Below are 51,962 nucleotides of genomic sequence, written 5' to 3'. Positions count from 1 at the left end.
GGTGACTTCGGGAACTCTGAGACAGGTGCTGCATGGCTGTCGTCAGCTCGTGTTGTGAAATGTTGGGTTAAGTCCCGCAACGAGCGCAACCCTTATCCTTTGTTGCCAGCGATTCGGTCGGGAACTCAAAGGAGACTGCCGGTGATAAACCGGAGGAAGGTGGGGATGACGTCAAGTCATCATGGCCCTTACGAGTAGGGCTACACACGTGCTACAATGGCGCATACAAAGAGAAGCGAACTTGCGAGAGTGAGCGGACCTCATAAAGTGCGTCGTAGTCCGGATTGGAGTCTGCAACTCGACTCCATGAAGTCGGAATCGCTAGTAATCGTAGATCAGAATGCTACGGTGAATACGTTCCCGGGCCTTGTACACACCGCCCGTCACACCATGGGAGTGGGTTGCAAAAGAAGTAGGTAGCTTAACCTTCGGGAGGGCGCTTACCACTTTGTGATTCATGACTGGGGTGAAGTCGTAACAAGGTAACCGTAGGGGAACCTGCGGTTGGATCACCTCCTTACCAAAGTGAAGTGCTAGTGAAGTGCTCACACAGATTGTCTGATGAAAAAGCAAGAGCAAAAGCGCACCTGTTGATGATGAGTCTCTGACTCATGCTGATGCGGAACGATTGAGCCGGAAGGCTGAGTCGGATTTCGTGTCCCCATCGTCTAGAGGCCTAGGACACCGCCCTTTCACGGCGGTAACAGGGGTTCGAATCCCCTTGGGGACGCCATACCGATAATGAGTGAAAGGCATTATCACCTGAATATCTTAAAGATGACTTTAACGAGTCGTGTTTAAGATATTGCTCTTTAACAATCTGGAACAAGCTGAAATTTGAAACGATACAGCTGAACATATCTCTCCGTGCAGTATTGAGATGTGATTTTGTTGTATCAGAGTCTCTCAAATAATCGCAGCGCGAAGTGTTTTACGAAACACCTTCGGGTTGTGAGGTTAAGTGACTAAGCGTACACGGTGGATGCCTAGGCAGTCAGAGGCGATGAAGGGCGTGCTAATCTGCGAAAAGCGTCGGCAAGGTGATATGAACCGTTATACCCGACGATACCCGAATGGGGAAACCCAGTGCAATCCGTTGCACTATCGCAACATGAATACATAGTGTTGCGAGGCGAACCGGGGGAACTGAAACATCTCAGTACCCCGAGGAAAAGAAATCAACCGAGATTCCCCTAGTAGCGGCGAGCGAACGGGGAGGAGCCCAGAACCTGAATCAGTTTGTGTCTTAGTGGAAGCGTCTGGAAAGTCGCACGACAGAGGGTGATAGTCCCGTACACGAAGAGGCATGGATTGTGAGTTCGATGAGTAGGGCGGGACACGTGTTATCCTGTCTGAATATGGGGGGACCATCCTCCAAGGCTAAATACTCCTGACTGACCGATAGTGAACCAGTACCGTGAGGGAAAGGCGAAAAGAACCCCGGCGAGGGGAGTGAAATAGAACCTGAAACCGTGTACGTACAAGCAGTGGGAGCCTTGATTAATCAGGGTGACTGCGTACCTTTTGTATAATGGGTCAGCGACTTATATTCTGTAGCAAGGTTAACCGAATAGGGGAGCCGCAGGGAAACCGAGTCTTAACTGGGCGTTAAGTTGCAGGGTATAGACCCGAAACCCGGTGATCTAGCCATGGGCAGGTTGAAGGTTGGGTAACACTAACTGGAGGACCGAACCGACTAATGTTGAAAAATTAGCGGATGACTTGTGGCTGGGGGTGAAAGGCCAATCAAACCGGGAGATAGCTGGTTCTCCCCGAAAGCTATTTAGGTAGCGCCTCGTGAACTCATCTTCGGGGGTAGAGCACTGTTTCGACTAGGGGGCCATCCCGGCTTACCAACTCGATGCAAACTGCGAATACCGAAGAATGTTATCACGGGAGACACACGGCGGGTGCTAACGTCCGTCGTGAAGAGGGAAACAACCCAGACCGCCAGCTAAGGTCCCAAAGTCATGGTTAAGTGGGAAACGATGTGGGAAGGCCCAGACAGCCAGGATGTTGGCTTAGAAGCAGCCATCATTTAAAGAAAGCGTAATAGCTCACTGGTCGAGTCGGCCCGCGCGGAAGATGTAACGGGGCTAAACCATGCACCGAAGCTGCGGCAGCGACACTTAGGTGTTGTTGGGTAGGGGAGCGTTCTGTAAGCCTGCGAAGGTGNCCTGTGAGGGTTGCTGGAGGTATCAGAAGTGCGAATGCTGACATAAGTAACGATAATGCGGGTGAAAAACCCGCACGCCGGAAGACCAAGGGTTCCTGTCAAACGTTAATCGGGGCAGGGTGAGTCGACCCCTAAGGCGAGGCCGAAAGGNGTAGTCGATGGGAAACAGGTTAATATTCCTGTACTTGGTGTTACTGCGAAGGGGGGACGGAGAAGGCTAGGTTATCCGGGCGACGGTTGTCCCGGTTTAAGCGTGTAGGTGGATGTTTTTGGTAAATCCGGAACATCATTAACACTGAGGCGTGATGACGAGTCACTACGGTGATGAAGTGACCGATGCCAAGCTTCCAGGAAAAGCCTCTAAGCTCCAGGTAACACGAAATCGTACCCCAAACCGACACAGGTGGTCAGGTAGAGAATACCAAGGCGCTTGAGAGAACTCGGGTGAAGGAACTAGGCAAAATGGTGCCGTAACTTCGGGAGAAGGCACGCTGGCGTTGGTGAAGGNACTTNCTCCCGGAGCTGATACCAGTCGCAGATACCAGCTNGCTGCAACTGTTTAATAAAAACACAGCACTGTGCAAACACGAAAGTGGACGTATACGGTGTGACGCCTGCCCGGTGCCGGAAGGTTAATTGATGGGGTCAGCCGCAAGGCGAAGCTCTTGATCGAAGCCCCGGTAAACGGCGGCCGTAACTATAACGGTCCTAAGGTAGCGAAATTCCTTGTCGGGTAAGTTCCGACCTGCACGAATGGNGTAATGATGGCCAGGCTGTCTCCACCCGAGACTCAGTGAAATTGAACTCGCTGTGAAGATGCAGTGTACCCGCGGCAAGACGGAAAGACCCCGTGAACCTTTACTATAGCTTGACACTGAACCTTGAGCCTTGATGTGTAGGATAGGTGGGAGGCTTTGAAGTGTGGACGCCAGTCTGCATGGAGCCAACCTTGAAATACCACCCTTTAATGTTTGATGTTCTAACGTGGGCCCCTGACCGGGGTTGCGGACAGTGTCTGGTGGGTAGTTTGACTGGGGCGGTCTCCTCCCAAAGAGTAACGGAGGAGCACGAAGGTTAGCTAATCCTGGTCGGACATCAGGAGGTTAGTGCAAAGGCATAAGCTAGCTTGACTGCGAGAGTGACGGCTCGAGCAGGTGCGAAAGCAGGTCTTAGTGATCCGGTGGTTCTGAATGGAAGGGCCATCGCTCAACGGATAAAAGGTACTCCGGGGATAACAGGCTGATACCGCCCAAGAGTTCATATCGACGGCGGTGTTTGGCACCTCGATGTCGGCTCATCACATCCTGGGGCTGAAGTAGGTCCCAAGGGTACGGCTGTTCGCCGTTTAAAGTGGTACGCGAGCTGGGTTTAGAACGTCGTGAGACAGTTCGGTCCCTATCTGCCGTGGGCGTTGGAAGATTGAGGGGGGTTGCTCCTAGTACGAGAGGACCGGAGTGAACGCACCACTGGTGTTCGGGTTGTCATGCCAATGGCATTGCCCGGTAGCTAAGTGCGGAAGAGATAACCGCTGAAAGCATCTAAGCGGGAAACTTGCCCCGAGATGAGTCTTCCCTGGGACTTTAAGTCCCCTGAAGGGCCGTTGAAGACGACGACGTAGATAGGCTGGATGTGTAAGCGTAGCGATACGTTGAGCTAACCAGTACTAATGACCCGAGAGGCTTAACCTTACAACACCGAAGGTGTTTTTAGAGAGACGAGATTCAGCTTGTTCAAAGATTGGTTCTGGTGGTTGCACGGGAAGAGAGTGTAACGGCTGGAATGAAACAGAATTTGCCTGGCGGNGATAGCGCGGTGGGCCCNCCTGACCCCATGCCGNACTCAGCAGTGAAACGCCGTAGCGCCGATGGTAGTGTGGGGNCTCCCCATGTGAGAGTAGGGAACTGCCAGGCATTAATTTAAGGTGCACAGCACCGGTTACTGGAAGACGATTATCCGGTAACGATACAGAATCGGTGGAGCGGTAGTTCAGTTGGTTAGAATACCTGCCTGTCACGCAGGGGGTCGCGGGTTCGAGTCCCGTCCGTTCCGCCACCCTATTTAGGGGCGTAGTTCAATTGGTAGAGCACCGGTCTCCAAAACCGGGTGTTGGGAGTTCGAGTCTCTCCGCCCCTGCCAGGAAATAACCCTTCACATTCTGTGAAGGGTTTTTTTTATCCTTTTTTAAATCCTATTCGATGGATGAATCACACATCCGGCGCACTCTCCTTTTTGTTTTCAATAGAGCTCTACCTTTCAACCCCGAGTAACCGGGACACCACAAAAGACGTATTTCCTTACTGCATTTTGTCTTCTACATCACTGAGTCGTGATGGTATCTAACGATGAGATTGGGACTTTCAGCAACTGCAGTATCAACGCCTGGTGATCGCTATTTTGCAGCCATACGGCATAAAAAGAACGGTTAACTACAGGAGCGGTATCGACGACTTGAAGTTCTCCATATTGCTGTTGCCAATGGTTAGGTAAGAATGCACATCCCCCCAATGTAGATATCAACTGACGCGTTAGCTGGGCGGATGTGGTTGTCATCACCGGCATATGGTCGTTCGGGAATAATCGGTTCTCCTGTTGACGAAAATCGACTCCCCATTCGAGCCTGATATAGGGAAGATGTTCTTTTGATTGTTGCCCCTTAAGCGTAAAAAGCGACAACGAGAAATTTCCGAGCAGTTGGCTGGCAAGTTCTTCCATTTTCGGAGGTTCAGTCGTGATAAGGAGATCTAACTGCCTCTCAAGCAACTGCTGCACCAGAGATTGGCGTAGCGCGATTCTCGCTTCCAATTGGAGCAATGGTCGTTGCAAATAGAGTTCATTGAGCCATGACGTCAAGTAAGCCTCCCAGAGAGAAGCCGTAGCGCCGATGGAAAGAAGGCTATGTTGCTGTGAACGAGCAACCTCTTTCTTCGCGATAGACCAGGTATTGATGAGATTCTCGGCATAGGGAAACAGCCTCTCACCTGCTGGCGTCAGGCGAATATTATTACGATGTCGAGTAAACAGATTAGCGCCAAGTTGGTTCTCGAGTTGACGGATACGGAAGCTAACTGCCGACTGTGTTAGATAGAGCGATTCCGCAGCACGACCAAAGTGCCTGGTTCTACTCACTTCCAGGAAGGTTTTCAATAAGTCGGTGTCCATGCGCTCTCCAAAAAAAATTTATCGTGATGATTTAAATGTTTTGTTTTACAGGAAGTCAAGCCTATCTAATACTCCGCGCCATAAAGGGCACGACCATAAAGCATTAGGAGCGTGTAAAATGGCAGAAAGCTTCTCAACAACCAGTCGTTTTTTTGACAACAAATTCTATCCGCGTGGTTTTTCTCGACACGGCGACTTCACGATTAAAGAAGCCCAACTGCTGGAGCGTCATGGCCATGCAATGCATGAGCTTGATATCGGTAAACGTCAGCCGAGCACGGATGAAGAAATTCAGTTTTTAGCCGTTTGTCACGGTGAACGTAAACCTGAAACAGAATTGGAAAAAATCTGGATAAAATATACGACACGTGTTCGCCGTCCTAAACGTTTTCACACTTTATCGGGTGGAAAACCTCAGATGGACACAGTTGAAGAATTCACAGAAAGTGAAGATTGATAAAATGGGGACGAGGTCCCCATTTTATCTTTTGGCTGAAGGTTATTTCTCTTTAAGCCAAATTTTTATGCAGTTGAATTAATAATCGATCCATACAGCGGTAGCTCAGCGCCTCCGCTAAATGGTTTCGGTTGATACTGACTTCCTCCGACAAGTCTGCAATGGTGCGGGCAACTCTTAGAATCCGATGCCACGCGCGTACTGAAAGCCCGAGCTTACTCATAACCTCTTCGAGATATTGCGCGTCTTTAGATGTCAGATGACAGTGAATTTCTATTTCCCTGGGCCTTAAATAGGCGTTGATCTTATCCGAGCGATCTAATTGCCGTTGCCGTGCAACCGACACGCGCGCACGCACTGTGGCGCTATTTTCCCCCTGACTACGCTGTTTGCGCAGAATTCCCGGCGGCAACAGCGGCACTTCGATAGAGATATCAAACCTATCTAGAAATGGTCCCGAGAGCCGAGTGAGATAGCGTAGAATTTGCTGCGCCGGCATGCGGTTGTGGATGCCCTGATAGNGCCCGGATGGGCTTGGGTTCATCGCCGCGACCAGTTGAAATCGTGCCGGATAGCAGACCTTGGCACGGGCGCGGGAGATAACGATTTCGCCCGACTCAAGCGGTTCGCGAAGCGAATCGAGAACGCGCCGCTCAAATTCCGGCAGTTCATCCAGAAAGAGAATGCCATTATGGGCGAGGGATATTTCTCCAGGCTTAGGTAGAGAGCCGCCGCCAACCAGAGCTGCGATTGACGATGTGTGATGAGGCGCCCGAAACGGCCTGCTACGCCACTTATCCGGCCCGTTATAGCAGCTCACCAGACCATTTATCGCCGCGCTTTCCAATGCCTCTGAATCATTCAGCGGCGGAATCAATCCTGCCAACCGACTCGCAAGCATGGTTTTCCCCGTACCTGGAGGTCCGAGAAACAACAGATTGTGACCCCCCGCGGCGGCAATTTCCAGCGCACGTTTGGCTTGCTCTTGGCCGACGATATCCTGCAAATCTAGCTCGGATTCCACATGATGCTGCTCAGGTGGCAACAGACGATTGCTCGACAGTGTTACCTTGCCATGTAAAAAAGCGCATACCTGCAGCAAATGATTCGCCAGCACCGCTTCACCCTCAGGAATCAGCGCCATCTCCCGTTGATTATCTTCGGGGACGATCAACTGCCTACCCACTTTCTGAGCTTCCAACGCTGCCGAGATAGCGCCGTTAACGCCACGCAGCGCGCCTGATAGGCCCAATTCCCCCAGGAATTCATACTCACGCAGTTTATTACCAGGAACCTGTTCAGACGCCGCTAAAATCGCTAAAGCGATAGGCAGATCGTAACGCCCGCCTTCTTTAGGAAGATCAGCAGGAGCCAAATTGACGGTAATACGTTTGGCGGGAAAGGTGAAACCGCAGTTAAGAAGGGCGCTCCGCACCCGATCGCGGGCTTCCTTCACCGTGGTTTCCGGCAGGCCGACCAGCGTGAGTGCAGGCAGGCCATTGCTGATGTGTACCTCGATCGAGACCTCCGGAGCCTGCATTCCAATCGTTGCCCGTGTAAAGGCTATGGCGAGTGTCATCGTGTTTCCTCCCTTTGCAGGGAATTATGACCGCCGTTTTTTGTGGTAAAAGAACGTCAGAGCGATTTTGCGAAGCGGTGCGAGGAAATAATTCGGCCGCGCTCATTCAGGTATGGAGAATTCCACCCTACGATATTCCGCTCGCGGCAAGCGAAAATTGGAATCGGCTATTGAAGTCATTTATTAAATTTAATAACTGAATAATAAGAATTTTATTTTTCTTAAGACGGAAGTCATCAAATAATAACGGAAAAAAAATGTTGTCAGTCCTCACCTGACTATGGTAACTCTGTAGTCATTCGTTCGACACTGATTAATGAATAAACCGAAAATGAAAGCGTTTGCCCTCGTGATTAGCCTAGTCGTCATTAGCGTGGTGGTGATTATCAACCTACCGTGCGGGGCAGCACTTGGACGAAGAATGGCTTAAAAATCAAGGCCGAATTCAAGAAAAACCCCCGCACCAAATGGTCGGGGGTTTTTTTATGGGATCGAAATTTGTAACAAGGGAGCAGAGAATGGTCAATAGCATAAAATCCTGTCATACCCAAAAGAATTTGGGGAAATAACTATGAATGGGGCTAAGTGGGTGGTACAAGCGTTGCGAGCGCAGGGAGTGGATAGTGTATTTGGCTATCCTGGTGGCGCAATCATGCCGGTTTATGATGCATTGTATGATGGGGGCGTCGATCACCTGCTATGTCGCCATGAACAAGGCGCGGCGATGGCCGCTATCGGCTATGCTCGAGCGACAGGTAAAGTCGGCGTATGCATCGCCACTTCCGGACCAGGAGCAACCAATCTGATCACTGGCCTGGCTGATGCGCTGTTAGATTCTGTACCGATTGTGGCGATCACCGGTCAGGTCGGCTCTTCACTGATTGGGACCGACGCCTTCCAGGAAATCGATGTTCTTGGCCTCTCGCTGGCGTGCACTAAACACAGTTTTCTTGTCGACTCCCTCGAATCCTTACCGGAAATCATGGCGGAAGCCTTTGCTATCGCCCAGAGTGGACGTCCTGGACCGGTACTGGTCGATATCCCCAAAGATATACAGCTGGCCGAAGGCGGCGAATTTACCCCTTACATTCTCCCTCCGGTAAAGACCGACAGCCTGCCGACGCAGTCGCTGGCCGATGCCAATACGTTGCTGGCTCATGCCAAACAGCCCATGCTGTATATCGGCGGGGGCGTGGGAATGGCGCGTGCGGTTCCCGCTTTGCGCGAGTTTCTGGATACGACGCAGATCCCCTGTGTCGTGACCTTGAAAGGGCTTGGCGCCGTAGAGACGGATTACCCCTACTACCTCGGCATGATTGGCATGCACGGGACAAAAGCGGCGAACCTCATGGTGCAGCAATGTGATCTGCTCATTGCTGTGGGTGCGCGCTTTGACGATCGCGTGACCGGTAAACTGAATACGTTTGCCCCTAATGCTAGTGTGATCCACATGGATATCGACCCGGCAGAACTGAACAAGCTGCGTCAGGCTCATGTGGCGTTGCAAGGGGATTTAAACCAACTGTTGGCCGCATTGAAACAGTCGCTGCACATTGATGCCTGGCGTCAGCAGGCGATGTTGATGAAAGCCGAATATCCGTCACGCTACGATCATCCGGGCGAAGCCATTTATGCGCCGGCCCTGCTGAAAACATTGTCTGAACGGATGCCGGCTAACACCGTCATTACTACCGACGTAGGACAACATCAGATGTGGGCTGCCCAACATATGCGGGTTAGTCGTCCGGAAAACTTCATTACGTCTAGCGGTCTCGGCACGATGGGTTTTGGGGTGCCCGCCGCAGTTGGCGCTCAGGTCGCCCGGCCGGATGATACGGTTATCTGTATCTCCGGTGACGGTTCCTTCATGATGAACATCCAGGAGCTGGGCACGATCAAACGAAAGCACCTGCCCACGAAAATCGTGCTGTTGGACAACCAACGATTAGGCATGGTCAGGCAGTGGCAGGAATTATTCTTCGAAGAACGCTACAGCGAAACGACGCTCTCCGATAACCCTGACTTCCTGACGCTAGCCAGCGCATTCGGTATCCCCGGCCAAAGCATTACCCGTAAAGACCAGATTGATTCCGCCTTGAACGCACTGCTGAGTAGCGACGGGCCGTACCTATTGCATGTATCCATCGATTCGTATGAAAACGTCTGGCCGCTGGTGCCGCCCGGTGCCGGCAATGAATCTATGTTGGAGGAGAACGAATGAAACGCCATCAGATTTTAATTCAGGCCCGTTTTCGCCCAGAAACGCTGGAGCGTGTGTTGCGCGTCACTCGCCATCGCGGGTTTCAAGTCTCCGCCATGAACATGTCGTCGCAGCATGACGGCGGCCAGATAAACATCGAGCTGACCGTTGCGAGCCAGCGGCCGGTCGATTTACTGTCAACTCAATTAAACAAACTACTGGACATCTCGCGCGTCGAGATCCAGTCACTGAAAGCATAATAGATACGTGCCTGAGGCACTGAGAAGGAAATTAATAATGACAAAGAAAGCTGACTATATCTGGTTCAACGGCGAAATGGTTCCCTGGGCAGACGCGAAGGTTCACGTAATGTCTCACGCCTTGCACTACGGGACTTCCGTCTTCGAAGGCGTCCGTTGTTATGACTCTCACCGTGGGCCGGTCGTGTTCCGCCACCGCGAGCATATGCAGCGTCTGCATGACTCCGCCAAGATCTACCGTATGCCGCTATCTCAGAGCGTCGACGAACTGATGGAAGCGTGCCGAGAAACGCTGCGTAAAAACAACTTATCCAGCGCTTATATCCGTCCGTTGGTGTTCGTCGGCGATGTCGGCATGGGCGTGAACCCGCCGGATGGTTATAAAACAGATGTCATCATTGCGGCCTTCCCGTGGGGAGCTTATCTGGGCGAAGAAGCGCTGGATCAGGGCATTGATGCGATGGTGTCTTCATGGAACCGCGCGGCGGCCAACACGATCCCGACCGCGGCCAAAGCAGGCGGTAACTATCTGTCCTCGCTGTTGGTGGGGAGCGAAGCACGTCGTCATGGCTATCAGGAAGGGATCGCGCTGGATGTTCATGGCTACGTCTCCGAAGGTGCTGGCGAAAACTTGTTCGAAGTGAAAAACGGCATCATCTTCACACCGCCGTTCACCTCTTCCGCGCTGCCGGGGATCACCCGCGACGCCATTATCACGTTGGCGAAACAAAAAGGATTCGAAGTCCGCGAACAGGTGTTGTCTCGCGAGTCACTCTATCTGGCTGACGAAGTCTTCATGTCCGGCACTGCGGCGGAAATCACGCCGGTACGCAGCGTCGACGGTATTCAGGTAGGCATCGGAAAATGTGGTCCTGTCACCAAGCAGCTTCAGCAGGCGTTCTTCGGGCTGTTCACGGGTGAAACAGAAGATAAATGGGGCTGGCTGGATCCAGTTAACCGNTAATCACATCACCGACTTTCTTTTCTTACCGGCAGCGCAGCTTTGCTGCCGGTCATCTGTTTTGAACTGGAGTAATCAGAGTATGCCTAAGTACCGTTCAGCCACCACCACGCATGGTCGTAATATGGCTGGAGNGCGAGCCTTGTGGCGCGCCACAGGGATGACCGACGCCGATTTTGGCAAGCCTATCATTGCCGTTGTTAACTCGTTCACGCAATTCGTTCCCGGCCACGTCCATCTACGCGATCTGGGCAAGCTGGTCGCGGAACAAATCGAAGCATCAGGCGGCGTAGCCAAAGAGTTCAATACCATTGCGGTCGATGACGGCATTGCGATGGGCCACGGCGGTATGCTCTACTCCCTGCCTTCCCGCGAACTGATTGCGGATTCCGTGGAGTACATGGTGAACGCACACTGCGCTGACGCCATGGTCTGCATTTCCAACTGTGACAAGATCACTCCGGGAATGATGATGGCGGCATTGCGCCTCAACATTCCGGTGATTTTCGTTTCCGGCGGCCCGATGGAAGCCGGTAAAACCAAGCTGTCCGACCAGTTAATCAAGTTGGATCTGGTCGACGCCATGATTCAGGGCGCCAATCCTAAAGTCAGCGATGAAGACAGCCTGCAGATCGAGCGTTCGGCCTGTCCGACCTGCGGCTCCTGCTCGGGTATGTTTACCGCCAACTCAATGAACTGTCTGACCGAGGCGCTGGGCCTGTCGCAGCCGGGTAACGGTTCTCTGTTGGCGACGCATGCCGACCGTAAACAGCTGTTCCTCAACGCCGGTAAGCGCATCGTCGAGCTGACCAAACGTTACTACGAGCAGGATGATGAGAGCGCGTTGCCGCGTAACATCGCCAACAAACAGGCTTTCGAAAATGCGATGACGCTGGACATCGCGATGGGCGGCTCCACCAACACGGTGCTCCATCTGTTGGCTTCCGCGCAGGAAGGCGAGGTCGACTTCACCATGGAGGATATCGATCGCCTGTCGCGCCGAGTTCCGCACTTGTGCAAAGTCGCGCCGAGCACGCAGAAATATCATATGGAAGATGTTCACCGCGCGGGCGGCGTGCTGGGAATTTTAGGCGAGCTGGATCGCGCGGGTCTGTTGCACCGTGATGTGACCAATATTCTGGGCATGTCGTTGCCGGAAACATTGGCGGCCTATGATGTTATGCAGACCGAAGATGAAAGCGTGAAGAAAATGTATGCGGCGGGTCCGGCGGGTATTTGTACCACGCAGGCTTTTTCGCAGGACTGTCGTTGGGATTCGCTGGACACCGACCGAAAGGAAGGGTGTATCCGCACCAGGGAATTCGCCTACAGTCAGGACGGTGGTCTGGCCGTACTGTATGGCAATCTGGCGGAAGATGGCTGTATCGTCAAAACGGCAGGCGTGGATAAAAACAGTCTGGTGTTCACCGGTCCGGCCAAGGTCTATGAGAGCCAGGATGATGCGGTAGAAGCCATTTTGGGCGGCAAGGTAGAAGCTGGCGACGTCGTGGTCATCCGTTACGAAGGGCCGAAAGGCGGTCCGGGGATGCAGGAAATGCTGTATCCGACCAGCTTCCTGAAGTCGATGGGGCTGGGCAAGGCTTGCGCGCTGATTACCGATGGCCGTTTTTCGGGCGGAACATCCGGTCTGTCCATCGGTCATGCTTCACCGGAAGCGGCCAACGGCGGCCTGATTGGGTTGGTGGAAGACGGCGACACCATCGCCATCGATATTCCAAACCGAGGGATTGTTTTGGATGTCCCCGAGAGCGAGCTGGCCCAGCGCCGGGAAGCGCAGCTGGCGCGTGGAGACGCAGCCTGGACGCCGAAAAACCGCGACCGTCAGGTCTCATTTGCATTACGTGCCTACGCCAGTCTGGCGACCAGCGCTGACAAAGGTGCCGTCCGGGATAAAAGCAAGCTGGGAGGCTAAAGCTGATGGCAGTTTCACAACCCCTTTCCGACGCCCCTTGCGGCGCGGAATATCTGCGGGCGGTTCTCCGCTCGCCGGTGTATGAAGTCGCGCAGGTCACGCCGCTGGAGCGGATGGACAAGCTATCCGCCCGTTTGGGCAATGACATTCTGGTGAAGCGGGAAGATCGCCAGGCTGTTCACAGTTTCAAACTGCGTGGCGCCTACGCCATGATGGCCGGGCTGAGCGATGAACAGAAATCCCATGGCGTGGTGACGGCTTCGGCCGGCAACCATGCTCAGGGCGTGGCGCTCTCCGCCAATCGTCTGGGCATTAAAGCCCTAATCGTCATGCCGGTCGCCACGGCGGATATCAAAGTCGATGCCGTACGTGGCTTCGGCGGTGAAGTGTTGTTACATGGCGCTAACTTTGATGAGGCCAAAGCCAAGGCCATCGAACTGTCTGAACGGGATAAAATGACCTTCGTTCCGCCGTTCGACCACCCGGCCGTGATTGCCGGGCAGGGCACGCTGGCAATGGAACTTTTGCAGCAGGATGCGCATCTTGACCGAGTATTCGTCCCGGTTGGCGGCGGCGGCCTGGCGGCGGGCGTGGCAGTATTGATTAAACAGCTGATGCCGCAAATCCAAGTCATCGGCGTTGAAGCCGAAGACTCTGCCTGCTTGCGCGCCGCGCTGGATGCGGGCGAGCCGGTGGATTTAGCTCGCGTCGGTCTGTTTGCCGAAGGCGTGGCGGTCAAACGTATCGGCAACGAGACTTTCCGTCTGTGCCGGGAGTATCTGGATGACGTCATCACGGTCGATAGCGACTCGATCTGCGCTGCGGTCAAAGACCTGTTTGAAGACGTGCGTGCGGTTGCTGAGCCATCGGGCGCGTTGGCGCTGGCCGGGATGAAGAAATATATTCAGCAGCACAACATTCAGGGCGAGCGTCTGGCGCACGTGCTGTCCGGCGCCAACGTCAACTTCCACGGGCTACGCTACGTGTCTGAACGCTGCGAGCTGGGCGAACAGCGGGAAGCGCTGATGGCGGTTACCATCCCCGAGCAGAAAGGCAGCTTCCTGACGCTATGTCAGCTGCTGGGCGGTCGAGCCATCACCGAATTCAACTATCGCTACTCCAGCGATGACGAAGCTTGCATCTTCATGGGCGTCCGCCTCACGCGCGGTCATGAAGAACGGCAGGAAATCCTGTCCGATCTACAGGCGGGCGGCTATCAGGTGGTCGATCTGTCTGATGATGAAATGGCGAAACTGCACGTGCGTTACATGGTGGGCGGGCGGCCGTCCAAGCCGCTACAGGAAAAACTCTATAGTTTTGAGTTCCCTGAATCACCGGGTGCATTGCTGAAATTCCTCATTACGCTGGGAACGCACTGGAATATTTCTCTGTTCCATTATCGTAGCCACGGAATGGACTATGGTCGCGTGTTGGCCGCGTTTGAACTCGCCGAGCGCGATGCCTCGTTTGAGCGCCACTTGAAGGATCTGGGTTATGAGTGTCACGAAGAAACCCAAAATCCGGCTTTTCGATTTTTTATGAAAGGCTAAGGCGACGCTGAGTTTCGCGTACCGGTAGACCGTCGCGCGCCCGCTGGAGGTTCTTCCGCGGGCGCGTAATCATTTGNGGAGAAAGCGGGTGACCGTCGCCTGCTTCCCCTCACTTTTACGGTGGTCATGAGGCATGGCGCCAGGATTCATCGGATTTCGCAACAGGGACTCACCTTTTTGCAGCCGCTGCTTCAACACAACACCAAAGAGTGGTTTGAGGCGCATCGAGCCGACTATGAGGCCACGCTCCTGGTGCCTTTTCGCGCGTTGGCGCACGGGTAAAACCGTAAATTGCTGGCGGCGTGGCTTCCCGTCAGGACATGTCACCGTTGTTTCGTGGCGAATTGGTGACGATGCAGGCCGAAGGCTTCACCCGGCTGGATCTGTTATTCCGCTATCTGATGGACATTGAGGGGACGAAATGGGCCGAGCAGGCAGGCGCTTTCGACGCCTTGTCCGACCGGTCTCTGCCGCCGCAACGGCGGCATCGATCGCGCTATTGCGTCTCCTGTAGCGTCTCCCAGAAGGCGGCAATCAGTGGTTCGCTCAGGCGCTTTTTCTGCATACAGATCCCGAGCGGAATGGGCTCCAGAATTTGTTCTTGCAAGACGAACACACGCTTACGCACGGGGTCAGGGCTATTTTCCAGCACGACGTCGGGGACCAGCGCCACGCCACACCCCACCGCGACCATCGATACCATGGCTTCATGTCCGGCGACGGTCGCATAGATGAGCGGATTGGCGATCTTCTGATGGCGGAACCAGCGTTCGGTGAGTTTTCTGACCGGTCCGTACTGCGGCAAAATGAAGGGAACCTGAGCCCAGTCAGGGTCAGGATCCTGCATTTGCACCTGGACAGGACAAGGCATCGTGGGGATGACCAGCGCGATGCGAATGTTGCCGATGGGGATGAAAACCATGCTGGGCGGCAGCGTTTCGGGATGGCCGGCGATGCTGAGATCGGCGACGTTCGAGCGCACCTTGTCCACGGCGTCGGCGGCATCGCCCGTCGTCAGCTTGATTTCCACCAGCGGGTGGCGAGCGCGGAAGCGATCCAGAATCGTGGGCAAATGACTATAGGCACCCGTCACAGAGCAAAATACCCGTAGTTCGCCGCTGAGCGACTGGCCGTGCTGCGACATCGCCAGCTGCATCTGCTGGTACTGCAACAGCGTTTGCTGGGCGAAAATTTTCAGATGCTCGCCGGCCTCGGTCAATCGCACCGTGCGGTTGTCCCGTAGAAACAGCGCCTGCCCGATGTCTTCCTCCATACGCTGTATCTGGCGCGACAGGGTTGACGGGCTGATATGCATAGCCTTGGCGGTGTGACCAAAATGGTGACTGTCCACCAGGTGCAGGAATAATTTGAGATCGCGTAAATCCATCGAATGCAGGCCTTGTTTGTTATGTTGCAGATTATGCAATGCAGCGTTGTTAATATATCAATTTAAGCAATGCAATTCCTGTCATATGATGTGTCTATTCCGGGGCCGCCGAGGCGGCAACCCAAAGAAACAACGGCAACCAACACATCATTATGGAGCATCTCCACATGGCTAACTACTTTGATACCTTGAACCTGCGTCAGAAGCTGGCGCAATTGGGTAAATGTCGCTTTATGAACCGCGACGAATTTGCTGATGAAGCTAACTACCTCAAGGGCAAAAAAGTCGTGATCGTGGGATGTGGCGCTCAGGGGCTAAACCAGGGGCTGAACATGCGCGATTCCGGTCTGGATATCGCTTATGCCCTGCGTAAAGAAGCGATTGCCGAGAAGCGTGCTTCATGGCGCAAAGCGACCGAAAACGGCTTTACCGTCGGCACTTACGAAGACCTGATCCCGCAGGCGGATCTGGTGGTCAACCTGACGCCGGACAAACAGCACTCCTCCGTGGTACAGGCCGTACAGCCGCTGATGAAACAGGGCGCTGCGTTGGGTTACTCTCACGGTTTCAACATCGTGGAAGTGGGCGAGCAAGTGCGTAAAGACATTACCGTCGTGATGGTTGCGCCGAAATGCCCAGGTACGGAAGTGCGTGAAGAGNACAAACGGGGTTTCGGCGTGCCGACCCTGATCGCGGTTCACCCGGAAAACGATCCGAAAGGCGAAGGTATGGCGATTGCCAAAGCCTGGGCTGCGGCGACCGGCGGTCATCGTGCGGGCGTTCTGGAATCCTCCTTCGTGGCTGAAGTTAAATCCGACCTGATGGGCGAACAGACTATCCTGTGCGGCATGCTGCAGGCGGGTTCTCTGCTGAGCTTCGACAAACTGGTCGCTGACGGCGTTGAACCAGCCTATGCGGAAAAACTGATTCAGTACGGTTGGGAAACCATCACCGAAGCGCTGAAACAGGGCGGTATCTCCCTGATGATGGATCGCCTGTCTAACCCGGCGAAACTGCGTGCCTATGCGCTGTCTGAACAGCTGAAAACCCTGATGGCGCCGCTGTTCCAGAAACACATGGACGACATCATCTCCGGCGCGTTTTCCCGTGGCATGATGGAAGACTGGGCCAACGGCGACGTGAAGCTGCTGACCTGGCGTGAAGAGACCGGTAAAACCGCGTTCGAAAACGCACCGCAGTTCGAAGGCAAGATCAGCGAGCAGGAATACTTCGACAACGGCGTGCTGCTGATCGCCATGGTGAAAGCCGGGGTTGAGCTGGCGTTCGAAACGATGGTGAGTTCTGGCATCATCGAAGAGTCCGCTTACTACGAATCTCTGCACGAACTGCCGCTGATCGCGAACACTATCGCCCGTAAGCGTCTGTACGAAATGAACGTGGTCATTTCCGACACCGCTGAATACGGCAACTACCTGTTCGCCAACGCCGCGGTGCCGCTGCTGAAAGAGACATTCATGAGCAGCCTGCAGCCGGGCGATATCGGTAAATCCGTTGCCGCTACCGCTGTTGACAACGCGCAGCTGCGTGACGTCAATGAAGCCATCCGCAACCATCCTATCGAAGTCGTCGGTAAGAAACTGCGTGGCTACATGACCGATATGAAACGCATTGCGGTTGCCGGATAATCCTGCAGATCGCTAAGACGTTATCCCGGTAATAACAAAGGGCGNAACGAAAGTTGNGCCCTTTTTGATCGTGCCCATCTCCAACGGAATCAGCGCGAGAGCGGCGGATGGATCACCCGCCAGCCCGGCTCTCGTGATTAACGGCGATAGAGCACTTTGATGATGTGGTAGCCGAACTGGGTTTTGACCGGTCCGCACGGCTTGAGCAGCTCGCAGGAGAACACGGCTTTATCAAACGTCGGCACCATATCGCCCTGGCGAAATTCGCCCAGGTCGCCGCCGTTGCGTTTTGACGGACAGGTGGAAAACTTCTTGGCCAACTGCTGGAAGTCCGCGCCTTGTTCTAACTGGGCCAGGATGTCGTTGGCCTGCTGTTCCGTATCAACCAGAATGTGCAGCGCCGAGGCTGTTTTTGCCATGGTATATACCTTTTTAATCGGGGGATGCTGGCAGGCACTGTAACCCGCGTCCAATAGCAATAGCAATGCGCCGTGTCTCGTCGGCGATCGGTTCTGCCACTCTTCCCCGCGCGAGTTTTGCTACAATCGCCTTCCGTTTGAACAAAGAGCAAGACAGATCCATGCGTTTAAATCCCAGCCAACAACACGCCGTCGAGTTCGTGAGCGGTCCCTGCCTGGTCCTGGCCGGCGCCGGTTCCGGCAAAACGCGCGTCATCACGCAAAAGATAGCCCACCTGATACGGGAGTGCGGCTATCAGGCGCGGAATATCGCGGCGGTCACCTTTACCAACAAGGCGGCTCGCGAGATGAAAGAGCGTGTGGCGCAGACGCTGGGGCGGAAAGAGAGTCGCGGCCTGATGATTGCGACTTTTCACACGCTGGGACTGGAGATCATCAAGCGCGAATATGCCGCGCTGAATATGAAATCCAATTTTTCCCTGTTCGACGATCAGGATCAGCTGGCGCTGCTAAAGGAACTGACGGAAACCTGGCTGCAAAATGATAAAGAGCTGTTGCAACAGCTGATCTCGACGATCTCCAACTGGAAAAACGATCTGATCGAACCGGCTCAGGCCGCCGCGCAGGCGAGATCCGAACGGGATCGTTTGTTCGCCCACTGTTACCAGCTTTACAGCGAACATCTGCGCGCCTGCAACGTGTTGGACTTTGACGATCTCATTCTGCTGCCCACGCTGTTGTTCCGGCGTGATGAACAGGCTCGCGAGCGCTGGCAGCATCGTCTGCGCTATCTGCTGGTGGACGAATATCAGGACACCAACACCAGCCAGTACGAACTGGTCAAACAGTTGGTCGGTCGCCGCGCGCGCTTTACCGTGGTGGGTGATGACGACCAGTCGATTTACTCCTGGCGCGGCGCGCGTCCGCAGAACCTGGAGCTGCTGCAGCACGATTTCCCTGCGTTGCAGGTGATTAAACTGGAGCAGAATTACCGTTCGTCCGGACGCATTCTGAAAGCGGCCAATATCCTGATCGCCAACAACCCGCACGTCTTCGAGAAACGACTCTATTCGGAGCTGGCGTACGGCAACGAGCTAAAGATTATTACCGCCAATAACGAGGATCATGAAGCCGAACGCGTCGTGGGCGAGCTGATCGCGCATCACTTCGTCAATAAGACTCAGTACCGTGATTACGCCATTCTTTATCGCGGCAATCATCAGTCGCGGCTGTTCGAAAAAGTGCTGATGCAAAACCGCATACCCTACAAGATTTCCGGTGGCAGCTCTTTCTTTTCTCGTCCGGAAATCAAGGATCTCTTGGCCTACCTGCGCGTGTTGACCAATGCTGACGACGACAGCGCGTTTCTACGTATCGTGAATACGCCGAAAAGAGAAATCGGACCGGCCACGCTGAAGAAACTGGGTGAATGGGCGAATCAGCGCAACCGCAGCCTGTTTAACGCCAGCTTCGACGTAGGGCTTTCTCAGGTCCTGACCGGCCGCGGTCTCGAATCGCTCCAGCGTTTCACGCAGTGGCTGGCCGAGATTGCGCGTCGAACGGAGCGGGAGCCTGTGGCGGCGGTTCGCGATCTCATCCACGGGCTGGATTACGAAAGTTGGCTGTATGAAACCTCCCCCAGCCAGAAAGCGGCGGAAATGCGCATGAAAAACGTCAACCAGCTGTTTACCTGGATGACGGAAATGCTGGAGGGGAGCGATCTGGACGAGCCGATGACGCTGACGCAAGTCGTCACGCGCTTCACGTTGCGGGACATGATGGAGCGCAACGAAAGCGAAGAAGATCTCGACCAGGTGCAACTGATGACGCTGCATGCGTCCAAAGGGCTGGAGTTCCCCAATGTCTATCTGGTGGGGATGGAAGAAGGATTGCTGCCGCATCAGACCAGTATTGATGAAGACAACGTCGATGAAGAGCGGCGATTGGCCTACGTCGGTATCACGCGAGCGCAAAAAGAGCTGACCTTCACGATGTGTCGGGAGCGTCGCCAGTATGGTGAACTGATACGCCCGGAGCCGAGCCGTTTTCTGTTGGAATTACCGCAGGATGACGTTCAGTGGGAGACGGTAAGAAAAGTCGTTAGTGCGCAGGAGCGGATGCAAAAGGGGCAAGGGCATCTGGCGAATATTCGTGAGCAGCTGGCGAAGGCCAGAGAGAAAAAGTAGTCAGGAAGTTACGCCGTCGGAGAAGCCGAACACCGGGTGACCGTTGTTGACGAGGAACACGTATCGTTTACCCCATAGGTGCGTGCGTGGTGCTGAAATGGAAACGCCAGGCGAGATGACTCGCCTGGCGGAAAGCAGATTGCGCTATTACTGGGTCCGCGTTTTGCCTTCAATAGTCACGTTTTTCACCGTGCCGATTTTCCACGGCGTCGTGCCGTTAAGCAGATTCGTGAAGGCCACATGGCTGAACGTGCTGTCTTGCATATCGTTTATGGAGGCCGGAGGGACGCTGTCCAGTTTCAAGTTGTTAAAATTCAGCTGACTGTGCCAAATCCCCTTCGTGCTGTCGCCTACGACCTCAATCGACGGATAGGCGCCTGACGTGCCCTGTACGGTGACGTTGCTGACCGCAAAGTCGTAGAAGCGGGCGGGTGTTTTGGCTGCCGGGTAATCTACGGTCGCATTCGAGTCCGAATAGCTGAGCGTGACGACCACCGCCTGTTTAACGATGTTCTTCATCGCATTGTTACGAAATACCACGCCATGTGCGCCCCCGCCGATATCCGGCGCGCTTTTGGCGCGCAAGCCCACGTCGGTTTTCTGCATTACGTTGTTCTCCGCCACAATATCTTGTATCCAGGCCCCGGTATGACTGCCGGTCACTATCGCGCCATGCCCCATACGGAAATAGTTGTTGAACAGCCATGCGCCTTTCATCGGCTCTTGCTGGTTGGCGTTTTCGCCGGTGCCGGCGGCGAAGTTGATGCAATCATCGCCGGTGTCGAAGACGTTGTTAAACGCCATCACGTTCTGGCTGTTGCCAAACTCCACCCCGTCGGCGTTGTTGGCGTCATAGGTCTGGTGCGTCAGGCCATTCACCACCGCATTGTGGTTTTCCAACAGCATAATGCCGTGGAACGCGGGGTTCCGGACGGTGAAGTCCGCGAGGTAGACGTTTTCCACGCCGCGTAGCGTCATCAGGCTGGAGCGGCCTTGGCCGTAGGCCAGTTTCGCGTCAACGCCATTGTTGACCAGCTTATCCACCTGATTTTTGGCTAAAATACCATCTTGGCTCACTTTGCTGCTATTGCTGGCGACGTATTGAGGCAGCGCCGTACGGGCTTCGTCCGTCACCGTGGCGGTGGTCGCACGCTTCCAGCCATTGCCGTCGATAACGCCCTGACCCACGATACGGATGTTCTGAAACGTTCCCGGCGTACTGCTGTTTTGGTCGATCGCATTGATTAATGAAGCCGGGCGGGTGAAGGTGGAGTAGGGGTATAGCTTATAGCCGTCAGGATAATCGCTGGGGCTGTCCGACCCCAGCAGCGTCGCCCCCTTGACCAGATTAAGCGTCATGTTGCTTTTCAGCCATAGCGCGCCGGTTTTGAATACGCCCGCAGGAATGTCTATCCGACAGCCCGGTTTGCACGCATCAATGGCTTTCTGGATAGCGGCTGTGTTTAGCGTCACGCCATCGCCTTTTGCGCCGTATCGAGAGACGTTCAGCACCTGCGGCGTGCTGGCGGTTTTTGCGGTAACGGCGTTGCTGTCACCGGATACGGTGCCGTCGGCATAAACGACCCGAACGGTAAACTGATACTCGGTATTGGCCTTCAGGTTATCGACTCGCGCATTATGTATCACGATCCGATGCTGGAAGCTGGCGGCGTCATTCTTGTAAAACGCCGACAGATAGCGGCCGGTGGGAGCGTTGGACGCGTTCATCTTGCTTGCCAGGCCGATAAGCCGTCCGCCCTGATAAATCTGGTAGTCGACAATGTTAGATGTGTCTTCCGGCGCGTCCCACACCAACACGATGCTGTGGTCATCAAACGCCAGCGTTGGTACGCGCAGCTGTTGGGGAAGGTTAGCGGCATCTGACGATGCGCAAGTAAACAGTAACAATGCGGCGGCCGCGCTCTGGGAATAGCGCCCGGGCAGGGAGAATCCTTTCATCCTTAATCCTTCATTTTTGAAAATTAGATGTATGCCGTAATGACGGGTTGTTAGGAAGCCGTGCGTTACAGCGGCGATACGTCCTGTATCGATTCAGGGTTGGAAAAACATCGCAGATTTTGAGACGCGAGGGAAGGTAAGGGCAACAATATGTTACCCTTTAGTGACTGATCAGGCAGGGCTTTCTTCAATATCGAGCGGCCAATGGACATAGCTTTGCCAGCGGCTTTCCTGCTCCAGCATCTCGGCTCGCAGCGGATACTGGGATAGCCATCCGGCAGGTAAAATGACCCGCAGCGTTTCGTCTTCCGCGCGTAGCCTGACGGCAGGCAGCGTATCGTCCCGGCGGCGACTGGCAAAAATAATCGCCAGTCGCAGCAGGCGACATAAATGCTGTGCCTGACCCACCGGCAGCGCGTTTTGCTGCGTCAGCGGAATAGGATCGAGCGTATTGCACTGATTGTGTAACAGGGTGGCCAGCAGTTTTTTCTGAGCAGGTGTAAAACCAGGGAGATCGCTGTTGCGGATAAGATAGGCGGCGTGATGGGGAGCTTGACGGAAGTCGATGCTGAGTCCGATTTCGTGAATCAGACTCGCGCTGCGCAGTAGCTCCCGACATCGATCGTCTAATTGCCAGTCCTGAACCAACTGCTGTGCGAAATTGTCCGCCAGTGCGCTGACGCGCCGCGCCTGCTCGCCATCAAGAAGATAGCGCTGTTGCAGATTATGCAAGGTACGGGAGCGGATATCCTGCCCGATGGGCAAATGCAGCATGCCGTATACCAGCCCTTCGCGGAGCGCACCGCCGGCTAACGTCATGGTTTGGATACCCAGTTCGTGGAAGATCGCCAGCAGGATAGACAGGCCGCTTGGGAAAACCAGCGCGCGCTCCAGCGTCAACCCGTCGATTTCGAGTTCTTCCAGTTTGCCGCATTGAATCGCACGTTGCTTAAGCTGTTGCAACTTAGCTAATGTGATGTACTCATCCATCCCCTGCGCGACCATGATTTCTTGCAGCGCCTGTACGGTGCCGGAGGCCCCGACGCAGATCTGCCAGCCTTGCGCCAGCAGGCTTTCTTTTACCGTACGTACCATTTCACGCGCGGCTTCTTCAGCGTGACGGAAATTTTCTTCGCCCAGATTGCGATCCGTGAAGTAGCGCTCCAGCCAGGTCACACAGCCCATCGGCAGGCTGAACAGCTGATTAGTTTGTGCACCGGTGCCCGTCGCCAGTTCGGTGCTGCCGCCGCCGATATCGACGACCAGTCTTTGTTCAGGGCCGCCTGTCGTATGGGCCACGCCCTGATAAATGAGTCGAGCTTCTTCTTCTCCGCTGATCACCTGCACCGGCACGCCCAAAATGCGCTTAGCCTTGTCCAGGAACTCGTCGGCGTTGCTGGCGAGCCTGAGGGTTGCCGTCGCGACGACGCGCACCTGATCCTGCGGAATGTCTTGCAGATGTTCCGAGAACAGTTTCAGGCACTGCCAGCCGCGCTCCATCGCTTCCAGGGACAGGCAACTCTGCTTGTCCAGTCCCGCGGCCAACCTGACTTTGCGTTTGATGCGGGACATGGTCTGTATGCTACCGGCGACTTCCCGGACGACCAGCATATGAAAGCTGTTGGAGCCTAAATCAATGGCGGCATAGAGCGAAGAAGAACTTAGCATCGACATAAGAGCATCAACCCTGCCGTCTACGGTTGTTGTTACGAGGACCACTGCTGCGCCGCTGTGAACTTTGGCGACGCGGACCGGAGGCAGAGCGCGGACGCGTCAGACGTTTAGGCGGCGGAAAATCATTCAACAGCGCTTCGCTATTGTACTTGCTGACCGGAATACGATGACCCGTATATTCTTCGATAGCAGGCAGATTCAGCGCGTATTCTTCGCAGGCCAGACTAATGGAAAAACCGCTTTCGCCTGCCCGGCCGGTCCGACCGATACGGTGAACGTAATCTTCGCAATCATCCGGCAAGTCGTAGTTGAAGACATGTGTGACCAGCGGAATATGGAGGCCGCGTGCGGCGACATCGGTTGCAACCAAAATGTCGAGATTGCCGTGGGTGAAATCTTCCAGAATGCGCAGGCGTTTTTTCTGCGGCACATCGCCGGTCAGCAATCCGACGCGGTGACCATCTGCGGCCAGATGACCCCATACGTCTTCGCAGCGATGCTTGGTATTGGCGAAGATAATGCAACGATCCGGCCACTCTTCTTCGATAAGAGTCTGCAGCAGACGCATCTTTTCTTCGTTAGACGGGTAGAACAGCTCTTCTTTGATCCGGTGACCGGTTTTCTGATCCGGCTCCACTTCCACATATTCCGCGTTGTTCATCTGCTCGAAAGCGAGTTCACGAACACGGTAAGATAACGTGGCGGAAAACAACATGTTGAGACGCTGATCGGTAGCTGGCATGCGTCGGAACAACCAACGAATATCTTTGATGAAACCCAGATCGTACATGCGATCCGCCTCATCCAGCACCACAACCTGAATGGCACCCAGATTGACGTAGTTCTGCTTGGCGTAGTCGATTAGACGACCGGTAGTGCCGATCAGAATATCAACGCCGCTTTCCAGCACCTTCAGCTGTTTGTCGTAGCCGTCGCCGCCGTAGGCCAGGCCCAGTTTCAGACCGGTGGCCTGCGCCAGCGCTTCAGCATCTGCGTGGATCTGCACGGCGAGTTCACGCGTCGGCGCCATAATCAGAGCGCGAGGCTGGTTAGTTTCACGTTCAGCCGAAGCAGGATGGGAAAGCAGATAATGGAAAGTAGACGCCAGGAATGCCAGCGTCTTGCCGGTACCGGTTTGCGCCTGACCTGCGACATCACGGCCTGACAACGTCAGTGGTAATGTCAGCGCCTGAATCGGCGTACAGTTATGAAACCCTTTACTTTCAAGCGCTTCTATAACCTGCGGGTGCAGTGCGAAGTCGGAAAACTTCTGTTCGGTTAAGTGTGTTTTGCTCATAGTATGGTAGAATATCAGCTAACTATTGCTTTACGAAAGCGTATCCAGTGAAATAAGAAATAAAGCCAACCCCAAGGTTGGTTAATGCTACACCAACTGGTTGGACATAATCCTGCGGAGTAAAACATGAGCGATAAAATTATTCACCTGACCGACGGCACTTTCGATAAAGACGTATTGCAGGCCGAGGGCGTAACGCTGGTTGATTTCTGGGCTGAATGGTGTGGTCCTTGTAAAATGATCGCTCCCATTCTGAATGAAATCTCCGAGGAATACGCGGACAGACTAACTGTAGCCAAACTCAACATTGATGAAAACCCGGCTACGGCACCTAAATATGGTATTCGCGGAATCCCGACTCTGCTGCTGTTCAAAAATGGCGAAGTGGCGGCCACGAAAGTCGGCGCATTATCTAAAGGTCAGTTGAAAGAGTTCATCGAAGCTAACCTGTAATTCGTACTAAACAGGGCGATTCCCTGGGCGTCTTCCGGCAATGAGAATTTCTCTTACTGACCGCTGGACGCCCACAGGGAAGCATGCTAGATTCATCCTCACTGCATATCGTACTTACCTGTAGTTTGAGCTCTTCGGGCTTGAGCCTAAAGTTAGAATCTAAAGCAATATTCTGTGTCAAAATCGGAAAAAGTCATCTAAATTAACGATGTTCTCCCCCCGGTTTGGCAATCTGACAGTTATAAATTAATTTGTTTTGAAGGTGTCTTCGATCTTTGCCGTGTGTATGCGCAGAGTCCGCATGATTCAGTCCGGCACAAAGCTGGCATTCGGTGATTGAAGGCCGTTATAAGAGGCACGGATGATCCTGCCATACCATTCACGTTAATAGTTCGAGATTTACCCCGAGTTTAAGAACCCACCACTATGAATCTTACCGAATTAAAGAATACGCCAGTTTCTGAGTTGATCACTCTTGGCGAAAATATGGGGCTGGAAAACCTGGCCCGCATGCGTAAACAGGACATTATTTTCGCCATACTGAAGCAGCATGCAAAGAGTGGCGAAGATATCTTCGGCGATGGTGTGCTGGAAATATTGCAGGATGGGTTTGGTTTTCTACGTTCCGCCGACAGTTCCTACCTCGCCGGTCCTGATGATATCTACGTTTCCCCCAGCCAAATCCGCCGCTTCAACCTCCGTACTGGCGACACCATTTCCGGTAAAATTCGCCCTCCGAAAGAAGGCGAACGCTATTTCGCCCTGCTGAAAGTCAATGAAGTCAACTACGACAAACCGGAAAATGCCCGCAGTAAGATTCTGTTCGAAAACCTGACGCCGCTGCACGCCAATTCGCGTCTGCGCATGGAACGCGGCAACGGTTCGACGGAAGATTTGACGGCACGCGNATTGGACCTGGCTTCTCCGATTGGTCGCGGTCAGCGTGGTCTGATTGTGGCGCCGCCGAAAGCGGGTAAAACCATGCTGTTGCAAAATATCGCGCAGAGCATCGCCTACAATCACCCTGACTGCGTGTTGATGGTATTGCTGATCGACGAACGTCCGGAAGAAGTGACCGAGATGCAGCGTCTGGTGAAAGGCGAAGTGATTGCTTCCACCTTCGACGAACCGGCTTCTCGCCACGTTCAGGTTGCCGAAATGGTGATTGAGAAAGCGAAACGTTTGGTTGAGCACAAGAAAGACGTCATCATCCTGCTGGACTCCATCACCCGTCTGGCTCGCGCCTACAACACGGTCGTTCCGTCCTCCGGTAAAGTGTTGACCGGTGGGGTAGACGCCAACGCCTTACATCGTCCGAAGCGTTTCTTCGGTGCGGCCCGTAACGTTGAGGAAGGCGGTAGCCTGACCATCATCGCCACCGCACTGGTTGATACCGGCTCGAAGATGGATGAAGTGATTTACGAAGAGTTCAAAGGTACCGGTAACATGGAACTGCACCTCTCTCGTAAAATCGCAGAAAAACGCGTCTTCCCGGCGATTGACTACAACCGTTCCGGCACGCGTAAAGAAGAGCTGCTTGCCAGCTCCGAAGAGCTGCAAAAAATGTGGATTCTTCGCAAGATCATCCACCCGATGGGGGAGATCGATGCTATGGAATTCCTGATTAACAAACTGGCTATGACGAAGACCAACGATGAGTTCTTCGACATGATGAAGCGTTCGTAAATCACGCTACTGGTTTGAGAAAACGCCACGCTGAGTCGTGGCGTTTTTTATTTTGCTCTATAATGCTGGCGTGGAAGAGTTTTGGCGTAATTACGTGCTGCTTAATGCATCACTCCATGCCTTGCCCATATACCGTTTTGTCCTGTGCTTTTCATGCTTTCTCTTTGAAAAGTTAGGTAAAAATAAGGCATTCATAAAACAGCCAGTTGTATTATCAAGCGCTGTAAATCGTGAACTTACTCATTATGAGTACTCAATTAGCGTCTACATTTCTGTTTTCTTTTCTTTTTCTGCTGCTGGCTCGCAAAGCGGCGAGGAAAAGCGGGCTCGTTGATCGCCCTAACTTCCGTAAACGTCATCAGGGACTAATACCGTTGGTGGGAGGAATTTCGGTTTATGCCGGGGTCTGCTTCACTTTTCTCATGACCGATGATTATATTCCGCATGCTCGCCTCTATCTGGTTTGCGCGGGCATTCTGGTCGTCGTCGGCGCGCTCGATGATCGCTACGACATCAGTGTGCGCCTTCGCGCGACGGTACAGGCGGCGGTTGCTGCGGCGATGATGGGGTTTGCCGGTCTGACGCTCCAGCACCTGGGGTATATCTTCGGTGACTGGAACCTGAGTCTTGGGCCTTTCAACTATTTGCTGACGCTTTTCGCCGTTTGGGCCGCGATAAATGCGTTCAATATGGTGGACGGCATCGACGGGCTGTTGGGCGGGCTGTCCAGCGTGTCATTCGGCGCGATCGGCATTCTACTTTATCACAGCGGAAACCATAGCCTGGCGCTGTGGAGCTTCGCTATGATTGCTGCGACCTTACCCTACATCCTCCTGAATCTCGGCGCTTTCGGCCGACGGTACAAAGTTTTTATGGGCGATGCGGGCAGCACCATGATGGGCTTTACGGCGATCTGGCTCCTGTTGCAAAGTACGCAGGGAGAAGCACACCCGATCAACCCGGTGACGGCGCTGTGGATCATTGCCATACCGCTGATGGATATGGTCGCCATCATGTATCGCCGTCTGCGCAAAGGCATGAGTCCGTTTTCCGCGGATCGACAGCATATCCACCATCTGGTCATGCGGGCAGGCTTCACCTCTCGTCAGGCATTTGTGCTGATTACGCTGTCAGCCGCAGTGCTGGCGGCGATAGGCATGGCGGGAGAGTTCCTGCCATTTATTCCTGAATGGCTGATGCTAGTCTTATTCCTGCTCATGTTTTCCCTCTACGGCTTCTGCCTGAAGCGTGCGTGGCGGGTGGCGCGTTTTGTGAAGCGGGTAAAACGTCAGCTGCGCGAGCGGTCTTACTCTCAACCACGATAATCTGGGGATAGAATGAGTACAGAGAATCACGTTGTCCGGCAGAACCAGTGGGATAATGAACTGGATGTCCGCAGCCTGTTCCAGGCGCTTTGGCAAGGAAAACGCTGGATCGCCGGTTCGGCCATACTGTTTGCGGCCCTGGCTATGCTATATGCCTGGCTCGCGCCGCAAGAGTGGAGCGCCACGGCGATCACGGATAAACCTACCGTGAATATGCTAGGCGGTTTTTATTCTCAGCAGCAGTTCCTGCGCAACCTGGATGCCAAATCTTTTGCGACCCCGCCCGCAGAGCAGCCTCCTATCACTGCGGAAGCCTATGCTGAGTTTGTGATGCAGACCGCGGCGTACGACACACGACGTGATTTCTGGCTCCAGTCTGCCTATTATCGTGCGCATCAAAAAGGCGATACGAGAGCGGACGCCGCGTTGCTGGATGAGCTGGTAAATCAGATTCAGTTCACGCCGTATGACGAAGCCAAGAAAACCAACGATAGCGTGAAGCTGACGGCGGAAACGTCGGCCGATGCGAACGTCCTGCTGCGTCAATACATTGCATTCGCCAGCCAGCGCGCCGCGTCTCACCTTAACGAGGCGCTCGACGGTGCCTGGGCGGCTCGCACGGTGTTTATGCGTTCGCAGATCAAGCAGCAGGAATCCGTCGCTAAAGCCGCCTACGATCGTGAGCTGCACGCCGTCGAACTGGCTTTGCAGGCCGCTCGCCAGCAAGGAATTCGCCATAATGCGGCGGAGACGCCCGCTAACGAGCTGCCTCCTTCTGAACTATTCCTGCTGGGGGTGCCGATGTTACAAGCCCGGTTGGAGCTTTTGCAGGCAGGCGGCCCGCAGTATGACAGCGATTACGACCGAAATCGGGCGCTGCTGAATACGCTGCTGGTGGGGCCTGTGGTTGAAAAACAGTTCCAGACCTATCGCTATCTGCGCACGCCGGAAGAGCCGGTGAAACGCGACAGCCCGCGTCGCCTGCTGCTGCTGGTGATGTGGAGCAGCATGGGACTGGTGATTGGCGCAGGCGTAGCATTGGCGCGTCGTCGCTGACAGGTTTAGCCTGTGGCGGAACGCCCTATTTTATCTGACTAAAGAGCATCGAATGTGAAAGTCCTGACGGTTTTCGGCACCCGCCCAGAAGCGATTAAAATGGCGCCATTGATTCACGCACTGGCTCAGGATACGTTTTTCGAGTCAAGAATCTGCGTCACGGCTCAGCACCGGGAAATGCTGGATCAGGTCCTGGAACTGTTTGGGATTGAGCCAGACTTTGATCTCAACATAATGCAACCGGGGCAGGGGCTTAGCGAGATCTCATGCCGTATCCTCTCGGGGCTGAAACCTGTTTTAGAGGCGTTCCGTCCCGATCTGGTGCTGGTGCACGGCGACACGTCTACCACGCTAATGGCCAGCTTGGCCGCGNTCTATCAGCGTATTCCGGTTGGGCATGTCGAAGCGGGACTGAGAACGGGCGACATTTATGCGCCATGGCCGGAAGAGGCGAATCGGACGCTCACCGGCCATCTGGCTCAATTTCACTTTGCGCCGACCGATAGCGCCCGGTTGAATCTGCTGAAAGAAAATGTGCCTGACGCCGCCATCAACGTGACCGGCAACACGGTGATCGACGCGCTATATTGGGTTCGCGACCTGATTGCCCGCGATCCTAAACTGAATCGGCCATTACAGGCGCAATACGCCTTTTTATCCGAACAGCGCAAAATGATTCTGGTCACGGGACATCGTCGTGAAAGTTTCGGCAACGGCTTCGAACGGATATGCCACGCGCTGGCCGAGATCGCCCATCGTCATCCGGATGTCCAGATTGTGTATCCGGTGCACCTTAATCCCAACGTTAGCGAGCCGGTGAATCGCATTCTCAGCGGCATCGACAACATTTTCCTGATAGCGCCACAAAATTACCTGCCGTTCGTCTACCTGATGAACCGCGCCTACCTGATTCTGACGGATTCGGGCGGTATTCAGGAAGAAGCGCCTTCGCTCGGGAAGCCGGTCCTGGTCATGAGAGACACGACTGAAAGGCCGGAGGCGCTGGCGTCCGGCGTCGTGAGGCTGGTCGGCACCGATACAACGAAGATTTTGCATAACGTCTCGGAGCTGCTGACGGATGAGTCAGCCTACCGGGCCATGAGTCAGGCACAGAATCCTTATGGCGACGGTCACGCCAGCCAGCGTATCCTCGCGGCATTAAAAGAAAATCAGGTAAGGTTATGAGTTTTAATACAATTTCAGTTATTGGCCTAGGGTATATCGGTTTGCCCACCGCCGCGGCGTTTGCATCGCGGCAGCACAGCGTGGTGGGGGTTGATGTGAATCGCCGCGCCGTGGAGACGATCAATCGCGGCGAAATTCACATTGTTGAGCCGGATCTGGAACAAGTGGTCAGTACGGCCGTGGCCGAAGGTTATCTGCGCGCCTCTGAGCAACCGGTGCCTGCCGATGCCTTTCTTATCGCCGTACCGACGCCATTCAAGGGCGACCACGAGCCGGACCTGAGCTACGTACGCGCGGCCGTCGAGTCCATCGCTCCCGTACTGGTGCCCGGCAATCTGGTTATTCTGGAGTCGACCTCTCCGGTCGGCACGACCGAACAGATGGCCGAGTGGCTCGCGCAGGCGCGCCCTGACCTGACGTTTCCCCAACAGGTTGGCGACGCGGCGCAAATCAATGTGGCGTACTGCCCGGAACGCGTATTGCCCGGGAAAGTGATGGTGGAGCTGATCAAAAATGACCGCGTCGTCGGCGGCATGACGCCGNCCTGTTCGGCGCGCGCCTGTAAGCTCTATCGTCTCTTTCTGGAAGGTGAGTGTGTGGTTACTAACTCCCGCACCGCTGAAATGTGCAAGCTGACGGAAAACAGCTTCCGCGATGTGAATATCGCCTTCGCCAATGAGCTGTCGCTGATTTGCGATGAACAGCAGATCGACGTTTGGGAACTCATCCGATTGGCAAACCGCCACCCGCGCGTCAATATCCTTCAGCCGGGGCCGGGCGTCGGCGGTCACTGCATCGCGGTCGACCCTTGGTTTATCGTGGCGCAAAATCCCGCGTTGGCGCGGCTGATCCATACCGCCCGGCTGGTCAACGACGCCAAGCCGCAGTGGGTGGTGGACCGAGTGAAAGCGGCCGTCGCCGAAGCGTTAGTGAATACTGACAAACGTCCGAGCGAGCTTCGCGTCGCCTGTTTCGGGCTGGCGTTTAAACCGGATATCGACGACTTACGCGAAAGTCCGGCGCTGGATGTCGCGACCCGAATTACCGAATGGCATATGGGAGAAACGCTGCTCGTCGAGCCGAATATCCGCCAGTTGCCTGATTCGCTGCATGATAAGGCGAGGTTAGTGGATTGCGCCACAGCCTTACAAGCCGCTGATGTACTGGTCATGCTGGTCGATCACCGTTCGTTCCGCGCGATTGCGCCGGAACAGGTCAGCCAACGTTGGGTGGTGGACACCAAAGGCGTGTGGCGATAGCCGCCCCGCCGATCATCCCCTTCGCACGATAACAGGACATCGCTTATGCCGCTGCATGCCAATGTGGAACCTCTGAGTTGGGAAAGCGCTTTTTTTCATCGCGCCAGCGGCAGGCTATTCTTTTCCGACTCCGCGCCGGTGCTCAGCGGAGCGGCGCTGGCGCCGTACGACATCGTTCAGGCGAAAATCCCGGCGCATGAGACCACGCGGGCGGACGCGTTGTCCGCACTGGGTTTTCGGCTGGCGGAAAGCGAGGTCGATCTTAGCGTGTCTTTAGCCGACCGGCCGGACGCCGAGGCGATCGACGGCGTACGTCGGGCCGTGGAGAGCGATCTCCCCACGCTGCGCGAGGCGGCTCGCNCGACGTTTGCGCTCAGCCGTTTTCGCACGCCGTGGTATGCGCCGGAAGACAGCGGACGATTTTATGCCCGCTGGGTGGAAAATGCGGTGCTCGGAACGTTTGACGACGTGTGTCTAGTGCTGGAAGACCGTCGCCACCGGCCCCAGGGGTGGGTGACGTTGCGACAGCTGCCGGAGCAGGAGGCGCGCATCGGTCTACTTGCGGCATGGCCGGGACAAGTCGGACGCGGCACAGGACGCCGCCTGATGCAGGCGGCGAAAGCGTGGTGCCGACAGCAGGATGTCCTACGTCTACGGGTGGCGACCCAACTTGGCAATATTGCGGCGTTGCGGCTTTATCTCGGCAGCGGCGCGCGAATCGACAGCACAGCCTATTGGCTATACAGGTGACGATATGATCCCATTCAATGCTCCGCCCATCGTAGGTTCCGAACTGGAATATATGCAGGCTGCCATGCGCAGCGGCAAGCTGTGTGGAGACGGCGGTTTCACCCGCCGCTGTCAGCAGTGGCTGGAGCACTATTCCGGCAGTCCCAAAGTGTTGCTGACGCCTTCTTGCACCGCTTCGCTGGAGATGGCTGCGCTGTTGCTGGATATCCAGCCTGGCGACGAGGTCATCATGCCGAGCTATACGTTCGTGTCGACGGCGAACGCCTTCGTGCTTCGCGGCGCCACCATCGTCTATGTCGATATCCGCGCGGATACGTTAAACATTGATGAAACCAAGATAGCCGCCGCGATTACTGACCGTACCCGCGTTATCGTGCCGGTGCACTATGCGGGCGTGGCGTGTGAGATGGATGCCATTATGGCCCTGGCGCAGAAACACGGGCTGTACGTGGTGGAAGACGCCGCGCAGGGCGTGATGTCCAGTTATAAAGGACGGCCGCTAGGCTCGATAGGCCATATTGGCTGCTTCAGCTTTCATGAAACCAAAAATTACACGGCGGGCGGTGAAGGCGGGGCGACGCTGATTAACGACCCCGCGCTGATTGACCGTGCGGAAATCATTCGCGAGAAAGGCACTAACCGCAGCCAGTTTTTTCGCGGTCAGGTTGATAAGTACACCTGGCGCGATTTAGGCTCCAGCTACCTGATGGCGGATATCCAGGCGGCTTATCTGTGGGGACAATTGGAAGCCGCACAGCGCATCAACGAGCGCCGACTTAGCCTGTGGGACGCCTATTACGCCGCGTTCCGTCCGCTAGAACAGGCGGGTAAACTGGCACTGCCGACGGTCCCGGCTGACTGCATACACAACGCCCACATGTTTTATCTACGGCTACGCGATATCGAACAGCGCAATGACTTTATCAGTTATATGAAAGAAGCCGAGATTCTGTCCGTCTTCCACTACATTCCGCTGCACAGTAGCCCGGCAGGGCAGCAGTTCGGGCGTTTCTCCGGCGAAGATCGCTTCACCACTCGCGAGAGCGAACGGCTAGTGCGTCTGCCGTTGTTTTACAACCTGCGCAACGTAAATCAGCGTACCGTCATCAGCACGGTGCAGAGCTTCTTCTCCTGATATGTCGCTCGCCAAGGCATCAGTCTGGACGGCCGCCTCAACGCTGATCAAAATTGGGGTTGGTCTGGTCGTCGTCAAGCTGCTGGCCGTCGCTTTCGGACCCAGCGGCGTAGGACTGGCGGGCAATTACCGCCAGTTGATCACCGTGCTGGGCGTACTGGCGGGCGCCGGCATTTTCAACGGCGTCACCAAATACGTCGCGGAATATCAGCAGCGTCCGGCAGAGCTGCGATCTCTGTTAGGCACCGCGACCACGCTGGTGACCGCGTTTTCTCTGGCGCTAGCGCTCCTGCTATGGTTGGCGGCGGCACCGATAGCGGGAGCGTTATTCGGTGATGCGCGTTTCGCCTCTGTGGTTCGGGCGTTGGCGCTGCTTCAGGTCGGTATCGCCTATGCCAACCTGTTTTTGGCGATCCTGAAAGGGTATCGCCATGCGCGAGGCAATGCGCTGGCGATTATTGCAGGCAGCCTGATTGGGTTGCTGGCCTATCTGGCCTGTTTCTGGCTGGGCGGCTACCATGGTGCGCTGGTCGGTCTGGCGTTGGTGCCGGCGCTGATCGCGATTCCGGCGGCATGGTGGCTCCAACGTTCGACCCCGCTGCGCTGGCCGATGCTAAAGCCGCTCTGGGAGCAGATGCTGGCGGGGCGGCTGGCCAAATTTACCCTGATGGCGCTGATGACAGCGATCACGCTGCCGGTCGCTTATATCACCATGCGTAATCTGCTCGCCGCGCACTATGGCTGGGAAGCGGTCGGGATCTGGCAGGGCGTAACCACTATTTCCGACGCCTATCTACAGTTCATCACGGCAGCGTTCAGCGTCTATCTCCTGCCGACGCTGTCACGGCTGACCGAACGCAGAGATCAGGCGCGGGAAATTGTGACGTCGCTGAAGTTTGTGCTGCCCACAGTGGCAGTAGTGAGTTTTGTCGTCTGGCTACTGCGCGATGTGGCGATCTGGCTGCTGTTTTCACATCAGTTCGTTGCGATGCGCGATCTTTTTCCCTGGCAGCTAGCAGGGGATGTGATGAAAGTGGGTGCTTACGTTTTCGGCTACTTGGTCATTGCCAAAGCCTCTCTGCGCTTTTACTTGTTGACCGAAATCAGCCAGTTTCTCCTGCTGATGGGATTCGCGCATTGGCTGATCCCCTTGCATGGCGCACTGGGCGCAGCACAGGCTTATATGGCAAGCTATCTGGTCTATTTCCTGCTGTGTTGCGGCATATTCATTATTTACTGTAGGCGAGCATGACCCCCTTAATTCACGTGCTGGGTGCGGATATTCCTCATCATAATCAGACGGTACTGCGTTTCTTTAACGACGTGCTGGCCCCGACGCTGCCCGCTGAGCAGGTGCGGCGCTTTATGGTGGTGGCTCCGGAGAAGGCCGCATGGCTGCAAAATTTGCCGGCGCTGGCCGTCGACTGCTATCCCGATAAACGTGCGCTGGCGAAAGCGCTTGTCGCGCAGGCCAGAGCGCGCCGTGATACCCGTTTCTTCTTTCATGGCCAGTTCAACCCGTGGCTGTGGCTGGCGCTGCTGACGGGCGGCATCCGTCCCGCCCAGGTTTATTGGCACATCTGGGGCGCGGACCTGTATGAAACGGCTAGCGGCATGGCTTCTCGTCTGTTCTATCTGATGCGTCGCCGTGCGCAGGGGCGCATTGGCCGAGTGTTCGCAACGCGCGGCGATTTGAACTATTTTGCGCAGCGGCAGCCGCAGATTCCCGCCCAATTACTTTATTTCCCCACGCGCATGGACCCAACGCTGGCTGCGTCAAGCGACCTGAAAGGCNAGGCCGGGCCGATGACCATTCTGGTCGGCAATTCCGGCGATAAAACCAACCGGCATATTGAGGCGCTGCGGGCGATTCACGAGCAGTTTGGCGAGCGTGCGCGGGTGATCGTCCCCATGGGCTATCCCGAGAATAACGATGACTATATTGCGCAAGTCCAGCAGGTCGGCGATACGCTGTTCGGGGTGAAACGCTTTCAACTGCTGCGTCAGAAGATGGCGTTTGACGATTACCTGGGAATGCTGCGCCGTTGCGATCTGGGCTACTTCATCTTTGATCGCCAGCAGGGCATTGGTACGCTGTGCCTGCTAATACAGTTCGGCGTTCCGTTCGTCATTAGCCGTCACAATCCGTTTTGGCAGGATCTGCAGGAGCAACATTTGCCGGTGCTGTTTTACGGCGAACCATTGGATGAGGCGGATGTACTGGAAGCGCAACGGGCGCTAGCTCGGGTCGATAAACGGCACATTGCGTTTTTCAATCCAAACTATATTCATGGCTGGCGTCAGGCACTGGCGCTGGCGGCGGGAGAACCGGTATGACCGAATGGCAGGTCTGCGGACTTCTGGGGGTGTACCTCGTCTCCGTGCTGTTCATCCTGTTTCTGACGTGGCAAGAGTTCAGACGGGTGCGGTTCAACTTTAACGTGTTGTTTTCGTTATTGTATCTGCTCACGTTTTATCTCGGCTTCCCGTTTACCTGCCTGCTGGCGTTCCGGTTTAATGTGTCGGTAGTCCCGGCGCAGTACCTACTGATGGCTCTGCTATCGGCGACGGTGTTCTACGCCATTTATTATGTGGCGTATAAAACCCGGCTGCGCGCCTCGCCTGCCGTTTCTTCCCCCCCGATGCTGAGCTTCTCCCGGGTAGAGACGCACCTGGTCTGGGGACTGCTGGCGCTGGTGGCGGTGGTGACCGTCGGCATCTTCTTTCTCCACAACGGTTTCTTGCTGTTTAAGTTGCGGGCTTACAATCAGATCTTCTCCAGCGATGTGTCTGGCGTAGCGCTGAAACGCTTTTTCTATTTCTTTATTCCGGCGATGCTGGNGGTCTATTTCCTGCGTCAGACGCAACGTGCCTGGCTGGGATTCTTGCTGGCGACGGTGGCTTTCGGCATGTTGACTTACATGATTGTCGGCGGAACGCGGGCCAACGNCCTGATCGCCTTTTCGCTGTTTCTGTTTATTGGCATCGTGCGCGGGTGGATCTCACTGTCGATGTTGGTTGCGGCGGGATTGATGGGGATCGTCGGGATGTTCTGGCTGGCGCTGAAACGCTATAGCCTTGATGTCAGCGGCGCCGAGGCGGTTTACACGTTTCTGTATCTGACGCGGGATACGTTTTCCCCATGGGAAAATTTGGCCCGGCTGTGGCAGTTTTACGACGAAATTCATTTCCAGGGACTGGCGCCCATCATTCGCGATTTTTATGTCTTTATTCCCGGCTGGCTGTGGCCGGGACGACCTGCGCTGATCCTCAACAGCGCCAACTACTTCACCTGGGAAGTGCTGAATAACCACAGCGGACTGGCGATGTCGCCCACGCTGATCGGCTCGCTGCTGGTCATGGGCGGCGCGGCGTTTATTCCGTTGGGCGCCGTGGCCGTCGGGCTGATTATCAAGTGGTTCGATTGGCTTTATGAGCGCGGTCGCCAAAGTTCTAATCGCTATAACGCGGCGATTTTGCAGGCTTTCTGCTTTGGCGCGATATTCAACATCATCGTGCTGGTCAGGGAAGGGATGGATGCCTTCGTCTCTCGGGTGGTGTTTTTCTGTCTGGTCTTTGGTGCTTGCCTGGTGCTGGCCAAGCTATTGTATTGGCTGCTGCTCGTGGGAGGGGTTATTCGTCAGCGCTGGCGGATAACCCCGCCCCCCAAGACGGAGCAACATACTGCGCCCGCGAGTCAGCGACGCTAATAATGGGGAAAATAATGGAACACAATGGTGCGATCCCACAGTACCAGATTCGCGGGATCCCTCTCTACGGCTTCGAGAACATGACGCAGTGCGTGGACTATCTGCTGGCAGGCGAACAGGTCAAAACCGGTACGTTGGTGGCGATTAACGCCGAAAAAGTTCTGGCGACAGAACGGGATTCCGCGCTGAAGGCGCTGATTGACGCGGCGGAATACAAATATGCCGACGGNATCAGCATTGTTCATTCTATCCGGCGGAAATATGCCGGTGCCCGCGTGGAGCGCATCGCCGGGGCCGACCTCTGGGAAGCCTTGATGCAGCGCGCCGGCGAGCGTGGAACGCCGGTCTTTCTCATCGGCGGCAAACCCGAGGTGCTGGCCCAGACGGAACGGGAGTTGCGTTGTCGCTGGCAGGTGAATATCGTCGGCTCGCAGGACGGCTATTTCAGCGTTGAACAGCAGACGGCGTTGTTCGAGCGCGTGCGCGACAGCGGCGCAAAGCTGGTGACGGTAGCGATGGGCTCTCCCAAGCAGGAACGAATCATGCAGGACTGCCGTCTGGTGTATCCTGAAGCGCTTTATATGGGCGTAGGCGGTACTTACGACGTATTTACCGGGCACGTGAAACGCGCGCCAAAACGCTGGCAGAACCTGGGGTTGGAGTGGTTGTATCGGCTGCTGTCTCAACCCAGCCGGATCACGCGGCAGATAAAGCTATTGCGCTATCTGGCTTATCACGTCAGCAGACGCCTGTAGTCCGGCTTCCTCCCCGCGTTTGCTTGAATGCTATCGATTGAGTTATAAGCAAACGCATACCTTTCTTATTTAGTTATAACTCCTTCCCCGAAGATGTTAATCCCAACAGCATTGCTGTATCTTTTCCGGCGCCCTGTTTCGGGCGGCGTTTTTTTGCGCGAGAGGTACCGTTGACCGTTGCCGGCGAAATAAAACAATTCATTAACTCGGCAGAAACAAACACAACATGGAATGATAGAGGATTTATGACAAAAAAAGTCAAAGAAGATCAGCTCCACCGGGGTCTGGAGGCAAGACATATTGAACTGATCGCGCTTGGGGGCACCATCGGCGTCGGTTTGTTTATGGGCGCGGCGAGCGCGCTGAAGTGGGCCGGTCCTTCCGTCCTGCTGGCGTATATCGTAGCTGGCCTTTTTGTGTTCTTCATTATGCGTTCGATGGGCGAAATGCTGTTTCTCGAACCGGTGGCCGGTTCGTTCGCCGTATATGCTCACAATTATCTCAATCCCTTTTTCGGCTATCTCACCGCCTGGAGCTACTGGTTCATGTGGATGGCCGTCGGTATCTCGGAAATCACGGCGATAGGCGTTTACGTCCAGTTCTGGTTCCCGGAACTTCCCCAGTGGATACCGGCGATAGCGGCCGTCGTGCTGGTGGCGGGCGCCAATCTGGCGGCGGTGCGCTTGTACGGTGAAATCGAATTCTGGTTCGCGATGATCAAAATCACCACCATTATCGTGATGATTGTGGTCGGCGCGGGCGTGATTTTCTTCGGACTGGGCAACCACGGCGAAGCAATCGGTTTTGCTAACCTGACGGCACATGGCGGCTTCCTGGCCGGCGGCTGGAAAGGACTATTGTTCGCACTGTGCCTGGTGGTTGCCTCGTATCAGGGCGTGGAACTGGTGGGTATTACGGCAGGCGAAGCCAAAAACCCGCAGGTGACGTTGAAACGTGCCATCAATAATATCCTGTGGCGTATCCTGATCTTCTACGTGGGCGCGATTTTCGTCATCATCACTATCTTCCCATGGAACGAAATCGGCACTACCGGCAGCCCCTTCGTATTGACCTTTGCCAAAATCGGTATCACGGCGGCGGCAGGTATCATCAACTTCGTCGTGCTGACCGCAGCGCTGTCCGGCTGCAACAGCGGCATGTATAGCTGTGGGCGTATGCTCTTCTCCCTGTCCAAAAACCGTCAGTTACCGGCAGCCTTGGGCAAAGTCACCGCCAGCGGCGTACCTGCGGCGGGCGTAATGGTCTCTATCCTGTGCCTGATCGCCGGGTCGGCCCTGAACTACCTCATTCCTAATCCGGAAAAAGTCTTCGTCTACGTGTATAGCGCAAGCGTTCTGCCGGGCATGGTGCCGTGGTTTGTGGTCCTGGTCAGCCAGCTGCGTTTCCGTCGCAAACATCAGGCTGCCATTGCAGGTCACCCCTTCAAGTCAATCCTGTTCCCGTGGGTTAACTATCTGACGATGGCGTTCCTGCTCTGCGTATTGGTTGGGATGTACATCAATGCAGATACCCGTCTGTCGCTGATCGTGGGTTTGATATTCCTGGCCTTCGTCAGCATGATTTATGCGGTTCTCGGTCTGGGTAAAAAGCAGGCTGAAGTGAAATAATCACCCGTAAACAGCGGGTGGGAAAGCGGTAGAGTCGATGATTTTAAGGGAAATGAGCAAAGCGTAAGCAAACGCGCTCTTTCTACGAAAAAGCACTAGACAGGCTTCTATTAAATCCGTAGTATCCCCACCCGCAACGGCGCTACGCGCCCGTAGCTCAGCTGGATAGAGCGCTGCCCTCCGGAGGCAGAGGTCTCAGGTTCGAATCCTGTCGGGCGCACCATTCGAAGCATTTATATGAATGTAGTGCGGGAGCTGCGGAGGTACTTAATGACTCCGTGAGAAGTGAGTACCGGAAACGTAGTAAAGAAGTGGTAATATGGTGGCTATAGCTCAGTTGGTAGAGCCCTGGATTGTGATTCCAGTTGTCGTGGGTTCGAGTCCCATTAGCCACCCCAATTTCTAAAGTTTGTGACATGCGAAGGTGGCGGAATTGGTAGACGCGCTAGCTTCAGGTGTTAGTGTCTTAACGGACGTGAGGGTTCAAGTCCCTCTCTTCGCACCACACAAGCTCAGATGTCAGTGACATCATGAAGTAGTAGTACAGCATCACCCGTCGGCGAGTAGCGCAGCTTGGTAGCGCAACTGGTTTGGGACCAGTGGGTCGGAGGTTCGAATCCTCTCTCGCCGACCACTATTCTCAGGGTCTTGTTTGCGTAGTAGACAGGGCCATAAAGAAACCGTTGGTGAATTTCACCGGCGGTTTTTTTTCGTCTGTTGTTTGGTCTCGTGTCATGCGAGCGATCTGCCGACGTCTCACTCATTTTCCCGGCTTACTTCTTCCTCTTCACCACGCTGCCAGAGTTGTTTTTGGCAGGCTAGTTTACGTCCTAGGTATCAACCCTATTCAGGACAAGACTACACAGAGGGACTATCCACTTCATCTTCCTTCTCGGGTATGGCTGAAATAATCATCTCAGAAACCATCCTTCGTTATTGAATGCCAATACACCTATCTATAGATATAGTCTCTTTACTTATCTCGATAACTTTATTTCGGAAATATCTCCTTATTTTATGCCGTGATAGTTTCATGATAATAAAACAGTTGAATGAGGAAGATGTTAGTGTCAACCTCATCTTAAGTCAGCGACAGTTTTCCATCGGTAATAATTTATTCTTCCTCTTTATTTAGCATAGTTATCAATCAATAAAAGGGATTTTTCATTTATTAAGGAGAATAAGAATGATTTCATGTTTGACGGAAACACGCTTTCACTTTAGCTTTTTATATGAACGAATGCGGCATAGGAAAATCTTGTGGGTGGTAAAGAATCCGCGTCAATTAAATAAAGCAATCCTTGATAGCGTTCATTCATTATTATCAAAAAAAGAATTTATTGACGAGAACGATATTTGTTTGCTTGAAGAAGCCTATGGAACGTTAAGTCCTGCTGAGATTTATTTAGCTGAACGTTATGGCGTGCCCTCACACCACATACTCAGTGCGGAAAATATCATCGAGGCGCGCCNCTTTGATGAAATGTGTCTGCAAAACGTCCTGTCGCGTTACGCGCAACGTGGGCGCAAAGGCGCCATCGTGTTTCGGGATTTCGCATTGGATACGCGTTGGATGNCTTTTTTTGACGGCCGCGTCGTTAACGCGCATTTCGCCATGCTGCCCTACGCATCGGGCCAGTATGCCATCGAGCAGGCCGCCGCAACGGGCGAGAACCGGAAGCTAGAACGAGCGGCGGGCGCCACGTTACATTATCTTGATGGGGTTCGCGATACGCTGTCTCTTATCGCACAGGAGGCGTTGCTCAACCTTTGGAACCTGCCGTCGATATGGGCGGTCAAGGGCGAGTCCTACTTGATTGCTTTCCGGCTTCTGGATGACTATCTGAATACCGGGACGGCTTTTAGCCGGCGAGATGTAATTCAGCGAGACATCGCCAATGGCTATGGGCTATTCGCGCGAGCAACACTTTCGGAGGATGAAAAGTGCCTTGCCCAGAAAAACTTTCTGCGTATGAAAAGGAACTTCATCTACGAATAACAAAAACAAACCATTTTTTATTTCAACCTATTAAGGCATCGTGCCGCACGAACTCTCTTATTATTCTATTTCTATGGAGAAGTCATCACGACGACGCGTTTAAATGATTATAAAAATAGTATTGATTTGTGATGATTAACATAATGGCAATAATAACTTTCGACAGTAAGGGACGTCATTTCATTGCTTAATTATTTTTCCCCGAGAAATCATTTTTCAAAATGGGATGACCCTGTACAGGATCGTAGTGCCGTATAAAAAACATAATCGGTTCCGTTATTCCGCTATATCAATTTTGTGTGCCGCCGGTATCAGGCTGCCGCGTGTGAATGTTGGCTCTTTTTGCCAATAAGGCGAAAGGGGATGCCGTGCAGGCATTCCCCTATATACTAAAACTGTGTCGACTGCGTCAGCGTCGGATCGATAAGAAAGTAAGTCTTCCCATAGACGGCGTCATCATCAATGACCTGCTGGATCTGGCGAGCTACATCTTCCCGATGGATCAACCCGAAAGCTTCCTCTTGTACCCGGATGGACAGGCCGGTTCCTGACCCGGACTTGAGACCGCCGGGTCGGAGTATGCATCCGTTCAATCGGCTGGTCTTCAGCCAGCTTTCCGCTAACGATTTTTCCCGAACAGCGTGGCCGAAGATCTCCCGCGCTTTCGGCGACAGCAAATGCCAGCTTTCCCCGCAGCCAATGGACGTAACCAGCACCATGTGGCCGATACCGTAGCGCTCCGCGCTATCGATGATAAGCCGATTACCGGCGTAGTCGGCCTCCGCGCTGCCCAGCGTGGAAACGATCCGCGCCTGCGGACCCGCAGTTTCGCAGGCGGTCTGGACGCTGCGCGCATCCAGCGCATCCCCTTCTACTACCGTGGCGCCACACTCACGCAGCGCCTGTGCCTGCTCGGCGTTGCGGACCAGCGCGGTAATGGCGCGCGACTCCTGCAACCCCAGCGCCACCAGCGCCCGGCCGACGCCGCTCGCCCCGCCAAAAATCAGCCACGGATGTTTTTCCATCAGTTCGTTTCCTGTTTCGCTACACGATTTGCCCATCGCGACATCCAAATGTTTCATCTGTTAAGCCGCTGCCTGTGGTAACAGTAACGGCGGGATTAACGTTTGCAAAGCCTGCAGTAGATTGCTTGCCCAGAAACGTCCGTCCGCCGTGAGATGAAAACGCGCGCCGTTCAACCGCAGCAGACCGCATAGTTGCCATTGTTGCAACAGCGGCAGCAAAGGCGTGGGATCGTCCAGCACACGCGCCAGATCGTAATATCCGGCATCGATGCCGCCCTGCAGATCCAACCGCCAGCGGTACTGATCGCTTTGGGGCGTCATCATGGCAATGGGTTTACGGCCTTCGCCGATCGCCCGGTAATAGTCGTCCAGATGACGCGCCATCATGTAAGACTGCCCGCGCAGACTTCCCCCCGCGCCGCTGCCGAGCGCAAGATAGTCCGCGCCCTGTTTGATGAGCAGATTGTACAGATTGCGTTCACGGGTGTGGCGAGACCAATGACTGTTACTAAGCTGACGCCAGTTTTCATCCGCCAGGAATTGCTCCCCGATCAGGTAAAGCTCGCGGCACAGGCTCACGTCGGGCAGCGTTACCCGCTGATTTTCGACGGCTTTCGCCAGCAGGGTATTGGGCAGCAGGTTCAGGGCGTAGAGATCGACCCCGTCCAGCGGTAGATCGCGTACGATCGCCAAATCTTCCCGCCAGCTTTCTACCGTCTGATCCGGCAGGCCAAACATCAGATCGCAAATGATGGCCGCGCGGTCGCGTTCAGCCAGTTTGCGGATAAATGCCATCGCTTCTTCCCGGTTGGCCCGGCGCCCCAGCCGCTGACGGACGCGTGTCTCGAAGGTCTGAATGCCGATAGAAAAGCGGTTGGCTCCGGCTTCCAGACAGGCGTCAATGCGCTCATCGTCGAAGTTGAAGATGCGCCCTTCGACGGTGATTTCGCAATCCGACGCCAGCGGCAGCTGCTTACGCAGTGTGCTGATAATCTGGTGAAGCTGTCGGGCCGTCAGCGCCGAGGGGGTGCCTCCGCCCAGATAGATAGCGTGGATTGGTGAAGACTGGTGCAGCGGACTGTCCGCTTCCAGGTCCAGTTCTCGCATTAGCATGTCGCAATAACGCGCGATAGCTTGCTCATCTTGCTTGTTCTGGTAAAAACCGCAAAATTTGCACTGCGTGGCGCAGAACGGAATATGCACATACAGCAAGCGCTTGTTGCCGGTCTGAGTGGTACTCAGCAACCCCTGCCAGGCGGCATCGATTTCCCCAGAAGGAAGTGGTCTTTGCTGGCGCCAGGGCATGGTGGCCCAGCGACCGCTAAAGGGAAGTCCGTGTTCAGCTGCGAAAAAAGGTGAAAGATCAAGAGACATAGATGGCGTGTTCCTCTGTAAATCTGCCGGTCACTCTTGAATGTAAATGAAAATAGAAATCATTTATCTCCGGAGATGGAGGAAAAGCATAATACAGCCGCTCGATGGGAAAGTTGACGTATATCAGTAGAAAATCCGACATTGTGTCGGTAAAGGCTCTGAAAAGGGCCAAAATTCATTAAATTTTGTTAATGTGCTCGCCACCGCCTCACCGGAGCAGTGAGACCAACGGCGCAAAGAAATAATCCACTCTTTTCGCCCCATCGTCGCTCGGCCTAGTGATAAATCACGTTGTTCTTTACGCGAACGAGCACTTTTCTATGGTTTTTAATAGATTGCAAGCTAAGTAAATTCTTGCTTAAAAATGATAATGATTGTTATTATCTGAGAAGGGATAGGGGCGCCTTTTGACCAAGACCTCCTATCTTCATGAAAATTATAAGGTCATGTTTAAGCTTGCTGAATCACTTCACCCGGTGTTCAAAAAAGCGCTAACCCCACATGCACTTGGGTTTCAGGGGATTTGCATGCGTATTCTTGTGGTTGACGACGATTCTGTTCATTGTCACTGGCTCTGCGAAAAACTACACGCTCACGGCCACTCTTGCCGTATCGTTCATGACGGCGGCAATGCATTAAAAGCGATACAGCAAGAGGTTTACGACGTTGTCCTGCTTGACCGCATGTTGCCGGTGATGGACGGCTTTACCGTGCTGCGCGAACTCAAAGATCGGCCACACCCTCCCATCATGCTGCTTTCCACGCTGGACCGCGACGTTGACCGCGTGATGGGGCTTGAGCTGGGCGCGGAAGACTACTTGGGAAAACCCTTCAATTTTGACGAGCTGCGCTTACGGCTGAATATCATGGTCGGACGCGCTCGTCGACGTACTGAGTCCAGTTCCGTACTGACTTTTTTCGATCTGAAGGTCGACTGTCTGCAACGCACCGTATGGCGAGATGGGAAACGCATTGAGCTGACCGACAAGGAAATTAAGCTGCTGATAATTCTGATGGAATCCCCCGGCAAAGTGTTCAGCCGAATGCAGCTGTTAGAGCGAGTATGGGGGTATCATTTCAACCCGCAGACTAATCTTATCGACGTTCATATGTCCAAGCTGCGCGCTAAAATCGACAAGGGTTTCGCGCAGCCGCTCATCAAGACACAGCGCTCGGTCGGCTACTGTTTAAGTGTGGAAGAGAAGGCGCTTCCTCTTTCCAATGACCGTATGGAATTACCCCAATAAACGTGCTGAAACTGCGACTCAGGGGGTTGGCGGCTGATAGTGGTGTCGCCCACGATCAGTACGTATCGTATACGGTAGGCACACGGTTAAATCATAAGATTCATCTCTGCTTTTGACAGTCACCTTGCCCTAAATCACCGTTAACCTCTTCGTCCCGGGATTGTCAGTAATTCGGTATGGGATATTTTGACGCAATCCTCTGTTTTCTATGTAAAAATGAATTTTCACCCCGATGCGGCCAATTCAGAAAAGCGACGAAATAAATCCTCAACTTCTCTTCATAACCTCTATCTGAGGATGTCAAAACTGCGGCCAGTGACATCGCTCGTCACGATCTGCCACCCGCGAGCCGTCGTTTTGCCCGCACGCTCGTCTCAGCGGTGAGCCGGACTGCGATGCCCCCGCGGCGTTACGCCTGCCGGGGGAAGGTCGCTATTTTTTTTTCGAGGCTGTGCTGCTCCCGGCAAAGATCGACCGCTTTCAAATCGGACAAGAAGGACTGACGCCAGTGGCTGATGTCATTGCGGTTGATCACCGCCATCATGTCGCTGTGACGGGCGATCCTCTCCGCCAGCGGCATCGTTAACGCTTGATCCAGCGCGCTGGCGACCTGATCGCGATCGTACGGATTGACGATCAGCGCGGAGGTCAGTTCATTCGCGGCGCCGGCGAATTTAGACAGAATGAGCACGCCCGGATCGTTTGGATCCTGTGAGGCGACGTACTCCTTGGCGACCAGATTCATGCCGTCGCGTAGCGGCGTGACCAGTCCGACCTCGGTGTAGCGGAAAATCTTCATCAGCAGTCGGCGTTCAAAGTGCTGATTGAGGTAGTACAGCGGCGTCCAGTTCAGCGTGCCGTAGCGGCTATTGATGCGCCCAGCCTCGGTTTCCAGCTGATGGCGGATGTCCTGATAGGCCTGCACGTCGCCGCGCGAAGTCGGGGCGATCTGCGTATAGCGGACGTGACCGCGATGCTGTGGATAGTGCTCCAGCAATGACTCGAAGGCCAGGAAGCGTTCGGGCAGCCCCTTGGAGTAGTCTAAACGCTCTACCGCGATGACGTTCTTCAAATTCACCAGGCCGCGACGGGCCTCTTCCAGCTTGGCGGGCAGCGGACCCTCCGCCATTTTGCGGATGCTCTCCGGTTCGATCCCGATAGGATACACCTCGGTGCGGAACAGGTTGCCGAACGCGCTGTAAGTCTGTTCGCCGACGGTTTTAACGGGCGTCAGCAGGGACAGGCTTTCGAGAAACGCCTGACGGTCATGTTCGGTCTGGAATCCCAGCAGGTCATACTCACACAGTTTTTCCAGCAATTCCTCGCAGGGCGGCAGCGCGTTGAAGATATCCGGCGCCGGGAAAGGGATATGCAGGAAAAAGCCCATCCGATTGTTCAAGCCCAATTGACGACATGCGGCGCCGAACGGCAGCAGATGGTAGTCGTGAACCCACAGAATATCGTCCTCTTTCACCAGCGGTTGCAGGCGTTCCGCCAGCAGCGTATTGACGCGGCAATAGCCTTCCCACGCGCTGCGGTCGTACGACACCAAATCGAGACGATAGTGGAAGGCGGGCCAGAGAACGGTATTGGAGAACTGGCAGTAATACTCTTCGTAATCTGTATGGCTTAGGTTAAACGAGGCGTAGGTGATGCCGTCGTTTTTCTGGATCCTCAGAGGCAACGGATCGTCGCTGATGTCTCCGTTCCAACCGTACCAAAGCCCGCCGCTGCTTTTGAGCGCATCCAATATGCCGACAGCAAGACCGCCGGCGCTCTGTCTCTTGCTATCGGGGGCGGCAATTCTATTTGATATGACGACTAATCGACTCATAGCTTTAGCTCCTTNCCATTGAAATTTTGTTTTCATACATGGCCTGCTGCTGTGTGAGCCAAAGATGGACCGCTGCCACGTTGGCGAGTCGGTAGCGCGCTTCGCTGGGCCCTGGGCCGACTTTGACGGAAATGCCGCCGAGGGCGTTCACCTGACGGAAGCCAGCTTCGTCGGTGGTATCGTCGCCGATGAAAAGCGGAGTGCGTCCGGCGAAAGGCGAAGATTCCATGAAGGTTTTGATGGCGGCGCCCTTGTTTGCCCCACGTGGTTTCAGTTCCACCACGCATTTGCCGGTTTGTACGGTCAGCTGCGGATAGCGCTCACATAGCGACTCAGCCAGCGCGGTGACCTCCGGCTTATAATCTGGGGCCTGACGGTAGTGCAACGCGAAGGACGCGCCTTTGTTTTCCAGTCGGCAGCCGGGAAGCGCGGCCAGCGCGGCGGTTAGCGCTTCCTGCAAAGGGCCGACGATATTGGCGGGAAGGCGCGTATCATGACGTTGCCCGCTGATTTCGCGTCGTTCCGCGCCGTGGATCCCTGCTGCGGGCAAGATGAGCGGGGCGACCAGCGCGTCCAGCTCTGCGATGGGACGTCCAGAGATTAACGCCAGCGCGCCATCGTTACCGGTAAACAGGGTACGCAGCGTATTGCAAATCTCGGGTGGGACGACCACCTGTTCGGGGGTGGGCTGAATTTCGGCCAGCGTACCGTCGAGATCGATGAAAAATGCATAAGCATCTAAGCGTAAAGGGGGTTCTGGTGCCTTATCTGTCATCGTACCGCTCCTCCTTTTAAGAAATCATTTGGAATCCATTTGGCGCTGAGTTGCTGCTGCGCCCGTTAGCTCCTTTAGCTGATCCATCAAATTAAGGCAGTAACGTTAATTATAGGTAGCGATGAATAATTCGCTAACTAAATGATGGTTTTTTATCCATGATATGTGACGACATTTCAACCCTGTATTTTATGTGGATTTTGCTTTTTGTATTGATTATTAAGTCTTTTAAGATTTTTTATTGCTGTTCTATCTTAGTCTCATACGGTATATGTCCCACTGATTCAGTGTGCTATATTTTTAAGCTAATACGCTGTTTTCAGCAGTCTTTCCTCCTTTTTCCGGCCTGACCAAAACCTGGTTGAACTCGACGCGAAGAGTAACCTATGGCTTCTCACCTAATTGATCTTCTTCTGATTGGAAACAATTTCGGCGCCGCCGACATGCGTGAGGTAGGGTCTGAACGTAATTGACTGACGGAACAGGTGCAGGGGGTAAGTCGCGCTACGCGTCTCCGAATTGCTTACCGAGGGCAAGATGATTGCCGCCGAGTCGCGGCGTTTCTTCGAAACGTTTTGGAGGTCGGCTGGTGTACTGGTTGCGGATCCTCGTTTATGCGCGGCTGAAGAAGATAATAAGCCAGTTGCGTCAGCGATAAGGAGCGAATTTGATCCACACTCAACATCTGATCAAACGCTTCGGCGATCGCGCGGCGCATAACGACATCAGTCTCGACGTCGCGAAGAGGAACGTGGTGGCGATTATTGGGTCGTACGGCTCGGGAAGTCGCCGCGGCTACGCTGGATGAACTTGCTGGAGTCGCCGCAAGCAGGCACGATTATCATCGGCGAACACACGCTGGACCCAGAGCGGGTGCATTAAGTGCTGCAGTCCATTGAGCTGCTGGCGAAAAAAGACACCACAATGGCGATTTCACCCACGAGAGGCCGTTTGCCTAAAGCGGTGGCGGTTCAGGTGATTGTCATGGCTGACGACCGCCTTGTGGAGCAGGGACCGGGGGAACAGGTCATCAGTTTTGCCGACAACCTGCAGACGCAGCGCCCCCTGCGGCCGTTACCGACGATTCAGGAATCGACAGAGTCTGTGATCTGATCGATTCTCNCTTTTGTTACGCCCGGCGTTGTCCGACGGCGTCACCGTTAGGAGTTTCCCATATGAGAGTGAACCCTCAGCATGAACCTTTGGCGCAGTATGTTCAGGCGTTCCGCCACGATATGCACCAGTATCCCGAACTGTCTCATCAGGAGTTCGAAACCACCCGTAAAATCCGCTCCGAGCTGGAAAAAGAGGGCATTCGCATCCTCGACCTGCCGCTGAAAACCGGGCTGGTGGCAGAGATCGGCAGCCCCGAGGCGGAGCCGATGGTCGTGGTGCGCGCGGATATTGATGCCTTGCCGATTGAAGAAGAGTCCGGCGTCGCGTTCAGCTCTCACCACCAGGGCGTGATGCACGCCTGCGGGCACGATTTTCATACGTCGGCGGCGCTGGGCGCGGCGATATTGCTGAAACGGGCAGAGTCCGAGCTAAAAGGCCGGGTGCGCATTCTGTTTCAGGCAGCGGAAGAGACCGGATTAGGGGCGCCTGACGTCATCGCTACCGGCGCGCTGGACGGAGCGACGGCGATTTTTGGGATCCACAATGATCCAACGCTGCCGGTCGGCGTGATCGGGGGGAAGGATGGCGCACTGACCGCGGGCGTCGATCGTTTTGAAGTCAAGATCGCCGCCAAAGGGTGTCACGCGGCCAAACCGCACGAAGGTAATGATCCGATCGTGATTGTGGGACAGCTGATCGGCGCGGTGCAAACGATCATCAGCCGTAATGTACCGTCGGACAACAACGCGGTGGTGTCGATTACGCAGGTGCATAGCGGCAGTACCTGGAACGTCATCCCCGATACGGCCTATCTGGAAGGCACGGTGCGGACCTTTAGTGCGGAAGCGCGCGACCTGATTGAACAGCGTTTTCGGCAAATTATTGCGGGTATCGCCAGTACCTACGGTGCGGAGATTGAACTGCTCTGGCACGCCGGGCCGCCGTCAGTCGTCAATACGCCTCGTTGGGTGGAATTTTCCCTGCAGGTCGCCAGCGATGAGGGGTTCGAGGCTCGTCGGGTAGAAGCCAGTCCTATCGGTGAAGACTTTTCATTTTATCAGCAGCAGCTACCGGGTACGTTCATGATGGTCGGCTCCGGCGGGCCGTACGCGCTGCATCACCCTAAATTCCGGGTGGACGACCGGGTACTGTTCCCGACGGCGCATTATCTGTACAGCCTGGCGCGCAAGAGCCTGGAGCAACTGTCGCAGGAAGCATGATCACCGCAGCCACGAGGCTGATAAAGGGGGCCTTCTGGCATCCCCGTTGACCGTCGCAGATAAAGGCGGTCTCTTACCGCAAAGCCCTGGTTTTTGGCCGTAAGTGGTGATCTCGGGGCTGTCTTCTTTTAGCGACAGTTCCAGTCGCAAACTGTCGCCAAAAGAAGACGGATAACACATTGATTATCCATGCTTATTTATAATCAATGCCAGACTGTCTCTCACAGGTGACAGGCTGGCGTTTTTGCTTTTACGCCTTGGGATAGAGTCAGCAGCGACGGCATGACAGACTCAGTATTAAATCTTATTGTTTTTCAAATAATTATTAGTGGTTTGGCCTTTAAGATTAATCACTATGGCAAGAGTGGCACGGTTGATGCAGAATGCTCACCGTAGATGCTCATTCCATTTTCTATGTTTGCTTCGGCTTCATAACCCTGGGAATGACGCAGAGCCCTTATCGGTGCCTATCGTCCACCATGACATGAAGACTATTTCATGAAACGTTTCGGACATTACGTTGAGTGAGGCACCACCCCTAGTCTTTAAGACCTGATGTTTATTGACGCTTGTCGACGTTCGGCAAGCGTTTTTTTTTGTGGGTTGGACAGGGCACAGTGCAGCGATAGGGTTATTCAGAAGAGGGCCGGGTGATGGCGTTGGCAAGTTCACGATGGATCGCTGACCCTGCGCAATAGTTAAAAAGTTGATGTGAAAATTATTGCATCGGCAACAATTCAAGTTTCTCGCCGCTAGAGTGAATGATCAATCGCCCTCACCTATCAGCATGACAGACTCTGGCGATCGCTAAGTCAAATTATCAGAACAATTGCCAAATCTGCGCAACTTCTTGCGCACTTTCCAGCACAAATCACTTTTTGCGCAATGTTTGCAAACGATCTGCGCATCTTGCGCAATATTTTGCTCAGGTATTGGTTAGGGTAAAACGCGTATTTTAAATTCCGTTATAAAACAGTGAGATAAAACTTGGCATAGTCATTGCATTGTTAAGCGGGCGAAAGTAAAAACCGTTCAACAACTAGGAGCAAGACTATGCCAACCCCATGTTATATCAGCATTGAAGGGAAAACTCAGGGCAACATCACCGCCGGTGCCTTCACGTCCGACTCCGTCGGCAACATCTACGTGCAGGGCCACGAAGATGAAATGCTGGTGCAGGAATTCAAACACATCGTGACCGTCCCGACCGACCCGCAGTCCGGTCAGCCGTCCGGCCAGCGTGTGCACAAGCCGTTCAAATTCACCGTGGCGCTGAACAAAGCCGTTCCGCTGATGTACAACGCCCTGGCGTCCGGCGAAATGCTGCCGACCGTGACCCTGAAATGGTACCGCACCTCGGTTGAAGGCAAGCAGGAGCACTTCTTCTCCACCACGCTGACCGACGCCACCATCGTCGATATCGACTGCCAGATGCCGCACTGCCAGGACCCGTCCAAACTGGACTACACCCAGCTGATCCAGGTGTCCATGTCCTACCGCAAAATCGACTGGGAACACACCGTCGCCGGAACTTCAGGCTCCGACGACTGGCGTGCGCCGGTCGAAGCGTAATACCGACCACCCGGG

The 51,962-nt window shown here is 54.6% G+C and carries 39 protein-coding genes, 7 tRNA genes and 3 rRNA genes; 38 read left to right on the top strand and 11 right to left on the bottom strand.

All coding sequences use genetic code 11. The annotated features are described in order from the left end of the window. The 6 genes from RZ35_RS13240 to RZ35_RS13215 all read left to right on the top strand — a co-directional run. Nucleotides 1-520 (top strand): 16S ribosomal RNA (locus tag RZ35_RS13240); the annotation flags it as partial. A gap of 137 nt (nt 521-657) precedes the next feature. Further along, nucleotides 658-733: transfer RNA gene (locus RZ35_RS13235), tRNA-Glu, on the top strand. A gap of 222 nt (nt 734-955) precedes the next feature. Next, nucleotides 956-3,864: ribosomal RNA gene (locus tag RZ35_RS13230) — 23S ribosomal RNA — on the top strand. 106 nt (nt 3,865-3,970) lie between these two features. Further along, nucleotides 3,971-4,086, top strand: a 5S ribosomal RNA gene (gene rrf, locus RZ35_RS13225). Nucleotides 4,087-4,151: 65 nt separating this feature from the next. Further along, a tRNA-Asp gene (locus RZ35_RS13220) sits at nt 4,152-4,228 on the top strand. An 8-nt stretch (nt 4,229-4,236) separates the two neighbouring features. Beyond that, nucleotides 4,237-4,312 (top strand) — tRNA-Trp (locus RZ35_RS13215). Between the two features lie 180 nt (nt 4,313-4,492). Here the strand turns inward: RZ35_RS13215 and hdfR are convergent. Further along, nucleotides 4,493-5,335 (bottom strand): HTH-type transcriptional regulator HdfR, encoded by an 843-nt coding sequence (hdfR, locus tag RZ35_RS13210; protein ID WP_026743741.1) that lies wholly within the window; start codon nt 5,333-5,335, stop codon nt 4,493-4,495. A 118-nt stretch (nt 5,336-5,453) separates the two neighbouring features. Here hdfR and RZ35_RS13205 point away from each other — a divergent pair, with 118 nt between their 5' ends. Beyond that, entirely contained in the window at nt 5,454-5,792 is a 339-nt protein-coding gene (locus RZ35_RS13205) for a DUF413 domain-containing protein (RefSeq protein WP_026743740.1), read from the top strand. Nucleotides 5,793-5,844: 52 nt separating this feature from the next. On the opposite strand, the gene RZ35_RS13200 is transcribed toward RZ35_RS13205, so the two are convergent. Then, a complete protein-coding gene (locus tag RZ35_RS13200) occupies nt 5,845-7,371 on the bottom strand; it encodes a YifB family Mg chelatase-like AAA ATPase (RefSeq protein WP_026743739.1) in 1,527 nt (508 codons plus the stop codon). Nucleotides 7,372-7,702: 331 nt separating this feature from the next. On the opposite strand from RZ35_RS13200, the gene ilvL reads away from it, so the two are divergent. The 7 genes from ilvL to RZ35_RS18010 all read left to right on the top strand — a co-directional run bounded on the left by ilvL (nt 7,703) and on the right by RZ35_RS18010 (nt 14,557). Next, nucleotides 7,703-7,801, top strand: a complete 99-nt coding sequence (ilvL, locus tag RZ35_RS17445) for an ilv operon leader peptide (RefSeq protein WP_071999801.1) — start codon at nt 7,703-7,705, stop codon at nt 7,799-7,801. Between the two features lie 141 nt (nt 7,802-7,942). Then, nucleotides 7,943-9,592, top strand: a complete 1,650-nt coding sequence (ilvG, locus tag RZ35_RS13195; protein ID WP_026743738.1) for an acetolactate synthase 2 catalytic subunit — start codon at nt 7,943-7,945, stop codon at nt 9,590-9,592. Next, nucleotides 9,589-9,831: an acetolactate synthase 2 small subunit gene (gene ilvM / locus RZ35_RS13190; protein ID WP_026743737.1), complete on the top strand. Its 243-nt coding sequence runs from the start codon at nt 9,589-9,591 to the stop codon at nt 9,829-9,831. Before ilvG ends, ilvM begins: the two co-directional genes overlap by 4 nt. Before the next feature lie 37 nt (nt 9,832-9,868). Further along, the gene (gene ilvE, locus RZ35_RS13185) at nt 9,869-10,795 is read left to right on the top strand and encodes a branched-chain-amino-acid transaminase (RefSeq protein WP_026743736.1); all 927 of its coding nucleotides are present in this window, start codon (nt 9,869-9,871) and stop codon (nt 10,793-10,795) included. Between the two features lie 79 nt (nt 10,796-10,874). Further along, nucleotides 10,875-12,725, top strand: coding sequence for a dihydroxy-acid dehydratase (gene ilvD, locus RZ35_RS13180; RefSeq protein WP_026743735.1), 1,851 nt, complete (start codon nt 10,875-10,877; stop codon nt 12,723-12,725). Between the two features lie 5 nt (nt 12,726-12,730). Then, nucleotides 12,731-14,275 (top strand): threonine ammonia-lyase, biosynthetic, encoded by a 1,545-nt coding sequence (gene ilvA, locus RZ35_RS13175; RefSeq protein WP_026743734.1) that lies wholly within the window; start codon nt 12,731-12,733, stop codon nt 14,273-14,275. A 126-nt stretch (nt 14,276-14,401) separates the two neighbouring features. Beyond that, nucleotides 14,402-14,557: a DUF2461 family protein gene (locus RZ35_RS18010; protein ID WP_139171530.1), complete on the top strand. Its 156-nt coding sequence runs from the start codon at nt 14,402-14,404 to the stop codon at nt 14,555-14,557. 214 nt (nt 14,558-14,771) lie between these two features. On the opposite strand, the gene ilvY is transcribed toward RZ35_RS18010, so the two are convergent. After that, nucleotides 14,772-15,662 (bottom strand): HTH-type transcriptional activator IlvY, encoded by an 891-nt coding sequence (gene ilvY / locus RZ35_RS13170; RefSeq protein ID WP_026743733.1) that lies wholly within the window; start codon nt 15,660-15,662, stop codon nt 14,772-14,774. A 167-nt stretch (nt 15,663-15,829) separates the two neighbouring features. Here ilvY and ilvC point away from each other — a divergent pair, with 167 nt between their 5' ends. Beyond that, nucleotides 15,830-17,308: a ketol-acid reductoisomerase gene (gene ilvC, locus RZ35_RS13165; RefSeq protein WP_026743732.1), complete on the top strand. Its 1,479-nt coding sequence runs from the start codon at nt 15,830-15,832 to the stop codon at nt 17,306-17,308. Between the two features lie 137 nt (nt 17,309-17,445). Here the strand turns inward: ilvC and ppiC are convergent, their stop codons facing one another. After that, complete coding sequence (ppiC, locus tag RZ35_RS13160; protein ID WP_026739275.1) at nt 17,446-17,727, bottom strand: peptidylprolyl isomerase PpiC; 282 nt, start codon at nt 17,725-17,727, stop codon at nt 17,446-17,448. Nucleotides 17,728-17,888: 161 nt separating this feature from the next. On the opposite strand from ppiC, the gene rep reads away from it, so the two are divergent. Beyond that, nucleotides 17,889-19,913, top strand: a complete 2,025-nt coding sequence (rep, locus tag RZ35_RS13155; protein WP_026743731.1) for a DNA helicase Rep — start codon at nt 17,889-17,891, stop codon at nt 19,911-19,913. Nucleotides 19,914-20,060: 147 nt separating this feature from the next. On the opposite strand, the gene RZ35_RS13150 is transcribed toward rep, so the two are convergent. The 3 genes from RZ35_RS13150 to rhlB all read right to left on the bottom strand — a co-directional run bounded on the left by RZ35_RS13150 (nt 20,061) and on the right by rhlB (nt 24,843). Continuing rightward, entirely contained in the window at nt 20,061-21,872 is a 1,812-nt protein-coding gene (locus RZ35_RS13150; RefSeq protein ID WP_026743730.1) for a glycosyl hydrolase family 28 protein, read from the bottom strand. Nucleotides 21,873-22,043: 171 nt separating this feature from the next. Beyond that, entirely contained in the window at nt 22,044-23,540 is a 1,497-nt protein-coding gene (gene gppA, locus RZ35_RS13145; protein ID WP_026743729.1) for a guanosine-5'-triphosphate,3'-diphosphate diphosphatase, read from the bottom strand. Nucleotides 23,541-23,553: 13 nt separating this feature from the next. Further along, nucleotides 23,554-24,843 carry an ATP-dependent RNA helicase RhlB gene (gene rhlB, locus RZ35_RS13140; protein ID WP_026743728.1) on the bottom strand — a complete coding sequence of 430 codons (1,290 nt, stop codon included), beginning with the start codon at nt 24,841-24,843 and terminating at the stop codon, nt 23,554-23,556. A 126-nt stretch (nt 24,844-24,969) separates the two neighbouring features. Here rhlB and trxA point away from each other — a divergent pair, with 126 nt between their 5' ends. The 17 genes from trxA to RZ35_RS13055 all read left to right on the top strand — a co-directional run bounded on the left by trxA (nt 24,970) and on the right by RZ35_RS13055 (nt 40,419). Then, nucleotides 24,970-25,296 carry a thioredoxin TrxA gene (gene trxA / locus RZ35_RS13135; RefSeq protein WP_026739280.1) on the top strand — a complete coding sequence of 109 codons (327 nt, stop codon included), beginning with the start codon at nt 24,970-24,972 and terminating at the stop codon, nt 25,294-25,296. 426 nt (nt 25,297-25,722) lie between these two features. After that, on the top strand, nt 25,723-26,982 hold the full coding sequence (gene rho / locus RZ35_RS13130; RefSeq protein WP_026743727.1) for a transcription termination factor Rho: 1,260 nt from the start codon (nt 25,723-25,725) through the stop codon (nt 26,980-26,982). Nucleotides 26,983-27,212: 230 nt separating this feature from the next. Then, entirely contained in the window at nt 27,213-28,307 is a 1,095-nt protein-coding gene (gene wecA / locus RZ35_RS13125) for a UDP-N-acetylglucosamine--undecaprenyl-phosphate N-acetylglucosaminephosphotransferase (protein WP_026743726.1), read from the top strand. Between the two features lie 12 nt (nt 28,308-28,319). Then, nucleotides 28,320-29,363 (top strand): ECA polysaccharide chain length modulation protein, encoded by a 1,044-nt coding sequence (wzzE, locus tag RZ35_RS13120; RefSeq protein WP_026743725.1) that lies wholly within the window; start codon nt 28,320-28,322, stop codon nt 29,361-29,363. Between the two features lie 54 nt (nt 29,364-29,417). Further along, nucleotides 29,418-30,548, top strand: a complete 1,131-nt coding sequence (gene wecB / locus RZ35_RS13115; RefSeq protein WP_026743724.1) for a non-hydrolyzing UDP-N-acetylglucosamine 2-epimerase — start codon at nt 29,418-29,420, stop codon at nt 30,546-30,548. Further along, nucleotides 30,545-31,807, top strand: a complete 1,263-nt coding sequence (gene wecC / locus RZ35_RS13110; protein WP_026743723.1) for a UDP-N-acetyl-D-mannosamine dehydrogenase — start codon at nt 30,545-30,547, stop codon at nt 31,805-31,807. The genes wecB and wecC overlap by 4 nt, the downstream gene beginning before the upstream one ends. Before the next feature lie 45 nt (nt 31,808-31,852). Then, nucleotides 31,853-32,557, top strand: coding sequence for a dTDP-4-amino-4,6-dideoxy-D-galactose acyltransferase (rffC, locus tag RZ35_RS13105; protein WP_026743722.1), 705 nt, complete (start codon nt 31,853-31,855; stop codon nt 32,555-32,557). A gap of 4 nt (nt 32,558-32,561) precedes the next feature. Continuing rightward, nucleotides 32,562-33,692, top strand: a complete 1,131-nt coding sequence (gene rffA / locus RZ35_RS13100; protein ID WP_026743721.1) for a dTDP-4-amino-4,6-dideoxygalactose transaminase — start codon at nt 32,562-32,564, stop codon at nt 33,690-33,692. A gap of 1 nt (nt 33,693) precedes the next feature. Further along, complete coding sequence (gene wzxE, locus RZ35_RS13095) at nt 33,694-34,944, top strand: lipid III flippase WzxE (RefSeq protein WP_026743720.1); 1,251 nt, start codon at nt 33,694-33,696, stop codon at nt 34,942-34,944. Further along, the gene (locus RZ35_RS13090; RefSeq protein ID WP_026743719.1) at nt 34,941-36,029 is read left to right on the top strand and encodes a TDP-N-acetylfucosamine:lipid II N-acetylfucosaminyltransferase; all 1,089 of its coding nucleotides are present in this window, start codon (nt 34,941-34,943) and stop codon (nt 36,027-36,029) included. Before wzxE ends, RZ35_RS13090 begins: the two co-directional genes overlap by 4 nt. After that, nucleotides 36,026-37,402 carry an ECA oligosaccharide polymerase gene (wzyE, locus tag RZ35_RS13085; protein WP_026743718.1) on the top strand — a complete coding sequence of 459 codons (1,377 nt, stop codon included), beginning with the start codon at nt 36,026-36,028 and terminating at the stop codon, nt 37,400-37,402. Before RZ35_RS13090 ends, wzyE begins: the two co-directional genes overlap by 4 nt. Nucleotides 37,403-37,416: 14 nt before the next feature. Further along, complete coding sequence (gene wecG, locus RZ35_RS13080) at nt 37,417-38,157, top strand: lipopolysaccharide N-acetylmannosaminouronosyltransferase (RefSeq protein WP_026743717.1); 741 nt, start codon at nt 37,417-37,419, stop codon at nt 38,155-38,157. A 245-nt stretch (nt 38,158-38,402) separates the two neighbouring features. Continuing rightward, entirely contained in the window at nt 38,403-39,785 is a 1,383-nt protein-coding gene (thrP, locus tag RZ35_RS13075) for a bifunctional threonine/serine APC transporter ThrP (protein WP_026743716.1), read from the top strand. 146 nt (nt 39,786-39,931) lie between these two features. Next, a tRNA-Arg gene (locus tag RZ35_RS13070) sits at nt 39,932-40,008 on the top strand. A gap of 99 nt (nt 40,009-40,107) precedes the next feature. Next, a tRNA-His gene (locus tag RZ35_RS13065) sits at nt 40,108-40,183 on the top strand. A 20-nt stretch (nt 40,184-40,203) separates the two neighbouring features. After that, nucleotides 40,204-40,290, top strand: a tRNA-Leu gene (locus RZ35_RS13060). A gap of 52 nt (nt 40,291-40,342) precedes the next feature. Next, nucleotides 40,343-40,419, top strand: a tRNA-Pro gene (locus RZ35_RS13055). Between the two features lie 1,754 nt (nt 40,420-42,173). Here RZ35_RS13055 and RZ35_RS13045 read toward each other — a convergent pair. Together RZ35_RS13045 and hutW are read right to left on the bottom strand one after the other, a co-directional pair. Beyond that, the gene (locus RZ35_RS13045; protein WP_036153438.1) at nt 42,174-42,809 is read right to left on the bottom strand and encodes an SDR family oxidoreductase; all 636 of its coding nucleotides are present in this window, start codon (nt 42,807-42,809) and stop codon (nt 42,174-42,176) included. Between the two features lie 60 nt (nt 42,810-42,869). After that, nucleotides 42,870-44,183, bottom strand: a complete 1,314-nt coding sequence (gene hutW, locus RZ35_RS13040; protein WP_026743713.1) for a heme anaerobic degradation radical SAM methyltransferase ChuW/HutW — start codon at nt 44,181-44,183, stop codon at nt 42,870-42,872. A 527-nt stretch (nt 44,184-44,710) separates the two neighbouring features. Between hutW and RZ35_RS13035 the strand changes: the two genes are divergently transcribed. Continuing rightward, nucleotides 44,711-45,430: a response regulator transcription factor gene (locus tag RZ35_RS13035; protein WP_051625576.1), complete on the top strand. Its 720-nt coding sequence runs from the start codon at nt 44,711-44,713 to the stop codon at nt 45,428-45,430. A gap of 409 nt (nt 45,431-45,839) precedes the next feature. On the opposite strand, the gene otsA is transcribed toward RZ35_RS13035, so the two are convergent. Then, nucleotides 45,840-47,264, bottom strand: coding sequence for an alpha,alpha-trehalose-phosphate synthase (gene otsA, locus RZ35_RS13030; RefSeq protein ID WP_026743712.1), 1,425 nt, complete (start codon nt 47,262-47,264; stop codon nt 45,840-45,842). Nucleotides 47,265-47,268: 4 nt separating this feature from the next. Beyond that, nucleotides 47,269-48,039, bottom strand: a complete 771-nt coding sequence (gene otsB, locus RZ35_RS13025) for a trehalose-phosphatase (protein WP_026743711.1) — start codon at nt 48,037-48,039, stop codon at nt 47,269-47,271. A 667-nt stretch (nt 48,040-48,706) separates the two neighbouring features. Here otsB and RZ35_RS18355 point away from each other — a divergent pair. The 4 genes from RZ35_RS18355 to RZ35_RS13010 all read left to right on the top strand — a co-directional run bounded on the left by RZ35_RS18355 (nt 48,707) and on the right by RZ35_RS13010 (nt 51,947). Beyond that, nucleotides 48,707-48,847 (top strand): hypothetical protein, encoded by a 141-nt coding sequence (locus RZ35_RS18355; protein ID WP_235195119.1) that lies wholly within the window; start codon nt 48,707-48,709, stop codon nt 48,845-48,847. Nucleotides 48,848-48,921: 74 nt separating this feature from the next. Continuing rightward, complete coding sequence (locus tag RZ35_RS18350; RefSeq protein WP_026743710.1) at nt 48,922-49,152, top strand: hypothetical protein; 231 nt, start codon at nt 48,922-48,924, stop codon at nt 49,150-49,152. 62 nt (nt 49,153-49,214) lie between these two features. Then, a complete protein-coding gene (locus tag RZ35_RS13015; RefSeq protein ID WP_026743709.1) occupies nt 49,215-50,375 on the top strand; it encodes an amidohydrolase in 1,161 nt (386 codons plus the stop codon). A 1,053-nt stretch (nt 50,376-51,428) separates the two neighbouring features. Beyond that, a complete protein-coding gene (locus tag RZ35_RS13010; RefSeq protein WP_026743708.1) occupies nt 51,429-51,947 on the top strand; it encodes an Hcp family type VI secretion system effector in 519 nt (172 codons plus the stop codon). Nucleotides 51,948-51,962: the final 15 nt, after the last annotated feature.

This window comes from Lonsdalea quercina subsp. quercina, assembly GCF_000688655.1.
GTDB lineage: Bacteria > Pseudomonadota > Gammaproteobacteria > Enterobacterales > Enterobacteriaceae > Lonsdalea > Lonsdalea quercina.
Note: the sequence above shows the minus strand (reverse complement) of the source record. Positions and strands in the feature narration are given on the sequence as shown.

Coding starts and splice junctions, on each gene's coding strand:
- hdfR (WP_026743741.1), bottom strand. CDS start 5,335: ATGGACACCGACTTATTGAAAACCTTCCTGGAAGTGAGTAGAACCAGG.
- RZ35_RS13205 (WP_026743740.1), top strand. CDS start 5,454: ATGGCAGAAAGCTTCTCAACAACCAGTCGTTTTTTTGACAACAAATTC.
- ilvL (WP_071999801.1), top strand. CDS start 7,703: ATGAAAGCGTTTGCCCTCGTGATTAGCCTAGTCGTCATTAGCGTGGTG.
- ilvG (WP_026743738.1), top strand. CDS start 7,943: ATGAATGGGGCTAAGTGGGTGGTACAAGCGTTGCGAGCGCAGGGAGTG.
- ilvM (WP_026743737.1), top strand. CDS start 9,589: ATGAAACGCCATCAGATTTTAATTCAGGCCCGTTTTCGCCCAGAAACG.
- ilvA (WP_026743734.1), top strand. CDS start 12,731: ATGGCAGTTTCACAACCCCTTTCCGACGCCCCTTGCGGCGCGGAATAT.
- RZ35_RS18010 (WP_139171530.1), top strand. CDS start 14,402: ATGAGGCATGGCGCCAGGATTCATCGGATTTCGCAACAGGGACTCACC.
- ilvY (WP_026743733.1), bottom strand. CDS start 15,662: ATGGATTTACGCGATCTCAAATTATTCCTGCACCTGGTGGACAGTCAC.
- ppiC (WP_026739275.1), bottom strand. CDS start 17,727: ATGGCAAAAACAGCCTCGGCGCTGCACATTCTGGTTGATACGGAACAG.
- rep (WP_026743731.1), top strand. CDS start 17,889: ATGCGTTTAAATCCCAGCCAACAACACGCCGTCGAGTTCGTGAGCGGT.
- RZ35_RS13150 (WP_026743730.1), bottom strand. CDS start 21,872: ATGAAAGGATTCTCCCTGCCCGGGCGCTATTCCCAGAGCGCGGCCGCC.
- gppA (WP_026743729.1), bottom strand. CDS start 23,540: ATGCTAAGTTCTTCTTCGCTCTATGCCGCCATTGATTTAGGCTCCAAC.
- rhlB (WP_026743728.1), bottom strand. CDS start 24,843: ATGAGCAAAACACACTTAACCGAACAGAAGTTTTCCGACTTCGCACTG.
- trxA (WP_026739280.1), top strand. CDS start 24,970: ATGAGCGATAAAATTATTCACCTGACCGACGGCACTTTCGATAAAGAC.
- wzzE (WP_026743725.1), top strand. CDS start 28,320: ATGAGTACAGAGAATCACGTTGTCCGGCAGAACCAGTGGGATAATGAA.
- rffA (WP_026743721.1), top strand. CDS start 32,562: ATGATCCCATTCAATGCTCCGCCCATCGTAGGTTCCGAACTGGAATAT.
- wzxE (WP_026743720.1), top strand. CDS start 33,694: ATGTCGCTCGCCAAGGCATCAGTCTGGACGGCCGCCTCAACGCTGATC.
- thrP (WP_026743716.1), top strand. CDS start 38,403: ATGACAAAAAAAGTCAAAGAAGATCAGCTCCACCGGGGTCTGGAGGCA.
- RZ35_RS13045 (WP_036153438.1), bottom strand. CDS start 42,809: ATGGAAAAACATCCGTGGCTGATTTTTGGCGGGGCGAGCGGCGTCGGC.
- hutW (WP_026743713.1), bottom strand. CDS start 44,183: ATGTCTCTTGATCTTTCACCTTTTTTCGCAGCTGAACACGGACTTCCC.
- RZ35_RS13035 (WP_051625576.1), top strand. CDS start 44,711: ATGCGTATTCTTGTGGTTGACGACGATTCTGTTCATTGTCACTGGCTC.
- otsA (WP_026743712.1), bottom strand. CDS start 47,264: ATGAGTCGATTAGTCGTCATATCAAATAGAATTGCCGCCCCCGATAGC.
- RZ35_RS13015 (WP_026743709.1), top strand. CDS start 49,215: ATGAGAGTGAACCCTCAGCATGAACCTTTGGCGCAGTATGTTCAGGCG.
- RZ35_RS13010 (WP_026743708.1), top strand. CDS start 51,429: ATGCCAACCCCATGTTATATCAGCATTGAAGGGAAAACTCAGGGCAAC.